47 protein-coding genes, 1 tRNA gene and 2 pseudogenes (2 of these 50 running past the window's edge) are annotated in these 57,671 nt (G+C 39.5%); 23 read left to right on the forward strand and 27 right to left on the reverse strand.

The annotated features are described in order from the left end of the window. Together mltG and QT327_RS11325 are read right to left on the reverse strand one after the other, a co-directional pair. Positions 1–881, reverse strand: partial view of an endolytic transglycosylase MltG gene (mltG, locus tag QT327_RS11320; RefSeq protein WP_130857384.1) — the 5' portion only. Its footprint begins 178 nt before the window's first position; the window shows 881 of its 1,059 coding nt (coding positions 1–881); its start codon is at positions 879–881; its stop codon lies off the left edge, out of view. A gap of 27 nt (positions 882–908) precedes the next feature. Continuing rightward, positions 909–1,673, reverse strand: a complete 765-nt coding sequence (locus QT327_RS11325) for a PASTA domain-containing protein (protein WP_130857385.1) — start codon at positions 1,671–1,673, stop codon at positions 909–911. A gap of 123 nt (positions 1,674–1,796) precedes the next feature. Here QT327_RS11325 and QT327_RS28210 point away from each other — a divergent pair, with 123 nt between their 5' ends. Together QT327_RS28210 and QT327_RS28215 are read left to right on the forward strand one after the other, a co-directional pair. Then, the gene (locus QT327_RS28210; protein WP_354004765.1) at positions 1,797–2,240 is read left to right on the forward strand and encodes a D-alanine--D-alanine ligase; all 444 of its coding nucleotides are present in this window, start codon (positions 1,797–1,799) and stop codon (positions 2,238–2,240) included. Further along, entirely contained in the window at positions 2,204–2,797 is a 594-nt protein-coding gene (locus tag QT327_RS28215) for a D-alanine--D-alanine ligase family protein (RefSeq protein ID WP_354004766.1), read from the forward strand. The genes QT327_RS28210 and QT327_RS28215 overlap by 37 nt, the downstream gene beginning before the upstream one ends. 49 nt (positions 2,798–2,846) lie before the next feature. On the opposite strand, the gene QT327_RS11335 is transcribed toward QT327_RS28215, so the two are convergent. Beyond that, a complete protein-coding gene (locus QT327_RS11335) occupies positions 2,847–3,263 on the reverse strand; it encodes an acyl-CoA thioesterase (RefSeq protein ID WP_130857387.1) in 417 nt (138 codons plus the stop codon). A 183-nt stretch (positions 3,264–3,446) separates the two neighbouring features. Here QT327_RS11335 and rpsO point away from each other — a divergent pair, with 183 nt between their 5' ends. Then, positions 3,447–3,725 (forward strand): 30S ribosomal protein S15, encoded by a 279-nt coding sequence (rpsO, locus tag QT327_RS11340; RefSeq protein WP_013666341.1) that lies wholly within the window; start codon positions 3,447–3,449, stop codon positions 3,723–3,725. A 108-nt stretch (positions 3,726–3,833) separates the two neighbouring features. On the opposite strand, the gene QT327_RS11345 is transcribed toward rpsO, so the two are convergent. Continuing rightward, the gene (locus QT327_RS11345; RefSeq protein WP_289552932.1) at positions 3,834–5,711 is read right to left on the reverse strand and encodes an ABC transporter permease; all 1,878 of its coding nucleotides are present in this window, start codon (positions 5,709–5,711) and stop codon (positions 3,834–3,836) included. After that, positions 5,666–6,250 carry an ABC transporter permease gene (locus QT327_RS11350; protein WP_289552934.1) on the reverse strand — a complete coding sequence of 195 codons (585 nt, stop codon included), beginning with the start codon at positions 6,248–6,250 and terminating at the stop codon, positions 5,666–5,668. Before QT327_RS11350 ends, QT327_RS11345 begins: the two co-directional genes overlap by 46 nt. A 123-nt stretch (positions 6,251–6,373) precedes the next feature. On the opposite strand from QT327_RS11350, the gene QT327_RS11355 reads away from it, so the two are divergent. Next, a complete protein-coding gene (locus QT327_RS11355) occupies positions 6,374–7,660 on the forward strand; it encodes a hypothetical protein (RefSeq protein WP_289552935.1) in 1,287 nt (428 codons plus the stop codon). A 71-nt stretch (positions 7,661–7,731) separates the two neighbouring features. Here the strand turns inward: QT327_RS11355 and QT327_RS11360 are convergent, their stop codons facing one another. The 3 genes from QT327_RS11360 to QT327_RS11370 form a co-directional block, all read right to left on the reverse strand. Further along, positions 7,732–7,920, reverse strand: coding sequence for a hypothetical protein (locus QT327_RS11360; protein WP_013666343.1), 189 nt, complete (start codon positions 7,918–7,920; stop codon positions 7,732–7,734). Positions 7,921–8,030: 110 nt separating this feature from the next. Further along, positions 8,031–8,855, reverse strand: coding sequence for an SGNH/GDSL hydrolase family protein (locus QT327_RS11365; RefSeq protein ID WP_165447034.1), 825 nt, complete (start codon positions 8,853–8,855; stop codon positions 8,031–8,033). 65 nt (positions 8,856–8,920) lie between these two features. Then, positions 8,921–9,307, reverse strand: coding sequence for a winged helix-turn-helix transcriptional regulator (locus tag QT327_RS11370; RefSeq protein WP_013666345.1), 387 nt, complete (start codon positions 9,305–9,307; stop codon positions 8,921–8,923). 130 nt (positions 9,308–9,437) lie between these two features. Between QT327_RS11370 and QT327_RS11375 the strand changes: the two genes are divergently transcribed. Beyond that, positions 9,438–10,871: an MFS transporter gene (locus QT327_RS11375; RefSeq protein WP_289552936.1), complete on the forward strand. Its 1,434-nt coding sequence runs from the start codon at positions 9,438–9,440 to the stop codon at positions 10,869–10,871. 80 nt (positions 10,872–10,951) lie between these two features. Here QT327_RS11375 and QT327_RS11380 read toward each other — a convergent pair whose 3' ends face one another. The 3 genes from QT327_RS11380 to QT327_RS11390 all read right to left on the reverse strand — a co-directional run bounded on the left by QT327_RS11380 (position 10,952) and on the right by QT327_RS11390 (position 13,589). Beyond that, complete coding sequence (locus tag QT327_RS11380) at positions 10,952–11,803, reverse strand: retropepsin-like aspartic protease (RefSeq protein ID WP_130857393.1); 852 nt, start codon at positions 11,801–11,803, stop codon at positions 10,952–10,954. 15 nt (positions 11,804–11,818) lie between these two features. After that, positions 11,819–12,241: a GNAT family N-acetyltransferase gene (locus QT327_RS11385; RefSeq protein ID WP_013666348.1), complete on the reverse strand. Its 423-nt coding sequence runs from the start codon at positions 12,239–12,241 to the stop codon at positions 11,819–11,821. Between the two features lie 76 nt (positions 12,242–12,317). After that, complete coding sequence (locus QT327_RS11390; RefSeq protein WP_165447035.1) at positions 12,318–13,589, reverse strand: retropepsin-like aspartic protease; 1,272 nt, start codon at positions 13,587–13,589, stop codon at positions 12,318–12,320. A 283-nt stretch (positions 13,590–13,872) separates the two neighbouring features. Here QT327_RS11390 and QT327_RS11395 point away from each other — a divergent pair, with 283 nt between their 5' ends. The 5 genes from QT327_RS11395 (at position 13,873) to QT327_RS11415 (ending at position 22,797) form a co-directional block, all read left to right on the forward strand. After that, a complete protein-coding gene (locus tag QT327_RS11395; protein WP_207303788.1) occupies positions 13,873–17,043 on the forward strand; it encodes a TonB-dependent receptor in 3,171 nt (1,056 codons plus the stop codon). A 206-nt stretch (positions 17,044–17,249) separates the two neighbouring features. Then, on the forward strand, positions 17,250–19,403 hold the full coding sequence (gene pnp, locus QT327_RS11400) for a polyribonucleotide nucleotidyltransferase (RefSeq protein WP_130857491.1): 2,154 nt from the start codon (positions 17,250–17,252) through the stop codon (positions 19,401–19,403). A gap of 95 nt (positions 19,404–19,498) precedes the next feature. Then, on the forward strand, positions 19,499–20,170 hold the full coding sequence (gene rpe / locus QT327_RS11405; protein WP_013666352.1) for a ribulose-phosphate 3-epimerase: 672 nt from the start codon (positions 19,499–19,501) through the stop codon (positions 20,168–20,170). Between the two features lie 354 nt (positions 20,171–20,524). Continuing rightward, positions 20,525–21,592, forward strand: a complete 1,068-nt coding sequence (serC, locus tag QT327_RS11410) for a 3-phosphoserine/phosphohydroxythreonine transaminase (protein WP_130857395.1) — start codon at positions 20,525–20,527, stop codon at positions 21,590–21,592. A 155-nt stretch (positions 21,593–21,747) separates the two neighbouring features. Further along, positions 21,748–22,797: a D-2-hydroxyacid dehydrogenase gene (locus tag QT327_RS11415; protein ID WP_289552939.1), complete on the forward strand. Its 1,050-nt coding sequence runs from the start codon at positions 21,748–21,750 to the stop codon at positions 22,795–22,797. Between the two features lie 249 nt (positions 22,798–23,046). Here the strand turns inward: QT327_RS11415 and QT327_RS11420 are convergent. From QT327_RS11420 to QT327_RS11445, 6 genes are all read right to left on the reverse strand, one after another. After that, a tRNA-Ser gene (locus QT327_RS11420) sits at positions 23,047–23,134 on the reverse strand. A gap of 251 nt (positions 23,135–23,385) precedes the next feature. Beyond that, positions 23,386–24,258 carry a polyprenyl synthetase family protein gene (locus QT327_RS11425; protein WP_354004767.1) on the reverse strand — a complete coding sequence of 291 codons (873 nt, stop codon included), beginning with the start codon at positions 24,256–24,258 and terminating at the stop codon, positions 23,386–23,388. Positions 24,259–24,443: 185 nt separating this feature from the next. Next, positions 24,444–26,579, reverse strand: coding sequence for a ribonuclease R (gene rnr, locus QT327_RS11430; protein ID WP_130857398.1), 2,136 nt, complete (start codon positions 26,577–26,579; stop codon positions 24,444–24,446). A 102-nt stretch (positions 26,580–26,681) separates the two neighbouring features. Continuing rightward, the gene (locus QT327_RS11435; RefSeq protein ID WP_013666357.1) at positions 26,682–27,134 is read right to left on the reverse strand and encodes a Fur family transcriptional regulator; all 453 of its coding nucleotides are present in this window, start codon (positions 27,132–27,134) and stop codon (positions 26,682–26,684) included. A gap of 34 nt (positions 27,135–27,168) precedes the next feature. Further along, a complete protein-coding gene (lgt, locus tag QT327_RS11440; protein WP_242627321.1) occupies positions 27,169–28,035 on the reverse strand; it encodes a prolipoprotein diacylglyceryl transferase in 867 nt (288 codons plus the stop codon). A gap of 101 nt (positions 28,036–28,136) precedes the next feature. After that, entirely contained in the window at positions 28,137–28,841 is a 705-nt protein-coding gene (locus tag QT327_RS11445) for an LOG family protein (RefSeq protein WP_041388330.1), read from the reverse strand. A 126-nt stretch (positions 28,842–28,967) separates the two neighbouring features. On the opposite strand from QT327_RS11445, the gene recR reads away from it, so the two are divergent. The 6 genes and pseudogenes from recR (at position 28,968) to trpA (ending at position 34,523) form a co-directional block, all read left to right on the forward strand. Continuing rightward, entirely contained in the window at positions 28,968–29,582 is a 615-nt protein-coding gene (gene recR / locus QT327_RS11450; RefSeq protein WP_130857399.1) for a recombination mediator RecR, read from the forward strand. A gap of 65 nt (positions 29,583–29,647) precedes the next feature. Beyond that, entirely contained in the window at positions 29,648–30,463 is an 816-nt protein-coding gene (locus tag QT327_RS11455; RefSeq protein ID WP_013666361.1) for an SDR family oxidoreductase, read from the forward strand. A gap of 293 nt (positions 30,464–30,756) precedes the next feature. Further along, positions 30,757–31,761, forward strand: a complete 1,005-nt coding sequence (trpD, locus tag QT327_RS11460; protein ID WP_130857401.1) for an anthranilate phosphoribosyltransferase — start codon at positions 30,757–30,759, stop codon at positions 31,759–31,761. A 28-nt stretch (positions 31,762–31,789) separates the two neighbouring features. Beyond that, positions 31,790–32,386 (forward strand): phosphoribosylanthranilate isomerase, encoded by a 597-nt coding sequence (locus QT327_RS11465; RefSeq protein WP_242627323.1) that lies wholly within the window; start codon positions 31,790–31,792, stop codon positions 32,384–32,386. A gap of 145 nt (positions 32,387–32,531) precedes the next feature. Then, positions 32,532–33,718: pseudogene (trpB, locus tag QT327_RS11470) on the forward strand (tryptophan synthase subunit beta). Positions 33,719–33,737: 19 nt separating this feature from the next. Next, positions 33,738–34,523 (forward strand): tryptophan synthase subunit alpha, encoded by a 786-nt coding sequence (gene trpA, locus QT327_RS11475; protein WP_013666366.1) that lies wholly within the window; start codon positions 33,738–33,740, stop codon positions 34,521–34,523. Positions 34,524–34,566: 43 nt separating this feature from the next. Here trpA and QT327_RS11480 read toward each other — a convergent pair whose 3' ends face one another. Further along, positions 34,567–35,769 carry an MFS transporter gene (locus QT327_RS11480; protein WP_130857403.1) on the reverse strand — a complete coding sequence of 401 codons (1,203 nt, stop codon included), beginning with the start codon at positions 35,767–35,769 and terminating at the stop codon, positions 34,567–34,569. A gap of 428 nt (positions 35,770–36,197) precedes the next feature. Between QT327_RS11480 and QT327_RS11485 the strand changes: the two genes are divergently transcribed. From QT327_RS11485 to QT327_RS11510, 6 genes are all read left to right on the forward strand, one after another. Continuing rightward, positions 36,198–37,568, forward strand: coding sequence for a dipeptidase (locus QT327_RS11485; protein ID WP_013666368.1), 1,371 nt, complete (start codon positions 36,198–36,200; stop codon positions 37,566–37,568). Positions 37,569–37,730: 162 nt separating this feature from the next. After that, a complete protein-coding gene (gene alaS / locus QT327_RS11490; RefSeq protein WP_289552943.1) occupies positions 37,731–40,346 on the forward strand; it encodes an alanine--tRNA ligase in 2,616 nt (871 codons plus the stop codon). A 25-nt stretch (positions 40,347–40,371) separates the two neighbouring features. Further along, a complete protein-coding gene (locus tag QT327_RS11495) occupies positions 40,372–41,460 on the forward strand; it encodes a peroxiredoxin family protein (protein WP_130857405.1) in 1,089 nt (362 codons plus the stop codon). A gap of 104 nt (positions 41,461–41,564) precedes the next feature. Then, positions 41,565–42,251, forward strand: a complete 687-nt coding sequence (locus tag QT327_RS11500; RefSeq protein WP_013666371.1) for a response regulator transcription factor — start codon at positions 41,565–41,567, stop codon at positions 42,249–42,251. A 276-nt stretch (positions 42,252–42,527) separates the two neighbouring features. Next, the gene (locus QT327_RS11505) at positions 42,528–43,733 is read left to right on the forward strand and encodes a GAF domain-containing sensor histidine kinase (protein ID WP_130857406.1); all 1,206 of its coding nucleotides are present in this window, start codon (positions 42,528–42,530) and stop codon (positions 43,731–43,733) included. A gap of 63 nt (positions 43,734–43,796) precedes the next feature. Further along, positions 43,797–44,534 carry an RluA family pseudouridine synthase gene (locus QT327_RS11510; RefSeq protein WP_013666373.1) on the forward strand — a complete coding sequence of 246 codons (738 nt, stop codon included), beginning with the start codon at positions 43,797–43,799 and terminating at the stop codon, positions 44,532–44,534. 87 nt (positions 44,535–44,621) lie between these two features. Here QT327_RS11510 and QT327_RS11515 read toward each other — a convergent pair whose 3' ends face one another. Both QT327_RS11515 and QT327_RS11520 read right to left on the reverse strand, forming a co-directional pair. After that, positions 44,622–45,524 carry a 3-hydroxyacyl-CoA dehydrogenase family protein gene (locus QT327_RS11515; RefSeq protein WP_289552945.1) on the reverse strand — a complete coding sequence of 301 codons (903 nt, stop codon included), beginning with the start codon at positions 45,522–45,524 and terminating at the stop codon, positions 44,622–44,624. A gap of 36 nt (positions 45,525–45,560) precedes the next feature. Beyond that, the gene (locus QT327_RS11520; protein ID WP_289552946.1) at positions 45,561–46,331 is read right to left on the reverse strand and encodes an XRE family transcriptional regulator; all 771 of its coding nucleotides are present in this window, start codon (positions 46,329–46,331) and stop codon (positions 45,561–45,563) included. Positions 46,332–46,431: 100 nt separating this feature from the next. Here QT327_RS11520 and QT327_RS11525 point away from each other — a divergent pair, with 100 nt between their 5' ends. Continuing rightward, on the forward strand, positions 46,432–46,776 hold the full coding sequence (locus tag QT327_RS11525; RefSeq protein WP_130857408.1) for a GIY-YIG nuclease family protein: 345 nt from the start codon (positions 46,432–46,434) through the stop codon (positions 46,774–46,776). Positions 46,777–46,824: 48 nt separating this feature from the next. On the opposite strand, the gene QT327_RS11530 is transcribed toward QT327_RS11525, so the two are convergent. The 7 genes and pseudogenes from QT327_RS11530 to dnaJ form a co-directional block, all read right to left on the reverse strand. Further along, a complete protein-coding gene (locus tag QT327_RS11530) occupies positions 46,825–49,956 on the reverse strand; it encodes a basic secretory protein-like protein (protein ID WP_502910531.1) in 3,132 nt (1,043 codons plus the stop codon). A gap of 74 nt (positions 49,957–50,030) precedes the next feature. Next, positions 50,031–52,361, reverse strand: a complete 2,331-nt coding sequence (locus QT327_RS11535; RefSeq protein ID WP_130857410.1) for a transglycosylase domain-containing protein — start codon at positions 52,359–52,361, stop codon at positions 50,031–50,033. 186 nt (positions 52,362–52,547) lie between these two features. After that, the gene (locus QT327_RS11540) at positions 52,548–53,159 is read right to left on the reverse strand and encodes an HAD family hydrolase (protein ID WP_289552949.1); all 612 of its coding nucleotides are present in this window, start codon (positions 53,157–53,159) and stop codon (positions 52,548–52,550) included. A gap of 99 nt (positions 53,160–53,258) precedes the next feature. Next, the gene (locus QT327_RS11545) at positions 53,259–54,584 is read right to left on the reverse strand and encodes an ABC transporter permease (protein ID WP_130857411.1); all 1,326 of its coding nucleotides are present in this window, start codon (positions 54,582–54,584) and stop codon (positions 53,259–53,261) included. A gap of 7 nt (positions 54,585–54,591) precedes the next feature. Next, positions 54,592–55,503, reverse strand: coding sequence for an ABC transporter ATP-binding protein (locus QT327_RS11550; RefSeq protein WP_289552950.1), 912 nt, complete (start codon positions 55,501–55,503; stop codon positions 54,592–54,594). Between the two features lie 113 nt (positions 55,504–55,616). Then, positions 55,617–56,219 carry an acyloxyacyl hydrolase gene (locus QT327_RS11555; protein WP_130857413.1) on the reverse strand — a complete coding sequence of 201 codons (603 nt, stop codon included), beginning with the start codon at positions 56,217–56,219 and terminating at the stop codon, positions 55,617–55,619. Positions 56,220–56,599: 380 nt separating this feature from the next. Then, positions 56,600–57,671: pseudogene (dnaJ, locus tag QT327_RS11560) on the reverse strand (molecular chaperone DnaJ) (it continues 78 nt past the right edge of the window).

A 57,671-nucleotide genomic window follows, 5' to 3' on the forward strand; every position in this document is an offset into this window, starting at 1 on the left:
ATTATCGGCCCGGGCGGCAAACCTTTATAAATGTAAGTGTTATAAGGAGAGTCTGTGCGTAAATGTCTATTTAGTACCCTCCGAATAGTAAAATCATTTGTAGCAAAAATCACCGTGGGATCAGCTTGGAGTAATATGCCTTTTTGTAATCTGTTCAAATATAAGCCTGCTATTTTAGGCATTTCGTCCGTATGTAACGCCTCGCCTTTTACAATGGATGCCAATATACTGACTTGGATGGGGGTTAAGTTAATAGACTCAGCTTTTTTCCTGCGTTCCTCAGTCCAAAAGTTATTATACTCCTTATTCATTCTGTCAAAAAAGTCATTGGCCGAGATATTCCAATACATTTCGTATGTATTTGGAATAAACATCGTGAAGAAGTTATCGGTATTGAATCCGTACTTAGCGGCTAGTGTGTCGCTGTCCAACAAGGTGATAAGGATAGAGGAATCGGGCTCTATTTGGGTGCCGATGTAGCCGGCAAACTGATCTTTTAATCGAATGTTTTGAAAACGTAATTTTACAGGTTCTTGGAATCCACCACCCAGCATATTAATTAGCGATCGGTTGTTCATGCCTCCTTTTAACTTGTATTTTCCCGGTTTGATGCGAGATGGATATTCCATTTTCTCTGCAGCCCACCGGAAACTGGCGGTATCCACCAAGATGTTTTTCTCTCCCAGCTCTTCCATTAAATTATCGAAGGAAGCCCCGGTTCTAACATATAGATATTCTTCTGATTCCGTTACATTAGGTGCAAAATATCTCTTATAGTAAGTATATGCAATAACACTACCTGCCAACAAAGCAATTAGTATGATGACGCTAATAATCCTTTTGCCTATTGACCTTTTCTTTGGTGTAGGAACTGTCTCCATGCTGCGATATTTAACAATTGTAAAGATTTAATTGCTCAAAGCTAAGTTTACGGGTGTGCCAATGCTCACTTTTTTCATGTTAGAAGTATCTGCTTCCGGTGTTTGGCTAACGACGCGCGCGCTAGCACTGTCTACAACGGGCCCCATATATTTTACAGTTCCTAACGTTAACGATGCCCCTTTTAGCGAGAATATAGCTTCATCAAGGGTGTATCCAACCAGATTAGGCACGGCTACTTCGCTATCACCCATTCCGTTCCCAAGAACCAAGTCAATTTTGCTACCCTTTGGAATTGGTTGACCGGCATTTATTTTTTGTCCTGCATATTTAACATCTAATACGCGATCACGAGCTATATCCGGTATATAAATAGTATCTCCCAATTTTAAGCCGTAATTATTCAACGTAGAAATGGCTTCCAGGAGTGCCATTTCTGTCAAATTAGGTAACTGGACCTCGGGAGCGTTTTTTGTAATAATTGTTAAATAAAGTGTCCGGTTTAATTTAACTTTCGTCCCTGGGTCTGGATCCTGTTCTATTACTAATCCTGGTTGCTTGTCTGCTTGGTAAACAGAATCAACTTGATATCGGAAGCCTTGGGCTTCCAGCTTTTCTATAGCATTTTCTATGCTTATCCCTTTTAGCGCTGGAACTTCTATTGATTCTCCGTGACGTGTATAAAACCTTAAGCTGTAAAAAAGTAAAAGAAGGAAAATCACACCGGATATAATGGCGATGATTAGATTCTTTCTGAATGTTTGGGTTCTTAAGTACTGAAAAAGTTTGTTCATCTAAGATGTCCTCGTTGAATTTTTAGCCTAATTCTAATACGTAAAAAGTATGCCAATTCTTGTAAGACGATGAATAAAGATAACAATATTCAATTATCTTTGCTGGTAATACTTTACTGATATATGAGCGCAAAAATAGCATTAATTACCGGTGGATTTACGGGTGAGATAGAAATTTCCTTAAAAAGTGCCGCTTTCGTTGAGCAGAAGCTGCAGACGAGTCGATTTGATGTTTATAAAATAATATTAACTCCTGAAAGCTGGTACCATGTAGATGATGCGGGGATTAAACATGAAGTAAACCGAAATGATTTTACCTTATCCCTTAAAGACGGCCTCGTTAAGTTTGACCTGGCATTTATTATGATCCATGGGTCACCTGGTGAAGATGGAAGGTTACAAGGTTATTTGGATATGATCGGACTAAAGTATACTTCTTGTGATACACTAACGTCGGCTTTGACAATGAATAAAGCTTATACTAAGTCTTTATTGCAGGGAATTGACGGTTTATATTTAGCTCCATCAGTTTGCTTTCCCCTGCCACGAGAGCGGTTAGTGAAATAAATGTTAAGAATGAGCTGAAGCTGCCCTATTTCGTAAAGCCAAATGGAGGAGGAAGTAGCATCGGTATGACGAAAGTAAAGCAACTTGACGAACTTTCGTCAGCTATTGATCGGGCATTGGGTACCGAGAATGCGGGGAAGCAGGTTCTAGTAGAAGAATTTGTTTCCGGGAGGGAGTTTTCTGTAGGTATTTATAATAGTAAAGCAGGGTTAAAAGTACTACCGGCAACAGAAGTCATCACTACACGGGAGTTCTTTGATTTTGAAGCTAAATACATCCCTGGGCTTACAAACGAAATTACACCGGCTGATTTAACGAATGAGCAGCAAGGTCGGGTAGAGCAATTGGTGAAGGAAGTTTATATTAGATTAAACTGTAAAGGATTGGTTCGCATTGATTTTTTTCTTGAAAGAGAAACCGATAAGTTTTATTTCATTGAAATCAACACGATTCCAGGGCAAACCGAAACAAGTTTTATACCACAGCAAGTTAGGGCTGCAGGTCTTCAGGAAACCGATTTTTATACAGAACTGATCGAACAGGCTTTGGTAGAATAGATGGAAAAACAACAATTGGCTAATTATTAATTAGCCAATTTCAAGATAGCTAAATCGAATATTTCTCCAGCATTTCCTCCGTTATGAAGGCTGATTTCCCTGATTTGAGATCAATCAGCGCATAATCGAACCAGCCATCGCAGGAAACTTTTCCTGAATCTTTAAATTTTATAGCAAAAGTTACCACACATCCTTTGTCTTTCATTTCATCTACACCTGTTTCAACAATGAAGTATTGCCCTAATTTTAGCGGACGTTTGTAGTTAACATGAGCCGTACGCACTACCCACCCAAAGCCTTGTTCCATAAACTCTTCCATGGTCATACCATAAAATAGTTCCATTTGCTCATACCTCGCCGCTAATACATAGTCAAAATACTTGCTGTTATGCACATGCTGAAACATGTCTATATCATCGGGCCGCACTTTAAATTCGCTCTCAAAGCGAGCATAGTTATTAATCATTCCCGCTAATATAGCGAAAATTTTGGCTTAATCAAGCATTTCTCAGTCTTAAGGGACAATTTAGGTAGAACTGTGCAGTAAATGATTTCTAATTATTTACTGCTTTATTTGGAAAGCAGGCGTATTTGTACTACCTTTGCAGCCAATTAATTTTTTTATTAACGCTTTAATATTATTCAGGTAATGTATTTAAGTAAAGAGTACAAAGAAGGGATTTTCGCAGAATTTGCAGGAAATGCTAAGAACACGGGTTCTACCGAAGGACAGGTAGCATTATTTACTAAACGTATTGCTCATTTAACTGAACATTTGAAAAAGAATCGTAAAGATTTTTCCACTCAGTTAGCTTTGCAGAAGTTGGTAGGTAAACGTCGTTCCTTATTGTCTTATTTGTATAAGAAAGATATCGAAAGATACCGTGCAATTATCAAAGCTTTGGAACTGAGAGATATTATAAAATAACTTTTGGTAAAAAGAACGAGGAAGCCATTACGTGTAACGTAATGGCTTCTTTGTTTAAACAGATTGTGGATACACTTGCTAATGTGTTCATTTTAACCGATCGGAATCTTATTCTTCACGCAGAGACGTCACCGGTTTAGCGCTAGCTGCTTGAATTACCTGAATGGAAATGGTAAGCAATGCAATTATAAGCACAGCCATTCCTGCTATAAAAAACATCCACCACCGGAGTTGAATGCTATAGGCAAAATTATTTAACCATTTGTTCATCCATATATATCCTAGGGGTATCGAAATAAAAAGGGAGATAACGACCAACTTCAAAAAATCTTTGGAAAGTAATCCAACGATACCACTTATAGTAGCTCCCATAATTCTTCTTATACCTATCTCCTTGATACGTTGTTCAATTGAGAATGTTACCAAGCCTAATAGCCCCAAACAAGAAATTACAATAGCCAATATCGCGAAAATAATAGCAAGTCTCGACGTGGTTAATTCACTTTTATACATGTTTTCATACTCTTGGTCGGCAAATTGATACATAAAGGGAAAGTTTGGATTTAATTCATTATATACTTTTTCCAGATTCGCCAAGGCGGTCGTTAACTGATTAGGTTTGGTGCGAACAATAATAAAACCAAAATACTCATATTCCTTTACGTCTAAGATTAGGGGTTTTATTGGGTCGTGAAGAGACTCCGTATGGAAATCCTTTAAAACACCAATGATATGTCCTCTTTTGTTCCAGGCCGATACCCATTTACCCAAAGGATCTTTATATCCCATTTGCCTTACGGCTTCTTCGTTTACCAAAAAAGCATCAGCAGAATCCGTTTGTATGTTTCTTGAAAAATTCCTTCCTTCTGTAATCGTTAACTTCATTAAGTTGACAAAGTCAAAACCGACAGAAGCTGGCTTGAACGCTACGGAAGCATTGTCGGGCTTCCCTTGCCAATCAATGGGTGTAGTGGTTTCGAAGCTCATTTCATGAGGTGCTTCTGAACTCCGATCAATCATACTAATACCAGGTAAATTTGATGCTTTCTGTTTAAATAATTGATATTTATCAAATTTAGAAAGCTCGCCTTCGATGCGAACATAGAGCAAATTTTCGCGATCATAACCTAAATTGTTATTTTTAATGAAAGATACTTGATTGGAAATAACAACTGTAGCGATAATCAGTAAAGAGGAGAGGCTGAATTGAAATATAGTGGTAGTCTTTCTAAACAGAATGGCTTTTTTTCCTGAACAGTTAATGCCTTTTACGATCTGAATAGGCTTAAGTGAAGATAAGTATAAGGCAGGGTACATGCCTGCAATGATACCTGTTATAAGAACTAGGCTGATGATTTCAATCCAAAAAGAAAGTTGAAAAAATGGGTAATCCATTTCTTTACCTGTCAACCCATTAAAGGTTGGTAATAAAATTAACAAAAGTATAGCGGACAATATTGTTGCCAAAGCACAACACAGGATGGATTCCCCAAAAAATTGACCTATCAGACTCGTCCGATTCGAACCAACTACTTTTCGAAGCCCTACCTCCTTTGCTCTCTTTACTGATCTGGCGGTAGCTAAATTCATAAAATTGATACACGCCAAAAGGAGAATAAAGATGGCTGCCCCTTTAAATAGTCGTATATATTCTATACGTCCACCGGTTGGTTCACCTTCAACAAAATGATTGAACAGGTATTGGTCGCCAAATCGTTGTAGACCCAGCCTGGTTTGAATACCTATTCGTTTTTCCAATTTCGTATCGAGCAGTAGCGATAATTTTTTCTCAGCCTGTTTTATATTAGTATCTTTTTTAAATTGAACATAGGTAAAAATATTATTGGAAGCCCATTCCAGTAAGCGCTTTTGCGCATCCCAATTAAAGACGTAATCGAACTGAAGCGAGCTTTCTTTCGGAATATTTTCGAATACCGCCGTCACAATAAAATTGTACTTATTTTCATAACGTAAACTTTTTCCCATTGCTTCCCGTGGACTTCCAAAAAGATTTCTGCCATTTTTCGAGAAATGGCAACACCATATAAGTTGTCCAACGCAGTTTCAGCCCGGCCTTCAATTAATGGAAAGCTAAACATTTTAAAGAAATCCTTGCTTGCTCGTGAACCGGCTAATTTCACTTTCTTTTCCCCTAGCTGAAAAGTTTCCAGGTGCCCCCATGGTAATTCATAGGCTGCGATATAAAATGAAAGATGCTCTATTTCAGGAATTTGCTCTTTTGCATCTTCCAGTAACAAAGTAACTTCTGTGCCATTACCGCGAAATGGGCTGGCATAGGTGGCTTCTTTTTTTCCGTCAGCGGTTGAAGTTATGTAGGTAGTGTAAAGTTTGCTTTGCTGTTCGTGAAAATTGTCTTTGCCCTGTTCATCCGATAGCCATAGCGAAATGAGTAGGTAACAAGTAATGCCCAAAGAAAGGCTCAAAATGTTGATGGCGCTCTGCACTTTGTGTTTGATGATATTTCGCCAAGCGGTTTTAAAATAACTTCTAATCATATTACGCATAAATTGGTATCTTTCAATAACTTTGTCTTATGAAGGCCAATTTATTAAGATTAAAATTGGACGAATGAACCAAGATCGATTCAAGTTCGTTCAACCTTGTTCAAATACGACCATTTTTCATAAATGATAGAAAATAAAGATAGATATAGGCTGGCTTGTTTACGTTTGATCGAAAAGAAAGTCGGTTGGGGTGATGGCTCACATTGGTCTAACGCTGATTTCGAAAAACTGAGCAATCTAATCTACGAGAAAACAAATGTATTATTAAGCGCAAGTACCCTAAAACGCGTTTGGGGAAGGGTCCGTTATGACGGAAAGCCGGCAATATCGACGTTAGATGCACTTGTGAATTTTATTGATTATGAAAATTGGCGAGCCTTTGTGGTACAATATGATGAACAAACAAAGCAGGAGACACCAACATCACCGCCTAAAGAAAGGAATGCCTCAAAGTTCAGAACAAGGCTGATATTGTCGTCGTTAATTGTATTAGTTGGTTTATCTGTGATTTTTTCGTTTTTGAACAGAAAAGAAGAAAAGGCAAAAACCAGTCATTTTACATTATCTGAAAAAGATTTTTCCTTTAGTAGCAAACCACTCACAAGAAGTATTCCCAATTCGGTCATTTTTACTTACGATGCTTCTAAGGCAATCGTTGATTCGGTCTTTATACAGCAGACTTGGGATGCAAACCGACGAGTTCAGGTTCCTAAGGACGGAAATACACACACCGCAGTTTATTATGAGCCGGGTTATTACACCGCGAAGCTGAGCATTGGAGACCAAGTTGTTAAGGAACATCCTTTGCTAGTTGCTACTGATGGCTGGCTAGCCACGATTGACCGTAAACCGATACCTATCTATTTAAAGAAAGAGTGGTACCTCAATAAAAACCAGCTAAGTATACCCGCTAGGATTGTCGAACATTCTAAAATAAGTTTACTCCCGAATCCACCTGTCGTCAAATTTTTTAATGTAGGAAACTTTGAACCTACTTCAGTGAGTGATTTTTCTTTTGAAGTTCAAGTTAAAAATGCTTTTAATGACGGCAGTTCTGCCTGTCAATTTTCTCATATTCTTCTTATCACTGATGCAATGCCCATTGCCATTCCACTTTCTATAAAAGGATGTGTGTCAGACTTGAATTTAATGACAGTCGATTCCGTGATCTCGGGCAAATATACAGATCTATCCAAATTTGGTGCTGATCTTTCAAATTGGGTTAAAGTAGCTTGCAGATCGGACGGAAAAGTATTACAGTTTCATGTAAATAATGAAAAAGCCTTTGAGGCGCCCTTAATTTCAAAGAATGCAAAAATTGTTGGCATGGCTTATACCTTTATGGGTACCGGTTCAGTCAAAGGCATCAAACTGTCGAATTCAAGCAAAATGCTTTATAAAGCATTTTAACACCTTTGCTAAACTGCCAACAAAATATTTCATTACGGAGTTTGTGCAACAATTAACCCCGACCTTATACGTTAAGCCTCTTTAAAGTCTGTAAATTTCCAAATACCTTCGTCATCCTGTTGATAAGAGACGTTGTATTTTCTTTTACCGATTTCTATTTCGAAAGAAAATGGTTTACCTTTTGAAAGTTCAGGCTTATGCTGATTGAGCCTTGCATCGGCAATTTCCTGAATTTGTTCTTTACTATATACTTGGTCCATACTATTTTGATTGATGTTGTTAGCTTATGAACAATTTTCGGCTGGTAATGTTGATTCTTTTTTAAAAAATACAACGTGAAAACAGCTACTATGCTCTGTGCGAGAGATTATTACAGATCATTAAATATACTTAATAACTGCTCCGCAATAAGCTGATTGCCTCGGTCCGAAGGGTGTAACCCATCGTAGGTCATGTTAATAGACTGGGGCGGATAAGGGTATTCATCTTCGTCAGCATTAAAAGGAATGTTAATATAATCAGGATATTTGAAATTTTTATAGGCGCCGTTAGTTTTATCCCTAAGTCTTTTATAATGGACTAAATTTGCTAAATCAAGTTGCTTATTATGAAATAAATCTATTACCTTGAATCCTTCCAGTTTACCGATGCTAATGATCGCGTTGGCAAATTGCTCTAAATGCTGTCCGTTTTTCTCTTTGTAAGAGCCCCAGGCATTATTATGCATATCGTTAATGTAGACGAAATCTGTTCGTTGCATGGGAGTAATTAGAATAATATCCGCTTTGCGATTTAACTGTTTGATTTTATCGGTTATTGTTTTAAATGCTCCAAATACAGTCGAATTTCCTGTTCCTTGCTGATAGTCCTTTAATGAACCAAGTGTGAGCCCCGCCCACCAATCATTCGTGCCTAAAAAAATAGTATAGACATCTGCTTTCACCAATCCGAGGTTTTCAATCTCCTGGGCTATACGTACAGCAGTCCATCCATTATGCCCCTGGTTAATATAACGAAGAGACGGCTTTTTTTCGGTAACATAAGTCATATAGCCTTTATGGACCCTATTGCCCGTCTCGTTTAAATGATCGTTCAAATAGGTAATGGAATCGCCCAAGGCTAACCATACCGTTTCTTTTTTTGTAAAGGAAGAATAGATAGTAAACACCATCAAAAGAGTCAGAAATCTTTTCATATATAATCGCATTGATTCAGTTTTAGGTGCATCGTTTTTTACTTAAGCCGATAAAGGTTGAGGTGTTATTCATTGTGTATGTCCCTACAGTTGGTGTAAGCATGCCACCAATCTTCCAACGACCGGATAACAGGCATAAGTGTTTTTCCAAGATCTGTTAACTTATATTCGACACGTGGAGGTGATTCAGCGTAAGCCTTTCTGCAAATAATGCCATCACGCTCCAATTCGCGTAACTGGGTGGTTAATGTTGCTTGCGTAACGTCCTCCATTTCCCGTCTCAATTCTCCAAATCTTTTAGGGCAGTTACTATAAATAGCATTAATAAGCAAAACCTTCCATTTTCCTCCAATTACCTTAAAAACATTTGTCACGGCACAGTTATTTTCTTTCGAACTTGTTTTTTTCTCATTTTCAAGATGCTCATTATCAATAATAGTATTCTTTTCCATACTTAGTATCGCTTACCAAACTACTTGTGTAATACGCTGAAATCCCTCACTTTCGATTTCTAAAGATAAGTAAATAAGAGCAATCTAATAGGCTTAACATACAAAATAGAAAGCTTCAAAACACTGTTATATGAATAAAATGAATAATAAGTGGTTTCTCCTTCTCATTGTTTCCTCAGCGATTTTTTTATCTGTCATCGACCTTTTTATCGTAAACGTTGCCGTACCCTCCATTAAAGAGGGGATTCGAGGATCGGACGGTGATATTCAATTGGTAATCGTATTGTATGTTATTGGTTATGCGTCGTTTCTTATAACGGGAGGTAGGGCTGGTGATTATTTTGGAAAGAAGCGTGTATTCATTGCGGGTATCTTAATTTTTACCATCGCTTCCTGTGCTTGCGGCTTTGCTCAAAATGCCTGGCAGTTAAATCTAAGTAGATTGGTGCAAGGAATAAGTGCTGCTTTTATGGTCCCTCAGGGTGTCGCTTTTATACCGGTGCTTTTTCCGGATCCCAAAGAGCGAGAGAAAGCTCTAGGTATTTATGGCAGTATTGCGGGCACGGCATCCGTCATCGGACAATTTTTGGGCGGTGTATTACCAGATACCCATTTCTTTGTTGCTGGCTGGCGTCTTATATTCTTGATTAATCTTCCAATTGGTCTTGTTGCCTCTTATATGGCTTATCGTTTTCTGTATAACGACAAAGAGAGGCCATCAATAGATAAGACTGCTCAAACGCACAAGAAAACAACCTTTAACTTTTCCGGGGTTGTGCTTCTTATGTTGGCTTTGATCGCTTTTATTTATCCGCTTATCCAAGGGCGCGAACTAAATTGGCCCAAATGGAGCATCTTTTTATTGATTCTGTCCATACCGATATTCTTGATTTTTGTTTATAATCAACGTCATTGCATGAGAATAAAGAAGGAGTCACTGATCCGTTTCGATTTATTTAGTAACAAGTATTTTACTATTGGGTTATTTGCTGCGATTTTTTATTATATGGTGCAAGATTCTTACTTTCTTATCAACGCGATGCATCTTCAAAAGGGCCTTCATGTAAGTTCTTCAATGACCGGGCTTTATTTCGTATTCCAAGGCCTCGGATATGTCATTGCTTCCTTTCTTTCAATAAAACTGGTACAACGTTTTGGTAAATGGGTGTTAATAGGAGGGATTTCCTGTATGATTGGTTCTCTTTTCTTGCATCTCTTGGTGCTACGAGACGGTAATCTGCAGACGATGAAAGTTCTCCCCGTGTTGTTTGTTTATGGACTGGGTTGTGGTTCGGTGCTACCAACCATGTTCACCCTGTCACTTAAGAGCATTGCTTCGCAATTTGCAGGCGCAGCATCAGGCCTCTATTTAACCGTTCAACAAATTTCGATTGCTCTAGGTGTAGGTGTTGTTGGCGGATTGTTTTTCAGTGTGTTAGACAACAGGGAGGCCGAAGCGTCCTACTTTCAGGCATACAGCATAACGACAATAGCGAATATATTGCTATTGGTGTTTGTTGCCTTAATATGCTCCTTGTTCCCGTCGCGTCCGTCACGTAGTTAATAATCTATATTGTATACCACCAAAACGTAATCGGTTGAATGGAGTTGATACATTGATGATAGCTATGAATATTGCGGCATTTACTCTAGAATAAAAATCTTCTTTTCAGGAAGACTAATGGCTATTTTTTTGCCCAACCAGTCAATGCTGGTCTTACCTTCATAAATCAAACCTTCTACAAAAGATACCTTCGGTGCTTTTATATGGGCGGTATTATTTGCTGTTTTGATTGACTCAATGGAACCGATAAAAAATCGATTGGTTTTAAGTGAATCAAATTCACTTTTTTTAGCATAGCTCTCAAACTGATTGCTATCTAATTCAAGTGTTTTCATGAATTTTGAGTGAATCCAAAATGAGTTTTGACCCGCTCCCGCATCCAGCGCCACTTGGATCGTTATCTTATTGTTCAATGTTACATATGTGAAAATATCTAAAGCCTTATCTGCATGGTTTGCTATTTGAATATCAATATACTTTTTTTTATCCTTTATATCCAGCTCGCCTAAAGAGATTGTCTTATTTTTATAGTCAATGGTAATGGGAGTATTCTGAAAAGCTTGAAGTGAAATCAAACCATCAATCCCATCCAGCGTTAAGTCGAACGTACTGTAAATTTGATTTTCGAATAGTTGATTGCCAATCCTTAAATCTTTGGCATAATAAATTGGTGTTGTTATAGCTTCGCCGGTTGCCCGATGAGCGACGAAGATATTATAAGAATCTTTTACTTGCAGCTTTTTGGCGAAATCTTTAAAAAACAGATGAAGGCCGGCACCGGTATCGAAGATGAATTTTCCTTTAATGCCATTCACCGTTGCCTCGATCACAAGGTGTCCGGAAGAAGTCAACGTAAAAGGAAGAATGTCTTTTGTTTGTGATCGAGCAATTAAGCCATTTAATAACAATAATAAGATCAGGATTCTTTTCATACTATGCGGAAATACTTATTTTTTTAAGAGGGCCATTCCTCGTGATGTAGGCCAAACCTCCTCGAAACCATATTGAGCGTATAGCTTATAAGCGTCGCCATCTGCCACTAAGCTAATATAACAAGAAGCAGGCAATGCATTGTCTATATATTCTTTTAGTTTCTTCATAATCCGCTTACCTAATCCGTTTTTCTGATGGGAGGGAAGTACACAAATATCAACGATTTGGCAATGGCATCCTTTATCGCCAATAATACGCCCCATACCCACCGGTTGATTATTATCGATATCTAACGCGATTACCGAACAAATTGAGTTTGCCAATCCTATTTGAGCTGCTTCCAATGTCTTGGCACTTAAGCCGCTTGCGGTTCGTAGGTGAATATAAGTGATGGGATCAAGGTCACCAAAGTCAACTAAATAGTTATCTGCTTTCATCTTTTTCAAACTTAACAAAAGGGTTGTTAATAAGCAATTGGAGGACTATAAAGCTATTGTTTTTTTGGGGACTTGGTTAATTGAAGTCTATATACATAGATTGAAAATTGATAGTCATTTTATTAAATTGATTTATAATGTCTTGACCGATGTTGCCATAAAAATGCGCATCAAAGTCGCCAACAGATTCGGTTAACACCGGCAAATTAGCAAGTGCCACTTTTTTGCCCTGAATAGTAAAAGTTGACAAAGGTATTTTGTAGACCTCAATTTTATGCACACCGCCTGCGCCGCCTCTACCGATACTGTCGATCTTGCCTTCGCTTTCCACTTTTGATTTGTTAGCATCATAATATTTTTTAAAGAGCTCTGTTTTCATTGCTCCGGTGTCGAAGTGGCAAAGTAAGGTGTCATCTCCTACTTGCAATTGAATAACCGGAGTTAGCTCGTCTAAGAATAGGTTTTGACCAACATTGTTAGAAACAGATGGAGGGATATAAAATTGGCCATCTCGTGCAATTTGTACTTCCCGTAAAAGGTTCATTACCGGAAATCCGATAATCCCGTGAATAGCAAAGTCGAGTTGAGGGAATTGCAAGTTTTTATCAGGAAGAACTAAAAAAACCACATTTTTTAACTCAGTTTTATCAATAAAAATACTTGGTGCAATGGCGAGCATAGCTTGGTTTTGTATGGAAGTGCTACTTCCCAAATCGATGCTTGTTGCTATGATTTTCAATTTCAGCTTTTGCGCATAACTTAAACTAATAGTAGATAAGTTCGCGCCTGTATCAAACACGAAATCGCTCACTTGATTTCCTATGCGGATCGGAATATTCATTAACCCTATTTTGTCTCTCGTCCATTTTACACGACTTTCTACTTTCGTAATCTGCTGAGGGGGGACATTCTCCAGTGCACGCCATAGTTTTATTGTATTTTTCAAATCGGCAACTTTGGCTGAGTCTAAAAAAGTGCTATAAGAAGCAAGGATTTGCTCGCCCACTTTTGCCGCTTTGCGATACGCATTCAATTTAACGAAATTGTCCATCTGTACGTTTAATAATGGAGGTGCAGTCTGCGGTGTCAGTTCACTTTTATGGTATTTTAGTAGACTTTCAATTTTTTTCGCAGATTGTGTACATCGGTTTGAAGCATTGTCAATAAATGCTCCGTAATATAGGCTATTGAGTTCAGAAAGCGTGTCCTTTTGTTGTCTGTAGCTTGCTTCTAGTTTTAAAAAGTCTTTCTCCTGAAGAAATTTTTCAAGAACTGACGTTCCCGTCTGTTGAGCGAGTGCATAGTTACTAAGGGAGAGAAAAAAAATTGAGAGCCATTGTATTTTCATTGCCTTGAATCGATGTTTTGAACTAATTGCCTTAAGACGTAGAAATACCCTAAAAGGTTGCATAACTCGCTAATTTTTCTGATACGAATTAGCTGAAAGTAAGAGGTTATCGGTTGAGAAACTAGGCAGCGGATCCTGCTGAGTGCTTGAGGGGTTATACTGATGTAAACAGCCAAAAGAGCTGACTCGTCTAAATCGCGCTGATGATTTGTTAATATAAAAGCATTAAAGAATTAACACAGAGAGAATAGTTTTGTCGAATACTATATCGCAAAAAATTGAGATGAAACAGCTAATTCTTCTACTATTTATTTTTTTAATTGCTAAACAGCCGATCTTTTCACAGACTACGCAAGCCTCTATCGCCGGAAAAGTCAGTGACGAAACCGATCAACCCATAGCGGGTGCCTCGGTTCAGGTGCGAAATGAATCAACCGGATTTACGACAAAAACGTCTACCAGCACGAGCGGTGATTTCAATTTTAAAGAACTGCCACTGGGAGGACCCTATACGGTACGTGTACAATTTATAGGTTATGGCGAGCAAATCCGTACAGGGTATACCCTCAATCAGGGAGATGTGGTTCGTATTAGTGTAAAGATGGCTGAATCTTCCCAAAACTTAGATGCGGTAGAAATAACTGCTGCCACCGGTTTGAAGGATAAGATTGAGAATCTTGGAGCGGCAACCGCGGTTAGTGCTAAGGATGTGACCCGCTTGCCGGTTAATGGGAGGAATTTTACTTCCCTTACCGATTTATCGCCCTTGGCAAGTGGAGGAAGCATCGCCGGGCAATTGGGCTCATCAACCAACTTTACAATTGATGGGATGAATTCGAAGAATCCCACCTCGGCGGGATCTACAACCAGTCGAAGCGGTGCACCCTTTTCAATTTCCATTGAAGCGGTACGCGAATTTAAAGTTGTGACCAATCAATATGATGTTACATTGGGGCGCGCTGGAGGTGGTACTATCAGCGCTGTAACCAAAGCTGGTACGAATACACTGAGTGGTAGTGCCTGGAATTACATGCGTGCCGACTGGTTATCGAGTCCTTATGACATCCGTGGCAATAAACGCAATGATGATTTTTCTACTTATCAATATGGTTTTACCTTGGGAGGGCCCATTGTTAAAGATAAGGTTCACTTCTTTGTAGCTTGGGATCATCAGCGGGACGCAAGACCTTTAATTATTGCAGATATCAATTCCCCTACAGATGAAAGACGTTTTAATGTTACACAATCGACATTGGATGAATTTGTCGAAATCGGTCGTTCAAAATACGGTTTAGGTGCTGGTCCACAATACGGTTCTTTCGGAAAAAAAAGAGGATCCGACGCTGTTTTTGCCCGTATTGATTGGCAGTTGAATGATCGTAACTTATTAACAATCCGTGATAACTATACCAACGACCGAAATAAATTAGGTTTAGCCGATAACACGCGAATTAATTTGTATGAGTCTTATGGAGATGATAAGAATATTGATAATAGCTTTTTGGCTACTTTACGTACAACACTAAGTCCTCGGCTCACCAATGAACTGAAAGTGCAACACTTATATACCTATCAAAAAAGTAGTCCGGGTAGTCAATTACCGGAAGCCAATATTCCACGTGCTATTGTTGAAAACGTGGCTTCCCAGGTTGGCGAAGACAACTTGTTCACCAACATTCAATTAGGTGGCCATCGCTTTGCGCAAGAAGGGTTTACAAATAATGTGATTCAATTGATCGATAACATTTATTATAATACCGATAAAATCAATTATACATTTGGCGTCGACTTGATGTATACGCATGCCAAATCATTATATGGTAGTGAGGTGAATGGACGTTTCCAATTTAGGCCAACAGCGGCAACGGAGACTACCCCCGGAGCTACGGCTTTAGAGAATTTTAATAATCTCGCTCCTTATGCGTTCTACCGTGAAGTCCCTTTGGTAGCAGACCCAACTGTTGTTGGAAAGATTTTTAATGCAGGTATATACGGACAAATGCAAACAAAGTTAGCCACAGGTCTGGAAATGATGGCCGGTTTGCGTGTGGATTACGGGCATTATCCAAAATCACCTTTAAACCAGGAATTATACGATGCCTTAGGCGTACGTACCGATCATAAGTTGAAATCTTTTGTAATACAGCCACGCTTCCAGTTTACCTGGGATGTTAATGAGGAACATAGGGATTATATTCGCCTAGGAGCAGGTGTCTTTGCTTCGGATATCAATAATTACATGACCATTAATAATTTAACATTTGATGGTCGACATTTTGCTACGGTGGATGTAAGGGATGCTTCTATATTAAGGCCCGATTTCATTGCCTATAGAAATGACCCGTCTACTATTCCGACTTATGCAGACTACCAGGTGCCAACCATTAATACCTATTCGTCGGATGCTAAAATTCCAATTGTTTACAAGGGGAACATCTCTTACACCCGTTTTATCACCGATAAACTGAAAGTAGGTGTGACAGGTTATGCTACATTAGGAAGAAACAACTATATGTATGTAGATCGCAATATGGTAGCTGATCCGTTTTTTCGCTTAAGTAACGAAGATAACCGTGGCGTGTATGTACCGGCGAGGGCCATCGTTAATGGAGCTGCCGATTGGAAAGCCGGGCGAATTAGTGATCGCTTTGGCCGCGTGCTCGAATTGAATAGCGAAGGGAAAGTAAATCAATTTGCGGTGGTGGTTGACGGTACCTATCAATACTTTAAAGATGGAGAGATATCGGTAAGCTATACATGGAATGACACCAAGGATAATACATCTTATAATGGAAATGTGGCAAATTCAGCGACCTTATCCCTTCCGGTGAAAGATGATCCGCGTGATCTTAGCGTGATGAGTTATTCGAACAGTCAGTTTAGGCATAAGGTGGTTTTCTATGGTACCTCACCTAGTTTCCATGGTTTCAATATCGGCATTCGTTATTCCGGTGTTGCAGGTACCCGCTACAGTCTTCTGGCTGGTGGTAATACCAATGGTGACTTTGTTACCAATGACAATGACTTAGCGTTCGTTTTCGATCGGAACGACCCGAGCACTGCCGAACAGATACGTACGGGTTTACAAGCTTTATTGGATAATCCGGAAGCAAGCCAAAGTTTAAAGGATTATATCAACAAGTATTCGGGTAAAATTGCAGAGAGAAATGGCGGTGTTAATGGGTTCTATGGAGTGATTGATTTAAGGGTAACAAAAAAGTTTATGCTCTACAAAACACACTCGTTGGAATTATCATGTGATATTTTTAATGTCGCTAATCTGTTTAAAAAGACTTGGGGAGCAAACGAATCTTTAGGAAATCAAGCTTTGTATGCCTTGACTGGTTTTGATGCAGCAACGCAACAGTATAACTACCGTGTAAACAATACAGGCATTGTGAATCCTTCAGGAAATCCTTACCAATTCCAATTAGGTGTACGTTATGGATTTTAATTGCAAATACAAATATTAAGAAGCTTTTATGGCCGATCGAGCCCATAGTTATAATGAGGGTCCGATTGGTCAAATCCCTATACATTTTACAGAAGCCACACTATAAAGTGATGGCTTTTTTTATTTACCTTTGTGGCAAAATAAGAGTCTAATAATTAAAAATGGATGCGTTTTTTAAGACGACCAACGCATCACTGAACGAAAACATGAGTTATAACGCAATTAAAAAAACATTCGATATTGGCGATGGCCGTCAGATCGAAATTGAAACCGGTAAATTAGCGAAACAGGCTGACGGTTCCGTTGTGGTTAAGATGGGGAACACCATGCTTTTAGCCACCGTGGTATCCGCTCAAGAAGCAAAACCAGGAACTGATTTTCTACCTCTATCTGTTGATTATCAAGAAAAATATGCGGCAACCGGTCGCATTCCCGGCGGATTTTTGCGAAGAGAAGCACGCTTATCCGACTATGAAATTTTAATTTCACGCTTGGTTGACCGAGCGCTGCGCCCTTTATTCCCTGATGATTATCATGCAGATACACAGGTTATGATAACACTGATATCAGCTGATAAAGATATTATGCCGGATGCATTAGCGGGATTAGCGGCATCCGCAGCTTTAGCTGTTTCCGATATTCCTTTTAACGGACCCATTTCGGAAGTCCGCGTAGCAAAAATTGACGGTAAATTCGTAATTAATCCATTATTAAGTGACTTGGAGAGAGCTACGCTTGAATTTATTGTTGCAGGTTCGGCCAACGATATTGTGATGGTAGAAGGCGAGGCTAAGGAGATTTCCGAAGAAGAAATGGTGGAAGCCATTGCTTTTGCCCATGAGGCTATTAAAGTGCAGGTACAAGCACAACTCGAATTGGCAGAAATGGTTGGTAAACTTGAGAAAAGGGTTTACAACCACGAACCTAGTAACCTGGAATTAAAAGAACGTGTTTACGCAGCTACTTACGACAGTGTGTATGCCGTTGCTAAATCCGGTTTGTCTAAAAAAGAGCGATCAGCCAAATTTGCTGACATTGCAGAGGCTTTTGCCCTTACATTGGGCGAAGATGTGGATGAAGAAACCGTATTCTTAGCAAAGAAATATTTCCATGACGTACAATATGATGCTGTGCGAAACCTCATTCTTAATGAAGGTATACGGCTCGACGGACGTGATGTGCGTACCGTGAGACCTATTTGGAGTGAAGTCGATTATTTACCTGCCGCACACGGATCGGCAATTTTCACCCGGGGTGAAACGCAGTCGCTTACTTCAGTCACACTAGGGGCGAAGGAAGATGAGCAAATGATCGATGGTGCATTTATTAACGGCTATAGCCGATTTATCCTACACTATAATTTCCCTGGTTTCTCCACCGGTGAAGTGAGACCAAATCGTGGCCCGGGTCGTAGAGAGGTTGGACATGGTAACTTGGCGATGCGTTCATTAAAACAAGTGCTGCCTAGTCAAGAGGAAAATCCTTATACGATACGAGTTGTTTCTGATATTTTGGAATCCAATGGTTCGTCCTCTATGGCTACCGTTTGCGCCGGAACATTGGCACTTATGGATGCAGGTGTAAAAATCACAGCGCCTGTATCAGGAATCGCGATGGGACTTATTACGGATGAAAAAACAGGTAAGTATGCGGTATTAAGTGATATTCTTGGTGATGAGGATCATTTGGGAGATATGGACTTTAAAGTCACTGGAACTAGCAAAGGTATCGTTGCTTGTCAAATGGACTTGAAAATCAATGGGCTGAAATGGGAGGTTCTAAAAGAAGCACTATATCAAGCTAAGGAGTCACGTTTACATATCTTAAACGAGATGCTCAAAACGATCGAAGCTCCTCGTGAAGATTTTAAACCACACGCTCCGCGCATTGTGAGCTTAACAATTGATAAAGAGTTTATTGGTGCTATTATCGGCCCCGGAGGCAAAATCATCCAGGAAATGCAAAGGGAAACCGGTACTACCATTTCGATCGAGGAGATTGAAGGTAAGGGCATCGTACAAGTCTTTGCAGACAATAAAACTTCTATCGATGACGCTGTTAGGCGCATTAAAGCGATTGCAGCAAAACCGGAAGTAGGCGATGTTTACGAAGGCAAAGTGAAATCTATTATGCCTTTCGGTGCCTTTGTCGAAATCTTACCGGGTAAAGATGGATTGTTGCACATTTCTGAGATCGATTGGAAACGTTATGAAACCATGGAAGGAATTTTTCAAGTCGGTGAAATTGTTAAGGTTAAACTGTTAGATATCGATAAACAAGGTAAATTGAAGCTTTCCAGAAAAGCACTTTTGCCTCGTCCCGAAAAAAAGCAGGAACCGGAAAATAAACAAGAACAATAGTTAAATACTAGAAGCCATTGCTTTCTTTGCGTTTGAGCATTTAGCAATGGCTTTTGCTTTTCTACCGTTTTGGTCCTTCACAAAAGATTTTACCAATGAAACATTTAGTAGCTCCTTCAATTTTGTCTGCCGATTTTGCTAATCTTCAACGCGATATTGAAATGCTCAATAAAAGCGACGCTGATTGGATCCATGTAGATATTATGGATGGTGTATTTGTTCCCAATATTTCTTTTGGGTTTCCTGTTGTAAAAGCCGTAAAGCAACACGCCCTTAAACCTTTGGATGTGCATTTGATGATCGTAGATCCGGATCGTTACTTAAACGAATTTAAGGAGGCTGGCGCGAACAACATTTCCGTTCATTTTGAAGCCTGTATCCATTTGCATCGCACTATACAAAAGATTAAAGAATTGGGATGTCGGGCAGGGGTAGCGATTAATCCTCACACACCGATCGCCCAATTGAGCGATATTGTTGAAGATATTGATTTAGTCTGTATGATGTCCGTGAACCCGGGTTTCGGGGGGCAAAAATTTATAGAGAGCACCTACCGGCGCATTCGCGAATTGCGTTTGCTTGCTCAGGATAGAAATCCAAATCTGTTAATAGAAATTGATGGCGGTGTAAACCATCAAAATTCGTTATCTTTATTGCAAGCGGGGGCCAATGTATTGGTGGCTGGTAATACTGTTTTTGGCGCAGATGATCAAATGGCGTCCATAAAACAACTTAAAGACGTGTCGATAACAAGAAAAGCCGTTTAAAGACAATACAAAATGTAAAGGGGGCCGATGGCCCCTTTTTAGTTTTTGGATAAAATACAGAATTTAATTTTGTTATCTATTTAAGCCAACGAAAAGATTGTCATTATTTTGACAATAAAACCTCAAAAACTTTGAATTTTTTTTATAAAAAGTTTACATTTGCCAAACATAGATGAATTCGTTTATATGCAGTATCTACTGCATTGACATGTAAAATGAATCTGTTTAATTCTCCTCTGCCATTGAAGGCATTTTTATAGAGGAATAAAATGATTTATTGCTATACCAGTATAAAAAGCTATTTTAAGTGAAATTGTTAATTAATGCTCATTTTTTAAATCTATAGAAAGAATAATGAAACACAATTTTGGTGCGGGGCCATGCATACTTCCTTCAGAGGTCTTCCAAGAAGCTTCTCAAGCAATAATTGATTTTAATAATTCCGGTTTATCCATTTTAGAAATTTCCCATCGTTCCAAAGCCTTTGAAGCCGTTATAGAAGAAACTGAGGCGTTAGTAAAGGATTTATTATCTGTCCCCGATGGGTATTCGGTGTTGTTTTTGCAGGGGGGGGCTAGCCAACAGTTCGCAATGGTGCCGATGAATTTACTTCCTCAAAATGGAAAAGCAGCTTATTTAGACTCAGGAACCTGGGCGTCAAAAGCTTATAAAGAAGCTCAGAAATTCGGAGCTATTGAGGTGGTCGCTTCGTCCAAAGATGCGAATTATACCTACATTCCTAAGGAGTATACGATACCGGCGGATGCGGCTTATTTTCATTATACTTCTAATAATACAATTTATGGAACTGAGCTCTTCGAAGCACCACAGTCGCCTATTCCATTAGTCTGTGACATGTCGTCCGATATCTTAAGTCGTAAGATTAACGTTGCTGATTACGGACTCATTTATGCAGGGGCACAGAAGAATATGGGGCCTGCGGGAGTGACGCTCGTTATTGTTAAAAACGATATTTTAGGAAAAACCGGTAGGGATATCCCATCAATATTTGATTATCGTAAACATGCGGAAGCCGGATCTATGTATAATACACCGCCGGTTTATGCTATTTATGTCTCCTTATTAAATCTCCGTTGGCTGAAGGCGAAGGGGGGTATAGAGGAAATCGAACGTGAGAATATTATCAAAGCAAGAACATTGTACGATGAAATCGATCGTAATCCATTGTTTAAGGGAACAGCCAAGCTAGAAGATCGCTCAAGAATGAATGTTACTTTTGTTATGGAAAACGCTGAACTGGAAAAATCATTCCTTGCCCTAACGGAAGAGCGCGGGTTAGTCGGGCTGAAAGGACATAGAAGCGTAGGTGGTTTCCGGGCATCTATTTACAACGCGCTTACTATTACTAGTATTAATACACTAGTTGATTTGATGCAAGAGTTTGCTGAGAAAAATGCTTAGTGAACATAACTGCCCGAATTAATGATGAATGGCATATAGATAAAGGTTTTGATAAAATTGCTGCCAAATTCTTTATGCTATGTTTAAATTATTTCCTTGTTTGTCAACATGGACAGCAGGAGTTTTATGAATTTTTATAGATAGAATATCATAGTATGAAACTATTAGCAAACGACGGTATAGATCCACTAGGAAAGGAATTGTTAGAAAAAGCTGGATTTACTGTTGATACTAACCATATCCCTCAGGATGAGTTAGCTGTGAAATTACAGGCTTATGATGCCATAACGGTTAGAAGTGCAACCAAAGTCAGAAAGGATTTAATCGACGCTTGCCCAAATCTAAGATTGATTGGTAGGGGGGGTGTAGGCATGGATAATATTGATGTCGAATATGCAAAATCAAAAGGGATTGCCGTTGTCAATACTCCTGCAGCGTCTTCACAATCAGTAGCGGAGCTTGTCTTCGCACATCTTTATAATGGTGTTCGATTTCTGTATGATGCTAATCGCAAAATGCCTGTAGAAGGAGATACGAATTTTGCCGGATTAAAAAAGGCTTATGGAAAGGGGGTTGAACTGAAGGGGAAAACGCTAGGTGTAATTGGTTTTGGCCGTATTGGTCAGGAAACTGCAAAAGTAGCACTGGGCGTTGGTATGAATGTTATTGCCAGTGATTTTGTGGCTATACCCAAGGCGTTAACTTTAACGTTATCAGGTGGTATTTCTGTTGATGTGCCGGTAAAACAGGTAAGTACTGATGAACTGATCAAACAAGCAGATTTTATTAGCTTGCATGTGCCTTTCTTAGATAAGCCGGTTTTAGGTACAGCTGAATTTGCCCTGATGAAAAATGGGGTAGGTATTGTTAATGCCTCTAGAGGTGGTACGATTGATGAATTAGCTTTAATCGAAGCATTGAATAATGGGACGGTTTCGTTTGCAGGTCTTGACGTTTTTGATAGCGAGCCGACGCCAAGAAAAGAAATACTTACTCATCCAAGAGTATCGCTAACACCTCATATTGGTGCTGCAACAAACGAGGCGCAAGAAAGAATCGGAGAAGAATTGGCCAATATCATAATTGGATATTTTAAGGGTAGTTTAAACAACCATTCATTCTTAATTATGAGAAGGGAAACTAAAAACGTTTCCCTTTTTTTGTTTGAAGCCTTCCTTCCAGGATTACCTCGCTTTGCTCGGTGATCCCCGGGAGGAGGGCTTCAAAGCAACATCAACGACTCTCTGCGTTCGTCACTTGTTAATAGGCTTTTGTTTTAAGCAAGCTCACAAAAGGGATTACCTCGCTTTGCTCGGTGATCCCCGGGGGGCTTCAAAGCAACATCAACGACTCACTGCGTTCGTCACACTTTGTTGTTAATAGGCTTTTGTTTGAGCAAGCTCACAAAAGCCTATTAACAACAAAACCCGGCTATTGCCGGGTTGATGTTGCTTTGGCGGAAAGTGAGGGATTCGAACCCCCGGTCCTGTTACAGACAACGGTTTTCAAGACCGCCGCATTCGACCACTCTGCCAACTTTCCGGGACAAAAGTACAAACTCCATCCGTTTTAACAAATTTAATTTTACCTTTTTTCGTTCATTTAAAGTAACTCCTTCATTTCTTGTAAATTAATTTTATGTAAACAAATCGTGCCTAAAAGTAAACCATATAAAGGAAGATTTATATAAGGTCTATGATTGTCTAAGTCCGATCTTTTTACCGTTTTTTTTATAAAGAAACGACCTCACAAAGGTCGCTTAACCTATTTTTAACGAATTTCTAAGTAAATTATTAGTGCTCCCTAATCAACAGGGTTTCGGTAAATTCAATTAAAGAAAGTTTTTTCTCACGTGCGACCGCCATTGCTTCTAAGGCTTGATAGGCTTGCTCAGCAAAACTCATTTTTTTCTTATGAGCTAACTTTTCTATGCCAAGATCGTTGTATATGGCCGTTACGCGATCTATTTTTTGTTGCTGATCAAATTCGTTAATCTCAGTCCAATGGATTAACTCTTGTTTATCTGATCCTTTAGCTAATTGTAGCGCATTGATAAGTAAATAAGTTTTTTTATTTTCAATGATATCACCCCCAACCTGTTTCCCAAATTTACTAGGATCTCCATATACATCCAATATGTCGTCCTGTAGCTGGAAAGCGATTCCTATATTAACGCCAAAAGTGTAAATGTTCGATCGATCCTGCTTGTCTGCTCCTCCCAGAATGGCCCCAATTTCTAAAGCCGCACCCAATAATACGGACGTTTTTAGACGAATCATATGGAGGTATTCTTCTTCGGTTACCGTCGCTAGTTTTTCAAAATCCATATCCAGTTGCTGGCCTTCGCATACTTCCTGAGCCATTTTGTTAAAAACTTTCAGCAATTCAGCAAGCAACTCAGGTTTGCACTCAGCAAGCAATTGATATGCCCGAATCAAGGTTGCATCCCCGGATAAGATAGCGGTATTGATATCCCACTTTTTGTGGATGGTCTCCTGTCCTCGTCGCAGTGGGGCTTCATCCATAATGTCGTCATGCATTAAGGTGAAATTATGGAACATTTCGATAGCCAAGGCCGCTGGAAGGCCTTCTTTTATTGTTGCCCCAAATAATTCAGCTGCCAATAAAGTGAGAACCGGTCTTAAACGCTTGCCTCCGATTGCCAAAAATATTTGATCGGTTCGTATAGGGTATTTGGATTGTCTGGAAAATTTCTTTCTGTTAAGGCCTCGCCAATAATAGTCTGTAATGCTGCTATAGAATGCATGACACGAAGATAGAAAAATTAGTTCACATCACCTTTCATGTATTACTATTAAAGAAATCTTTGCCTTAAAAGCGAAACTTCTGCTTAACTCATGAGTGTAAAGTCAATCTGACGTTTTGCTAAATTGACCGTTTTCACTTTTATCTGTACCTCATCGCCTAGCTGATAGCGTTTCTTTTTGCGCTGGCCAATAATAGCATAATTCTTCTCGTCAAGCGAATAAAAATCATCTGTAATGTCTCGCAGTCGCACCATCCCTTCACATTTGTTTTCTTCGATTTCAACATACATTCCCCACTCTGTGACGCCTGAAATAATGCCGGAATAAACACTGCCGATCTGATCCTGTAAAAATTCCGCTTGTTTATATTTTACGGAAGTGCGCTCCGCATCTGCCGCTTTCTTTTCCATTTGTGATGCGTGGGTACACATCTTCTCGTACATTTCTTCATTTACAGCCTTTCCATCTGCCAGATAGTGCGCTAATAAACGATGTACCATCACATCCGGGTACCTTCTGATAGGTGAAGTGAAATGTGTGTAATAGTCAAAAGCCAGTCCGTAATGACTATGCTTTTTTGTAGTGTAAATGGCTTTTGCCATTGATCGGATGGCCAAGGTAGTAAGGACATTTTGTTCTTTGGTACCTTCAACGTCGTGCATTAACGTATTTAAAGATTTTGCAATCTCTTTTTCTGATTTAGTACTGACTTTGTATCCAAAGCGAGCGGCAAACTGTGCAAACGATGCCAAACTTTCTTCATTGGGCGCATCGTGACTCCGATAAACAAAAGGCAATTTATTCTTTCCTTTGCCTTGTTTGCCTATGAATTCCGCCACTTTTCTGTTGGCTAGAAGCATAAAATCCTCAATCAATTTATGGGCGTCTTTTCGCTCTTTGGTATAAACACCTAGTGGTTTGCCGTTTTCATCGAGTTTAAATTTAACTTCAGTTGATTCAAAATTGATCGCCCCCTGTTTAAATTTACGATCACGAAGAATATATGCGAGCTTGTTGAGAATCAGAAGCTCTTCGCTAAACTGGCCTTCCTTGTTCTCAATAATCTCTTGTGCCTCTTCATAGGTAAAGCGTCTGTCCGAATGAATGATGGTTCTTCCGAACCATTGCTCTTTCACGTGAGCTTGATCATCGATGATAAATACGGCAGAAAAACAGAGTTTATCTTCGTTAGGTCTTAATGAACACAAATTATTCGATAACCTTTCGGGTAACATAGGAATCACACGATCTACCAGATAAACTGACGTTCCTCTTTCATATGCTTCCTTGTCTAAGGCGCTGTCCGGTTGAACATAGTATGTTACGTCGGCAATGTGCACACCTACTTCGTAATTGCCATCCGGCATTTTTCGGAAAGAAATGGCATCATCAAAATCCTTAGCGTCGGCTGGGTCGATCGTAAAGGTTAGAACGCTTCGGAAATCTTTCCTTCTACTTATTTCGACTGGACTAATAACCTCTTCTATTTTGTCTGCTTCTTGCTCTACCGCTGTGGGAAATGCTAAAGGGAAACCAAAATCAGCAAGGATAGCATTCATTTCAGTGTTGTTTTCCCCTTGCTTCCCTAGTACATGCTTTACACGGCCAACGGGATTTTTGCTGCCCTGCGGCCAATCAGTAATAGTAACAACGACTTTATCCTGATCTTTCGCTCCATTTAAATCCTCAATAGGAATGTAGATATCATGAAGCATTTTTCGGTCATCGGCAATTAGGAAAGCAAATCGTTTGGATATGCTCAGTATACCGGTAAAATCACTTCTAAATCGTTCAATTATTTCTACAACTTCGCCTTCTTTTTTGCGGCCTCTACTTTTTTCATAAACGTAAACTTTTACGGTATCCCCATGCAGTGCATTCCGAAGCTTTCTAGGCGCTACAAAAATGTCCTCTTCGAATTCATCTTCGGTAACAATATAAGCAGAACCATCGGCTGTCATATCTACTTTGCCAACGATGAAGGTATGCAACTCCCGCAAAGTAAATTTGCCTGTTTCAACTTCTTTAAATAGACCTGATTTTGATTTCGACTCTTCTTGAAGGATCGATAATATAGTGTTTTTTGAAGTTGGGTCTGCAATATTTAGTTTAGCAGACACTTGTTTATAATTTAAGGCTTTATTTCCTGACTTTTCGAACACATCGGCTATCAGTTGGGAAAGTACCTGCTTAATTGCATTTGCTTTTTTTGTAGACATATAACAGCTTTTAAATAGGATTGCCTTAGCTTAAGGTAAAATTTATGCTTATTAATTACAATAACATTCGAACTACTCGATAGTTCTAAAATTATATCAAATTTAGGCGTCAGAAGCGTCCTTTAACGTTTTGCATTTATTGCATATGCCGATGGCATTAACCGACACCTGCTCTATCGTAAAACCTGATGGCGTACTGATGTTTGGCAACGTGATTTCCTCTAAGCAGTACACACTATTGCAATTCGAACAAGTGAAATGCACGTGTTCATCGTGATGCTCGTGACTCTTACACTGTGTTGAACAAAGGGCATAGGTGGCTGTGCCATGTAAATCGAAAATTTTGTGAATAATACCTTTTTCTTCAAACGCGCTTAAAACCCGATAAAGCGTAACCCGATCAATATCCTCTCCAATTGATCTTTCCAAATCGGGTTGGGAGGTCGCGGTGTCTTTGTTGAAAATCTTCTCCAATACTGATAGCCGCGGGTGGGTAACTTTCAGGCCATGTTTTCGCAAGATATTTTCAAACGTCTTTATTTTATCTTCTCTCATCACTGCTTGTATTGAATAATAGAAAAAACAACACCTATTTAGTCTTTAAGCCTGTTTGGTCTCTTTTTCTAAAAATGAGATATAAACCAATAGCCACAAAAGGTAAGCTTAACAGTTGCCCCATATTGAATGCCATGCTGTTTTCAAAAGCTTCTTGATTTTCTTTGACGAATTCAACTATAAAGCGGAGCCCAAACACCAAGACCATGAAACAGCCAAACAAAAAAGCAGGTTTGACATGTTTCCCTTGTTTATACAAGTTTAATAATAAAATAAATATTATTAAATAACCTATTGCTTCGTAAAGTTGCGCAGGATGTCTAGGAATGTTGTCGACCTGCGAAAAAATAACTGACCAAGGGAGTTGACTTGGTTTTCCAATAATTTCGGAGTTGAAAAAATTGCCGGTTCGAATAAAGGCGCCCGAAAGCGCAGCAACGATTACCAGGCGATCGGCTATCCACCAGAAATTTATTTTTGTTTTGCGGCAATAAAGCAATAAAGCTATTATGATACCAATAGCCCCGCCATGGCTTGCTAGACCCTGGAAACCTGTAAAAGTAATATGCCCGTTTACATTCCTAATAGGGAGTATCATTTCCAGTAGATGGTTTTTGTAGTAATCGAATTCATAAAATAAGCAATGGCCTAAACGAGCTCCTAATACCGTTCCTATAAACACATAAATGGTCAGCTGATCTAACAAGTCTTGTGGCTTTCCCTCTTTTTTGAAAATCCTTAGTAATATTACATAACTAAAAAAAAACGCCAACATAAAGCATAACGTGTAATAACGGAGACCGAATCCACCGATGCGGAAAATCTCGGGTTCGATATTCCAATGTATGCTTGATAAAAAACCGAACATAGGGATCTGTGTGTTTATGTGATGTACAAACATAGATAAAATTGTTCAATATGCAACCTTGTTTCCTTGTTTGGAAACTCAATATTCGTTACCGATTATGGCAGGCAACGAATATAAAGCTTATAAGCTTCTCGTTAAAAGTTAGGTTTAAGTAAATACTTGTCGTAGAATTTGAATATATGGCCCGCAGCTTCTTCAGCCGTATCCACCAAGCGATATAAATTAAGGTCTTCTGCACTGATTTTCCCCTCTTCCAACATTCTATCTTTTATCCAATTGAACAAGCCGCCATAGTATGATTTACCAACCAAAACAATCGGGAAGCGAGCAATTTTGCCTGTTTGTATCAACGTAATGGCTTCAAATAACTCGTCCATGGTTCCAAAGCCTCCAGGTAACACAATATAGCCTTGGGAATATTTCATAAACATAACTTTCCTTACAAAAAAATAATTGAATTCCAGTAACTTATCTCGGTCAATGTACTTGTTGTGGAATTGCTCAAAAGGAAGTTCAATGTTCAGGCCTACAGACTTTCCGCCGGCTTCGTAAGCACCTTTGTTGGCCGCTTCCATGATACCTGGGCCACCACCGGATATTACACCGTAACCTCTTTCTGTAAGTAAACGGGCACACGCTTCGGCAATTTTATAGTCATTATGATCCCTCGAAGTCCGAGCGGATCCGAAAATCGAAACACAGGGGCCTATTTTTGCTAATTTTTCAAAACCTTCTACAAATTCGGCCATAATCTTAAAAATCTGCCAGGAATCTTTTACCTTAATTTCTTGCCAGGTTTTATTCTCAAACGCTTTTCTTATCTTGTCTTCACTTGTTATCATACGCTTATATTTCAGTAATAAATAGTCTCTTCATACGCTAGAAACTGTTTTCTGCTAATGTAATGAAATTTTTTACCTTTTTATCTATGAACTTTTCTGTCAGTTTTCGCTTACCTTTGTGTTATGAACTTTTCTTCTAAGCTATTAGAGAACGCGGTTAATGAATTCAGTCGTTTACCTGGTATAGGACAAAAGACAGCTTTGCGTTTGGTATTGCACCTGCTAAATCAACCTGCCGATGATGTTACTAAATTTAGTGACGCCTTAACTAAATTGAAATCAGAAATATGCTATTGCGCTGTTTGTCATAATATCGCTGACGAAGCGATCTGTGAAATTTGCAACGCCCCCAAAAGGGATAAGGGATTGATTTGCGTGGTTGAAGATACGCGAGACGTAATGGCAATCGAAAATACGAATCAATTTAACGGAGTGTATCATGTTTTGGGAGGGCTAATCTCACCAATGGATGGAGTTGGGCCTTCCGATTTGAGCATTGATAGTCTGATAAGCCGTTTACGTGAAAATGATGTCCATGAAATCATCCTAGCGCTGAGTGCAACGATGGAAGGCGACACGACGATTTTTTACCTCTATAAAAAGTTGAAGGATTTTAATGTTCAAATTAGCACAATAGCACGGGGAATATCCTTCGGCGGTGAATTGGAATATGTTGATGAAGTTACACTGGGTCGATCCATCGTTACCAGAGTACCCTATGAACGTAGTATAGCGTAAAATAATGTCATTTCCGTGATTATAAACTGAGTTTACAAAAAAGTGCCTACTGCCGTATAACGATAATGATGACAAATAAAACGATTATTATAACCGGCGCCTCATCTGGTATTGGACTGGCTTTAGCGAGAGAAATGGCCAAACGAGGTGCTAACCTGGTGCTGGCTGCTCGAAAATATGTTGCCTTATGTCAGATTGCGCAAGATCTTGAGAAAGAATTTCATGTTCAGGTAGTTGCTATTCAATGCGATGTGGCTAATGAGGAGTCTTGTAAACAACTCGTCGCGCAAGCCTTATTAACCTTTAAAAAAATAGATGTCCTGATCAATAATGCCGGATTGAGCATGAGGGCTTTGTTCAAGGACCTGGATTTATCCGTGTTACATAATCTAATGAATGTAAATTTCTGGGGTACGGTTTATTGTACGAAATATGCATTGCCTGCATTGCTAGAATCTAAAGGTTCAGTTGTAGCAGTCTCTTCAATAGCCGGTTATCGGGGTTTACCGGGACGCACGGGTTACTCAGCTTCTAAATTTGCGATGAATGGCTTTATGGAGTCGTTACGCGTAGAAAATTTAAAAACCGGGTTGCACGTAATGCTTGCTTGTCCGGGTTTTACAGCCTCCAACATTAGAAATACGGCGCTTAATAAAGATGGCGTGCAATTCGGAGAAACAAGTATGGAGGAAGAAAAGATGATGACCGCCGAGGAAGTGGCTACACTTATTGCAAATGGAATTGCCGCAAGAAAACGCACCTTGATTATGACAACTCAAGGAAAGCTTGCTGTATGGATGAATAAATTTTTCCCTGCTTGGGTGGATAAAAAAGTGTTTACTCTTTTTGCAAAAGAAAAGAATCCTCTAATCAAAGCTTAAAGTGTAATGCCAAAAATATTTGCAAATATTAATCTAATTATTCATATTTGCTTTAGAAAGTATGAATACAACATTTGCTCATATAAATTGGTGGTGGCACGAGGGATAATCGTGGCAAAACCATTTTGTAGTGCATCTAAATAAGAAATAACAAAAAGGCTTGCCATATCGCAAGCCTTTTTTTTATGGCTTAAAGCAAACTGATTTGGATTAGTTTCTTCACAAATAAAATTGCGCGAAACTATCTTTTAAAAAGGTAAAAATGGCGTGCAGTATATAAAAATTAACATTAGATGAAAAGAATATTAACACATTTGTTTGAAAGTAAAACTTTTACAAAGGAAGAGGCTTACGAAATACTAACCAATATTACTTCCGGTAAATACAATTCATCACAAATGGCAGCATTTATGACGGCATATTGTATGCGCAATATTACGGTAGAGGAATTAGCCGGTTTCCGGGATGCCATGCTTGACTTATGTCTAAAAATAGATTTTAAAGACTATAAACTGATTGACTTATGCGGAACGGGGGGAGATGGAAAAAACACTTTTAATATTTCAACGCTTGCTTCCTTCGTAGTGGCCGGAGCTGGGTATCAGGTTGCAAAACACGGCAACTATGGAGTATCTTCGGGATGCGGCTCCTCTAATGTCATGGAATTTTTGGGCTATCGTTTTACAAATGAACCTGGCGAAATTTATCGAAGCTTGGACGAAGCCGGCATTTGCTTTTTACATGCCCCCTTATTTCATCCGGCAATGAAAACTGTGGCTCCTATACGAAAAGAGCTAGGCGTGAAGACCTTTTTTAACATGCTTGGGCCGCTAGTTAATCCAGCAGAACCAATTTACCAATCGGTTGGTGTATTTAGCTTGGAATTAGCTAGGCTTTACGGGTATCTTTATCAGAAGACCAACAAGAGATATTCAATACTGCACGCTTTTGATGGTTACGACGAGATATCATTGACAGGCGATTTTAAGGTGATTGGAAACAAGGGAGAACAGTATGTGTCTTTGGAATCTATTGGATTTGATAAGGTACGAGCCAATGAAATAAATGGAGGAGAAACGATTGAAGAGGCCGCACGTATTTTTATGGATGTTTTAAATGGTACGGCATCCTTTGCGCAAAAAAATGTAGTGTTGTGCAATGCGGCTATAGCGATACAAACCATTTGTCCAAGTAAGTCTTTTGCCGATTGCTATTATGAAGCAGAGGCATCTTTATTATCAAAAAAGGCGCTCCTTAGCTTTAATCGATTGGTTAAAAAAGAAAAAGCAATTTATTGATATGCAAGCTAAGCTGAAAATTTGCGGCATGAAATATCCTGCAAACATAGAGGAAGTCCTTTTGTTAAAGCCGGATTACCTAGGTTTTATATTTTATGAGCAATCGAAACGTTATATTGCTGATTTATCACCTGAATTTTTGAGCGCTTTATCATCGGTCAAAAAGGTAGGTGTATTTGTCAACGATTCGACCGATCGGATAAGGGCAGCAAAAAATAGTTACAACTTGCAGGCTATACAGTTACATGGAAATGAAAACCCTGCTTTTGTGAAGACCTTAAAAGATTTAAACGTGCCGATTATTAAGGCCTTCGGTATTTCGCAGGATTTTGATTGGCAACAATTGGACGCATACGAAGCTTTAGTTGATTTTTTTCTTTTCGACACGAAAAGCCAGGGATACGGAGGAACAGGACAACTTTTCGACTGGTCGCTAATCGAACAATATAAACTGGAAAAACCTTTCTTTTTGAGTGGTGGTCTTGGTCCGGAAAACATCGCGAGCGCCTTATCTTTAAACGATCCGCGCCTTTATGCCCTTGATGTAAATTCAAAATTTGAAGAAAGTCCGGGACTCAAGGATTTAACGCTACTGCGATCAATATTCTCTAGTAGCCGCTGTTAAAATGTTGCAGTACATGCACCTTAATCAGACTTGTTGTTTATTACGATGAGTGCTTCCAACAAATCCAAATTGGTTCCCCTCTACCATTGTGGACTTATTTTTATAGAGGATACAGTATAAAAAGAATGTAAATTGAAAGAATAAAATGAGTAGTTATCAGGTCAATGAAAAAGGATATTATGGGGATTTCGGGGGGGCGTACATCCCGGAAATGATGTTCCCGAATATAGAGGAGCTACGGCTTCGTTATTTGGAAATTATGAACGAAGATGGCTTCAAAAAAGAATTCGAGCAGCTGCTGAAAGATTACGTTGGAAGACCTTCTCCGCTTTATTTGGCTCAGCGGCTTTCTGAAAAATACAGTGCCAATATCTTTTTGAAGAGAGAAGATTTGAACCATACAGGTGCTCATAAAGTAAATAATACCATCGGACAGATTTTGCTGGCAAAGCGTTTAGGAAAGAAACGCATCATCGCTGAAACCGGAGCGGGTCAGCATGGTGTTGCCACCGCCACGGTATGTGCACTGATGGGAATTGAGTGCGTGGTTTATATGGGCGAAATAGATATCAATAGGCAAGCGCCTAATGTAGCCCGCATGAAAATGATGGGAGCAGAAGTCCGTCCCGCAACGTCAGGAAGTAAAACCTTGAAGGACGCTACAAATGAAGCTATGCGCGATTGGATTAATAACCCGGTAGACACGCACTATATCATTGGCTCTGTAGTAGGCCCACATCCTTATCCTGATATGGTTGCAAGATTTCAAGCGGTCATCTCTGCCGAAACTCGTAGCCAACTCTTAGAAAAAACCGGTCGGGAAACACCTGATTATGCGATTGCCTGTGTAGGTGGAGGAAGTAATGCAATGGGAATGTTCTACCATTTTTAGACGATGAGCAGGTACAGTTGATTGCCGCAGAGGCTGCCGGGAAAGGGGTAAATAGCGGCCACTCGGCAGCAACTTCCGTGCTTGGAAAAGAAGGAGTTTTACACGGTAGTCGAACTATTTTGATGCAGACTAGTGATGGGCAAGTGATTGAACCTTACTCTATTTCCGCTGGCTTAGACTATCCGGGTATTGGTCCTCAGCATGCATTTTTACATAAAATCGGCCGTGCAAAATATGTGAGCATAACGGATGATGAAGCGATGCAAGCAGGACTTTTATTAACCAGATTAGAAGGGATTATTCCAGCCATTGAAAGTGCTCATGCTTTGGCACAGTTGGAAAAAATGTCATTTAAACCTTCGGATAATGTAGTTGTATGCCTGTCGGGTCGCGGAGATAAAGATTTGGACAATTATATGAAATATTTCAATTTTAGATAAGCATAGAAAAAGCACTAGAATGAACAGAATAAAACAATTATTTGATAACAAGGGCGATAAAAAATTGCTTTCTATTTATTATACTGCCGGTTATCCGCATATAGATAGTACCATTGCGTTAGCTAAAATATTGGAAGCATCGGGTGTTGATTTTTTAGAGATAGGTTTCCCGTATTCTGATCCGGTGGCTGATGGTCCCGTAATTCAGCACAGTTCGGAAGAGGCTTTAAAGAATGGTATGTCACTTGATCTTTTGTTCAACCAATTAAAAGAGTTAAGGAAAGAGGTACAGATTCCGGTATTGTTAATGGGATATGTAAATCCAATGTTGCAGTATGGAGTGGAGAGGTTTTGTCGGGCTTGCGCGGAAGCGGGTGTCGATGGGGTTATTGTTCCCGATTTACCAATGTATGAATACGAAGAGCTTTATCAAGAAGTTTTTAAGAAATATAATATTAGTAATATCTTCTTGATTACACCACAAACCTCGGAAGAGCGTATTAGAAAAATCGATGAATTAAGCACGGGCTTCATCTACATGGTATCTTCATATGCCACTACAGGTAAAAATCTTGTAGTATCTGAACAAACGGCGCATTATTTTCAACGCGTCGACGCCTTGAATCTTCGCAATCCCTTGGTTGTTGGCTTTGGCATTACTGATCAGGCAAGTTTTGATCATGCATTACAGTATGCAGACGCGGCCATCGTGGGCAGTGCTTTTGTTCGTTTGCTCAGTCAAAAGGATTATTTAGAACAGATTCCTTCATTTATAGGAGGTATAAAGGGAAATGTTGCTGTATAGTCAAGCGCGGAGGTAGCAAACATCAATGAAGCGTTGTGTTTTTTCAACGCTTCATTAACCGGAATACCCATAAAAACCCAATAGCTGTGATTACTGTCATTGCTCCGGTTCCCCACCACAAGGCAGTGAAACCATAAGTAGCAGCGATATGCGTTCCAATGTAAGGAGATATAATATGCGCTCCCGAAAACGCCAAAGCATTTAATCCCATATACGCTCCCTGATTATTTTTGCCACTTCTATTGGCAGTAACCGTTGCCATAAAAGGAATAGCCAAAATTTCAGATAAGCAAAGAATGAAAATAGAAAAATATAATATCCACTGACCGGTGTGGTGATTTAAAAGCACGTAGGATACACCGCATAATAATGTGCCAACTATAATAACGCTTGCGGTCGATAGCTTTTTTTCGGCAATATGCACTACCAGCATTTCCAGGGAAAAAACCACTAAACCGCTAAAAGCGAGTATCCGTCCAATTTGTGATTCGCTCAATTGATAGACAGAACGGTAGAATAAGGGAAGCGTATTAAGCAATTGAAAGAAACAGATTGCGTAAAGCGTGCATAGAATGCTAAATAGCATAAAAGGTGTGTCACGATAAGGTGAGCGCCGAGGAAAAGTATGCTCAATGTTATTTTCTCTTTTCTTTTGGTGGCCCTTTTTTCCTTTGAAATAAAAGAAAAACAAAATACCGGCCACTAAACAGGTGATGCCATTTCCATAAAATAGAAGATCATAAGAAACGGAAGCCAGAAAACCACCTAGGGCAGGACCAATTGAAAAACCTAAATTAATAGCCATTCTATTGAGGGAAAAGGCTTTTGTAATGTTTTCGGACTTCGCATAATGGGTAATGGATACTGAATTGGCAGGTCGGAAAGTCTCTGATATCAGACTCAATGAGAAAATTCCAAAAGCCAGTGATTCCATGGATTGTAATTGAGGCAAAATGAAAAAAAGTGGAGCGGTTAAGAATAAGCTGCACGTTTGTATCCTGAAATGCCCAAAACGATCGGTTAGCCACCCGCCAAGCCAAGAGCCACTAACCGCGCCGATACCAAAACAACTTAAAATGATTCCTGCATCTTCTATAGAATAGTTGAGCTTGTTTGTCATATAGACACCTAAAAAAGGGAGTACCATGGCTCCACTTCTATTGATAAACATGACAAGTGCCAGCATCCAGGCCGGGCGGGATAAACCACGGTAGGCATCTAAATAAATTTGTAAGAAACGAATCATTACAATATGTATATGTTGTGATAAAAAACGCTTAAGAATATTCGGAGTTAGCCCTTTTAAGGGTTGGGAAGCGACAATGCAAACTTAATTAAAAGCAAGATGAGTTTACGAAATATTTATACTTTAAATCCAATCCTTTGAATTTTGTAAATTGATAGAATTGGCTTAGATTCGTATTAGTCTCCCTGATCTAATCTTAAATCTTCTATCTCAATTTTCGAATCCACGTCAAGTCCACGTGAAGTCCACCTTATTTCCACGTCAGGCCCACCTGTCATTTAGTATGTATCCGCTTTCGCTTCTTGTTTTCCTGCATTTCTATATAGCCGATATAGTGTGAATATAGTACGGAACTAATATGGAGACATCGTGAGCTTACATGGGATTTTAACCGATTTTATGTAGGTTTGCAACAAACACAATAAATTATGTCACACATTAAAGACTATATTGAAGCAAACAAGCAACGATTTTTGGATGAATTGTTTGAATTGCTACGCTTTCCATCTGTTAGTGCCGATTCAAAGTATAAAAGCGATGTCTTAAAAACGGCCGATTATATTGCTGAAAAACTAAAGGTTGCCGGTGCGGACAATGTAGAAGTTTGCCCGACAGCTGGCAATCCAATTGTTTATGGGGAGAAAATTATAGACCCAACTAAACCTACTGTTCTCGTATATGGACATTATGATGTGCAACCACCGGAACCACTGGAATTGTGGCACACGCCACCGTTTGAACCTACCGTGCGCGACGGCAAAATTTTTGCCCGTGGTGCTTGTGATGATAAAGGACAAATGTATATGCATATAAAGGCTTTCGAAGTTATGCAACAAACGAGTGGACTGCCTTGTAATATCAAGTTTATGATCGAAGGAGAAGAAGAGGTAGGATCTGAAAATTTAGACGTTTTTGTTAAAGCAAATAGAGAAAAATTAGCCGCTGATGTTATCCTAATATCGGATACCGCCATGATCAGTTTGGAAACCCCATCACTCGAAACCGGCTTAAGAGGACTTTCCTATTTAGAAGTAGAAGTGGTAGGTCCCAATAGAGATCTTCATTCCGGCGTTTATGGTGGAGCTGTGGCAAATCCGGCGACCATCTTAGCAAAAATGATCGCTTCACTTCATGACGAGAATAACCATATTACCATTCCCGGGTTTTATGACGATGTCATTGAATTAAGTGCGGAAGAACGAGAAGCACTAAACCAAGCTCCTTTTAATGAAGATGAATATAAAAAAGATCTTGGAGTTGAGGAGCTATGGGGTGAAAAAGGTTATACAAGTATTGAACGCACGGGGATTCGCCCTACTTTGGAAGTTAATGGAATCTGGGGTGGTTATATCGGCGAAGGGGCAAAAACAGTTCTTCCATCAAAGGCATCAGCAAAAATTTCGATGCGACTGGTACCCAATCAGCAGTCTGCTGTTATTACGAGTTTATTTCAAAAGCATTTCGAAAGCTTAGCTCCGAAATATGTAAAAGTGAAAGTGACACCTCATCACGGTGGAGAACCGGCTGTAACACCAACAGATAGTACGGCCTACAAAGCTGCCGAAAAAGCAATTGAGGAGGCTTTTGGAAAGGCACCGATTCCATGTAGAGGTGGTGGCAGTATTCCAATTGTTGCCTTATTCGAAAAGGAATTAGGATTGAAGACGGTTTTAATGGGCTTTGGACTAGATAGTGATAATCTTCATTCACCAAATGAAAAGTATGATATCGCTAACTATTTTAAAGGTATTGAAACTATTCCTTTGTTTCATAAGTATTATGCGGAATTAAGCAAATAATCAATTTTGATTTTGTCTAGTAAGCTGTCTGGAAGCACATGGTAAGTGGTTTTTGGACAGCTTTTTTAATAAGAGCCGATTCTGTTAGCGATCGTGCTTGAAATAGCTTAACTTTGTGCATCTTTAAGATAGCCGTTGGAACATATTTAATTATTCTAGTGAATGACTAGTAGAGAAATAAGACAAGCATTTTTATTTTTTTTTAAAAGCAAGGGACATGAAATAGTACCTTCTGCACCGATCGTAGTAAAGAATGATCCAACCCTGATGTTTACCAATGCCGGGATGAACCAGTTTAAAGAACTGTTTTTGGGTGAGGCTCCCATTAAGTATTCAAGGGTTGTAGATACGCAACGTTGTTTGAGGGTGTCGGGGAAACATAATGATTTAGAAGAGGTTGGTATCGATACGTACCATCATACTATGTTTGAAATGCTGGGCAATTGGAGCTTTGGTGATTATTTCAAAAAAGAGGCAATAGCCTGGAGTTGGGAGCTCTTAACCAATGTTTACAAAATAGATAAAGACCGATTATATGTTACTGTATTTGAAGGAGACAGCGAGGAAGGTTTACCGGAAGATACCGAAGCCTATGGTTATTGGAAAGAACATATTGATTCAACCCGCATCCTGAAGGGAAACAAAAAGGATAATTTCTGGGAAATGGGGGAGACCGGGCCGTGTGGGCCTTGCTCTGAAATACATGTGGATTGTAGAAGCGACGAAGAGCGTCGGATGATTGATGGGAGCACCTTGGTCAATGCTGATCATCCGCAAGTAATTGAAATATGGAATAATGTCTTTATGCAGTTTAATCGTTTAAAAGACGGTTCCTTGCAACCTCTTCCTGCAAAGCATGTGGATACGGGTATGGGCTTTGAACGCCTGGTACGTGTATTGCAGGGCAAAACTTCCAATTATGATACGGACATCTTTCAGCCGCTTATCCAGTTAATTGCGAAAGCGGCGAAGGTACAATATGGCGAAAACGAGCAGCAGGACATTGCGATGCGCGTAATGGCTGACCATATTCGTGCCATTTCGTTTGCTATTGCAGATGGACAGCTTCCGTCTAACAACAAAGCGGGATACGTAATTAGAAGGATCTTGCGGAGAGCCGTTCGTTATGCTTATACATTTTTAAATTTCAAAGAGCCCTTCTTAAATACATTAGTGATTCCGCTGGCTCAGCAGTTTAAAGGCGTATTTGATGAACTTTACAAACAGCAGGATTTCGTACAAAAAGTTGTTTTGGAAGAAGAGTTATCTTTTTTACGAACTTTAGTAACCGGTATCCAGCGCTTTGAAAGCTATCACACTGATCAGGGGCTGGTTAGTGGGGATTTCGCTTTTGAATTATATGATACTTATGGATTTCCGATCGACTTGACTGATTTGATGGCTCGGGAAAAGGGATGGAAAGTAGATATGCCGGGATTCGAAAATGCGTTGAATAAACAAAAAGAGCGCTCACGAGCTGCGACTGCGATTGATACGGGCGACTGGGTTACCGTAAGTGAAGATGGAGAAACACACTTTGTAGGATATGATAACTTAGCAACCGAAACGAAGATACTTAAATATCGTAAAGTTTCAGCTAAGGGAAAGATTCAATACCAATTAGTGTTGTCGCAAACACCATTTTATGCGGAAGGTGGTGGACAGGTGGGAGATACCGGAATTTTAATACATGAAACATCGAAAGAAACGATTCAGATTGTTGATACGAAAAAGGAAAATGGATTGATTATCCATTTTTCTGATGAAATCCCTTCGCATCTTGAAGGTGTTTTTTTTGCGAAGGTAGCTGAAGATCGGCGTCGGGATATCCAAAGTAATCATTCAGCGACCCATCTGTTACACGCAGCACTAAAGCAAGTTTTGGGAGAACATGTAAATCAAAAAGGATCTTTAGTAAGCGAAGAGGTGCTCCGTTTTGATTTTTCCCATTTTGCTAAAGTTCCCGATGAAGAATTAAGAAGAGTTGAACAAGTTGTCAATGCAAAAATCAGAGAAAATTTAGCCTTGGATGAACGAAGGAATGTACCGTATAATGATGCTATTGATATGGGAGTGACAGCCTTATTCGGTGAGAAATACGGTGACTTTGTACGGGTGATAATTTTCGATGAAAACTTTTCAAAAGAATTATGCGGCGGAACGCATGTCCAATATACCGGAAATATCGGCTTCTTCAAAATTTTGAGCGAGGGTGCCGTTGCCGCAGGTGTAAGACGCATTGAAGCTATTACCGGTAGACGGGCAGAAGAAATTATTGATAGGCAGGATGAGTTGATCAATGAGTTGAAAAACTTACTTAAACATCCTAAAGATCTGAGTGCCGCTATTACCGGTCTTTTACAGGAAAACAGTAAACTGAAAAAAGAGGTAGAAAAATCATTGGTGGAAAAGGCCCAACAGTTAAGGCAGGTGCTTGTAGAAAAGGCAATTGACATTAATGGAGTGCGTTTTATCGGTGAGCAAGTGGAGTTACCAAATGCAGATGCTGTTAAAAATTTAGCCTTTGCTATAAAAAAGGCAATCGATAATGGTCTGTTTTTAGTATTAGCCGCTGATTTTGATGGTAAACCTAATTTAACTGTAGTATTATCGGATGATTTAGTGAGCCGTGGGCTGGATGCGGGAAAAATTGTTAGGGAGCTGGCAAAAGAAATAAAAGGCGGTGGTGGTGGTCAACCTTTTTATGCAACAGCAGGAGGAAAGGATTCTTCAGGTTTAACCGTTGCTCTTGAAAAGGCGAAATCTTTTGTTGGTTAAATGAATTTGAACTAAATATTTACGGATGAAGAAGATATTAGGAGCTCTAAGTATTTTTGTTTTGGCTGCTTGCAGTAATAAGGATCAGTTTGTCTTGAACGGCGAGCTTATCAACAACGATCAGGTCAAAAAAGTTTTTTTATATGAAGGAGGGGAGGTTGTAGATTCAGCTTTTTTGAATGACGATAATAAGTTTCGCTTTCGGAGAACGGCACCTATCCCGCAGTTTTACAATTTAAAAGTTGGAGAAAATAATTACTTTTTTGTTCTTTCCAACGGCGAAGAGGTGAGCTTTAAGGCCAATATCAAAGATCCGAGTGGAAATTACGAAGTTATTGGTTCCGAAATTTCTAGCAAAATAAAGGAGTTTAGTGAAATTAATACCCGTTATTCTGCCATATCCAGGGAAATAGAAGGCGAATTTCAAATGCGATTAAAAAGGGAGCCGTCAAAAGAAAAAGAGATTAGGGATGAACTGTTTGTGAAATATAAAAACAACCTGGACCAATTTTCAAAAGAGGTATTGGCCTTCGCTAATCGAAATGTTAACAATTTAGCGGGCTTCTATGCAATAAGTTCATTAGATCCCGCAGAGTACGAAGCGGAAATGATGGCCTATGCCGACACTATAAAGGATAAATTTCCTAAAAATGCTGCCGTGCGAGATTTTGTTACCCATATGGCTGAATTGAAACCGCTAATGGTGGGGCAGAAAGCGCCCGATTTTGAATTAATGGATCAAAAAGGGAAGACAGTCAAGCTGTCGGACTTCCGTGGTAAATATACCCTTGTCGATTTTTGGGCATCCTGGTGCGTGCCTTGCAGAGAGGAAAACCCCAATATTGTAAAACAATACAATACTTATAAAGATAGAAATTTTACGATATTAGGGGTGTCCTTGGATAATAATCAAGCTGCTTGGCTGAAAGCAATAAAAGATGATCAGTTAACTTGGACACATGTATCAGATTTGCAGGCGTGGAATAGTAAAGCTGCAGAATTATACAAAATTTCAAGTATTCCTGCGTCTTTTCTGCTTAATCCGGAGGGTATTATTGTTGCTAAAAATCTAAGAGGACAAAAACTGGCAGATTTTTTGGAAAAAACGCTATAATTTTAACTAGATGTCAAGCAATGGGTGATCATTAACAATTTGTTAATACTGTCTTAACTTTTATTTGCAATTAAGTACATAATTTAGACCTAAAATTATTGAACATGAGCAGTGCTAAATACAAGATATTAGTCGTTGACGATGAGCCCGATATAGTCGAACTAATTGAATATAACTTAAAGCGTGAAGGATATTCGGTTTTTACGGCCACTAACGGACAGGAAGCTGTATCAACGGCACGGAAGATAAACCCGGATCTCATCATACTTGACATCATGATGCCGAAAATGGATGGTATTGAAGCTTGTCGGATTATGAGAAGCATGCCGGAGTTTAAAAACACTTTTATGGTATTTCTTACAGCAAGAAGTGAAGAGTATTCCGAAATTGCAGGCTTTAATGTTGGTGCTGACGACTATATCGCGAAGCCTATTAAACCAAGGGCGTTGATTAGCAGGATTAATGCAATTTTGAGAAGAAACAGCAAAGGAGAAGAGACTTTAGAAAATAAAGTTGAAATCGCCGACCTTGTAATCGATAGGGAAACCTTTTTGGTATATAAGAACGATGAGAAAATTGTTCTTGCAAAAAAAGAATTTGAATTGTTATACTTATTAGCTTCTAAACCTGGAAAAGTTTATACTAGAGAAACAATATTGAAGAGTATTTGGGAAGATTCTGTTGTGGTAACTAACAGAACCATTGATGTGCACATTCGAAAGCTGCGAGAGAAGATAGGGGATGATTATGTTTCTACCGTAAAGGGAGTTGGGTATAAATTTGATGCCTAATTCATTATATTTCTAAAGGGGGTGCTTAGCCCCTTTTCCATTTAATCTTTCTGTGGCGCCCTTTGAGATTTCGAATTTTACCTGATCCTTTTCATTTTCGGGATATATAGGAAGTAAAGTCATCCAAGCCTTACAAATTTTTCCTTTACCGAAAAGAGGTCGCCCATTTTTTGTATCTTGCAATTGTGTCAATAAAAAATCATCTTAAGGGATATCAATGATCTCAAAGAAGATAGTTGAAATTATAATTATAGTTTTACGACATAATTGCTACCTATGGGAATCTATCGTCAGTGGCTCAATATAATTCCTCCGAACGAGCAGGACCGTTTGCGGAAGCTGTATAAGTATGATATTCTGAATACGCCACCGGAAGACGCGTTCGATAAGATTGCGAAGTTGGCTATGGAGTTTTTTGAAGTTGCGGGCGCATTTATATCCTTTGTCGACGAAAAAACGGTATTCTTAAAATCAGATACTACAGGCCATTTTGAACGCTATACTAACCGTACTGATAGTCTTTGTTCTTGGGCGATTTTACAGGACACAGTAGCCGTGATTAATAATATAGAAGAGGCTTCGGAGATACTTGAAAATCCGGAACATTTAAAAGCGCTTGGTATCGGATTCTATGCTGCTGCGCCACTTCAGACGCCTGATGGGTATAAAATCGGCGCACTTTGTGTTAGTCATCCTACAGCTAAATATCCGTCAGAGAAGCAGTTGGAAATGTTGAAGAGTCTTGCGTCCATAGTAATGGATGAGTTGAAATTTCGTTTAGCTACACGCAATGCGGTACGGGTACAAACTGATTTAATGAACGCAGCCGTTCATGACCTTAAAAATCCGCTAACATCCATCAAGCTTTACGCGCAGTTGATTCAGCGAGAGGCAAAGGAGAATAAAGGGACGCAGGCAATGACCGAGCGAATTATCAAATCATCCGATTTTATCCTTTCGAGCTTGAACGATCTGTTAAATTTATCGCAGATAGAAGATGGCGAAATGAAGCTTAAGATAGAGCCGTGTGTGCTTGATTCATTGCTTAAAGATCTTTTGACGGATTTTGAGATTATTGCCAACCAAAAAAAACAGCGGGTAGTTTTCGAAAATACTATTCAACGGCCTGTCGCCGGTGATAAAGCACGATTACGCGAGATATTTGAAAACCTGTTAAGTAATGCTTCCAAATACGCATATGCTGATACAACGATTAATTTGATAGCTAAGGAGGTAGATAACAAGGCTTTAATTGAAATTCGAGATCAAGGGCAAGGCCTTTCTGAACAGGATATGAAGAAACTGTTCAAAAAATTTGCCCGTCTAAGTTCTGTGCCAACGGGCAAAGAAGGAAGTAATGGCTTAGGACTATCGATCGTTAAAACCTTGGTGGAACTTCATAGTGGAAAGATTTGGGCAGAAAGTCAAGGGAAGGAAAAAGGATCCTCTTTTTTCATTGCTTTACCTTTGGCGGAACTTTAAGCCTAAAGTAAATGATCGCTCTTTGACGAACATGTCGTCCTCTTTTTATACCTTTGCACTTCTATGGAAGAAAAAGCGCTTAATTTTAAATTTCCGAAGTTCAATCAGCTCATCATTTTCGAAGATGATAATCTAATCGTCGTAAATAAACCACCATTTATTGCATCGCTGGATGAAAGAGAGGGGCGAGAAATTAACATACTTCGAATGGCGAAGTCATACCATGCGGACGCGCAAGTTTGTCATCGTATCGACAAAGAAACTTCCGGTTTATTATTAATTGCTAAAAATCCTGATACCTATCGCTCTGTTTCTATCGAGTTCGAGAAGAGAAGAGTGAAAAAGATTTATCATGCTATTATTGGGGGAACTCACATCTTTGAGGACCTAAAGGTGGACCTTCCAATTCTGAATCTGGGTAATAAAAACGTTACCATTGATAAAGCGAATGGCAAATTAGCCGAAACGTGGTTTAAGTCGCTTGCTTATTTTAAGCATTATACTTTGGTGGAGTGTAGGCCAATAACGGGTCGCATGCACCAAATTAGAATTCACCTCGCTACGCAACATGCATCTATTGTAGGAGATAGTCTTTATAAAGGCAAACCCGTTTATCTCTCACAGATTAAACGGGGCTATACATTAAGTAAAGGACAAGAAGAACTCCCAATTATGAAACGATTTGCTTTACATGCTAGAGCATTGAGTTTCTCTATAAATGGAAAAGACTATAGTTTTGAGGCCCCGTACCCTAAAGATTTCGCAACTTTATTAAAACAGTTGGAGCGATTTGATAGCTAAACTGATGAGCCAGCCGTTGACAGAACGCACTACCTTTCAACAATCTAAAGGAGTGAAGAATTTATAAGTCAGTGAATCAGGAAAATATTAGAATCTCGAATTCGAAAACCTGCTAGCAACTATAAGTTCCTTGGCATCAGATTGTCGATAATCATAAAATCCAATAGTTGATTTTTTTCCCAGATGGCCCGCAGCTACCATATTGGTCAATAGCGGACATGGCGCATATTTAGAATTTCCGAAACCTTCGTGTAATACCTTTAGAATAGCTAAACACACATCCAAACCTATAAAATCTGCTAATTGCAGTGGGCCCATTGGATGCGCCATACCGAGCTTCATAACCGTATCAATTTCCATCACACCGGCAACGCCTTCATATAGGCTGTAAATTGCTTCATTAATCATCGGCATGAGGATTCTATTGGCTATAAAACCAGGGTAGTCTTGTACAATGACAGGTGTTTTTTGAAGTTTGGCTGCCAAAGTAAAAATTGTATTGGTAACTGCTTCACTCGTACGATAACCCCTTATCACTTCAACCAATTGCATCATTGGAACCGGATTCATAAAATGCATACCAATGACTTTATCCGGTCTTTTTGTGTTAGAAGCGAGTTGTGTAATGGAAATAGACGAAGTATTAGAAGCTAAAATGGTAGCATCAGCACAAAGGTCGTCCAATTCATTAAAGAGGCGCGATTTGACAGCCTCATTTTCTGTTGCCGCTTCAATGACCAGATCCGCCTCGGCAACGGCTCCTTTTAAATCTGTAAACGTCGTTATATTATTTAAAGTAGCGATTTTTTCATTTTCAGTTAGTTTACTTTTACTAATCTGCCTATCTAAATTTCTTTGTATAATATCTATGGCTTTTGTTAAGGCCTGCTCATTTAGGTCTACAAGAGATACCGAATAGCCATGAAGAGCAAAGGTGTGCGCAATACCGTTACCCATGGTTCCTGAACCAATTACCGTTATGTTTTTCATCTGTTATATTGTTTTTTCGGTTTGATGAACAGTATTTTATTCGGTTTTCATACCACTTATTGTTTTTTGCATTTGTGCCATCATGGTGGTAAGAGTTTCTAAGCTTGGCTCTGCCGTCGGTTCTGGAAATTCTGTACTAATAAATGCTTTGGCTTTCCATATTTCTAAAATATCCGGTGTTTCTACCCAGTAAGGTTCATATACTTTGTTGTCCGAAAGCAATTTCAATCCTTTCTCTTCCTTAAATTTATGCGCTATCCTTTTATAAACAATTCCATCGGATTTCGAAATAATGACGTAAGTCTGATCGGGTTTAACATCAAACCAATCTTCAACGTACTCGCAAATAACAACCGTACCAGGTTGTAAAGGAAGCATGGAATCTCCCTTCAATTCAAATGCGCGGTAAGTTCCTTGTTTAAAGAAAGGCAATCTGAATTTTGGCAATTCACTAATATAGTCCGGATCGGCATAGCCATTTAGATAACCTGCGCTCGCTTTAACCGGTACAAGCTCAATATTTTCACGATCATCCTCATTGACCGTAATACTTAAAACACGGACACTGGATGAATCACCCTTCGGAGTAGGCTTCCATTTATCGTCAATTTTTTCATTGACAAGTTCGTCCATAGTTAACTCATAATAGGATGCGAATTTTTTTAGCAACTCGTATTTCGGTTCCGCACGATCTTCCTCATAAGCGCCAACAAGAGAACGCTTAATTTCCATTAAATCAGCGAATTGCTGTTGTGTATGCCCCTTTTTTCTTCTGAGGTATTTAAGATTTGATGCGATATTGCTCATTTTTAAAATAATTTTGTTTTTACTAAAATTGTTAGTATCATTGTGCCAATAAAGTTAGTAAATAAAATTCAATTAGCGAAAAATATTAGTGTATTTTGTTATGAAGCGATTTGTATATATATTGACAGACTGTAACCGACAATATTTACATGTAGGATTAACCGATGATTTGTTTAAAACAATGACATTTTATAAGGAGCATAGGCAACTTTTTTTTGATACAGCTGCCAAGGTTTCCAGATTGGTTTATTTTGAGGAAATTGATACAGAGGAGTTAGGTATTGCTCGCTTCAATGTGTTATCTGCTTTTACGCGTTCTCAAAAAGAACGTCTTATTAGAGCAAAAAATAAAGATTGGCAGGATCTAAGTTTATGTTTAGGCATAGATAATTTAGTTGCTAATCCACAACAACCTCTTCGCTTTTCCTCGATGAGAGCTTGGTGATGATGGGTGTGCATGAAGCCGGTGTAAGGTCAAATCAATTAAAACAATTTACCATCCCGGCGCGAAGTTAAGACCAAAAGTACCAAATTTTAGATCCTTTCTGTTAAAAGGAACAGCATAATACGGTTCTAAAACAAAGTAACCAAAGATGTTAACCCGTAAAGAGACTCCGGCACTCATAGCAGGAACTCGTTCGTAGATGTCAACAGTTGATCCATCTGGGTTAACCTGTTCGCCAATTTTATCCGGATTACTTTTGAAAGCAATCTTATCTCCGGCACTCCAAGCGAGTCCCATATCAAAAAATACATTTAAATCAGAGAATAGTAGCCCGGATTTAATGGCTGCCAGCTTTTCCGGGCCTGTAAATGGTAACCTTGCTTCTAGATTCACTACCGCTATTCTGGAACCCATCAATTGATTCACATTGTACCCTTGATAAACGTTGCCGTTATTATTGTAGAATGACGCAGATTCATAGCCCCTGATGAGAAATGGATAGCCTATATAGAGCGGATATAATTGATCCTCACCACTACCAACACGCATGTATGTGTAAGCACGCGCAGCCAGGGAGATAGGCTTAATACGGTGATACTTACGCAGGTCAGCGGTGTAGGCGGTAAAATTAAAATCGCCGAAATACTTTTCGGCAGCTAATCTATACCGATAACCACTTAAAGGGGCAGCTACACCAAAATAAGAATTATCACCAACAAAGGCCGCATTTAGTTGCTGCAAGGTAAAAGAATTAAAATTACCTCCATAGGTTCTGCTCGCTTCTTCTTTTGATAATTTTCTTCTGTCACTGCCTAAGAAATAGAATGTATTGGGGTCGTAATAATTAGAGAATCGATCAATCCGATAGCTGTAGCGGGCTACTGCGCCCCCCAGTTCAAATCTAGTTGTTCTCGATAGGGGGTAAGCGGCAAAAGCGTCTATCTGTGTTTGGAAAGTACGTATAATATCCGTATTCTCCGTAAAATAGGTGTTTCCGTTAATTTCCTCATTCCCATAGCTCATCAATCCGGACATAAAAGGAATATGAGAAATAGACCCTCCCCAACTGATTCTTCCCTTTTGATTGATATAGGCAAATTGACCGCCAAAATCATATACCTCCCCATTAATAGCAACCCCGGCAAATAATTGATTTCGTCCTAAAATATCGGAGAAAATACCTTGGATCCCACTGGATAAGCCCGCGCCATATCTACTGCCAACGGCTACGCCGACACCACTTCCCTGTAAATAGTCTAATTGAAATTTTGGTTTGTATGGTACCGGTTTTATGAGCGACTTACCAATACGCTGAAAAATATTGTAGTTTCGAAGGTTACTATTAACTACATCTACACCCAGTGATTGAGGAGGTGGCAGTAGCGCTGCGTTAAAATTTACTTCGTTATTTGGTACCTCCTTCGCCGTAAAGTCGCTTGGTTTAGCATTGTAGATGGTATATTTTTGCGAACGGTAATATGAGTAGAGAATATCATCGTTTGCAGATACACTTAAAGCGGGTGAATATTCGGTGATTCCGCTAATTCCTGTAAAATAATCGGTAAGCTGTTCAGTTTTTCCGGACGAAAACGTGTAACGGTATAGATTCCTGAAACCATCACGGTTTGACAGGAAATAAAGTTGCTTATCATCTGCCGAGAACTGGGGGTTCAGGTTATTGGCGCCCGGAAAGATATCGATCTTCCGGATTTCTTTTGTACTTATATCGATAATGGCTAAGCCCAATGGAATATCAACTCCTTCGTAACCACTTTCTAAGCTTAAACGATCGGTACTGAAAACAATTTTTTTACCATCTCTTGAAAAACTAGGATGGTAATCGGAATACCAGTCGTTGGTAAGTTGGGTCAAGCTCTTATTTGACAAATCATATAAGTAGATATCACTATATCCGTTTTTAAGTCCCGAGAATGCCACGAGGTTTCCATCGGGCGACCAGGTTATGTTAGCAAACTCACCGATATCTCCCATACTTTCTGTAGCAAGTGTTTTACCGGTCTCCACGTCGACTATCAACAATTTCGTGCGCCCTTGGCTAAACACACTAAACGCAAATTTCTTGCTGTCATGGGAAAAGGATCCTGCACTTTCTATATAACTGAACTCATCAATGTGCGAATTGTTCTGTCGACTACTCAGCTTTCGTATGATTTTACCTGTTCCGGCATCTGCTAAGAATAAATCAATACTGAAGAGATCTTTTTCTGATAAGAAAGCGACGTATTTACCGTCGGGGGAAATGGTTGGGGAAACATTCATATTACCCCCGTTTTTATTATTAATGATCATTTGCCCCCTTGGTACTTGAGCCGTATCGATTAGAAGCGGTTTATAGGCATTTTCGATACTTGTACGCCATAAATTTGACAGCGTAGGTTCGTCATATCCAAAGGTGTATTTAATCGCCGCTTGATATCCGTACTTAGCGGTGTTTTTGAAAAAAGGCACAATCACTGTATCCCCGTAAGTAGAACCGATGTAAGCCCAGAATGCTTGACCATAGCGGTAAGGGAAATACTTATTGCTTTCTGTTAAGTCTCTAAGGCTCGGAATATCCTTATTTAAATAAGCATCTCGCATCCACATGGCGGTAAAAGCATCCTTTTTTCCGACGGATAAATATTCGGCCATTCCTTCCACCATCCAAAGAGGAAGATTTCCTATATTTTCCAGCTTGGTTGAATCGCCTTCAATAAGGGAATGATATTGAAAGGCGTGGACCAACTCGTGCCCCAGAACATGGCGTGTCTGGTTATTGATTTGCATAATCGGCATTACTACGCGATTCTTGAGCCCTTCTGTAACACCTCCCGTACCTATACTTATTTCTCCGCCAATAGCAGTAGTTTGTTGAAAGTCCGGATGGTTATTATAAAGTATGAGGGGATTCTTCCGAAGAAATGTATCTCTAAAAACTTGCTGATGCAGTTCGTACCAAAGCTCACTTTCTTGCATGAAACGAGTTAATAGACTATCGTTTTTTAGATAAGTATAGAAATCGAAATGGGGTGATTGCTTTACTTTAAAATCCAATGCTTTATATCGCATCTTATTTTGGCCAAAATATTGTCCAAAAACGGTAGGTATGAAACAAAATGTAAAGGCTATTGCCCAAATAGTTTTGTAAAATCTCTTTTTTGCCGGAATAAGGTGCTTCATATGATGCTTAGGTACAATTTGGGATACTAATTTAGCGTTTAGAATTTATTTGCGCAACTTAAACTCGGTTTCTTCTATTCATTCGGCTGTTGTTTAAGCTGTTCATTGATTCGTTGAAGCTCATCTTCACTGTGCGGTTCCAAAATCGGACTCAGAATGGGAGGGAGGCTATCTGCTCGTGTGCTGTCCGGAATCCGTATCCGCGGGCTTGGGCACTTATATTCGCGTGTAATCGCCACAGTTGGCTCGGGAAGAGGGCCGTAAGTATAGCCGCTTTCCGGGTCGTGGTATAATTTTTCCATAAACTTAGCAAAGATTGGAAGGGCCGTGCGCGAACCTTCTCCGGTGGCCGAATTTCGGAAGTGTATGCTGCGTTCATCATTTCCAACCCAAACACCGGCCACTAAGTCTTTCGTGATACCCATATACCATCCATCCACATAGTCGGAAGAGGTTCCCGTTTTTCCGCCTATTTGATTACCCTTTTTCCACAGATCCCATTCCCATAAGGCTTGCGATGTCCCTCCCGGTTCTTCCATCGTCCCGCGAAGCATATAAGTCATCAACCAAGCGATTTCTTCACTAATGACCCTTTTTGTCTTTGGTTTAAATTCTGCTAAAGAATGACCATCTTGGTCTGTGATACGCTTGACCAAAATGGGTTCTGCATGATTCCCTTTATTCAAAAAGGTAGCATAGGCGCTTACCATCTCATAAACCGTTACGTCATTTGATCCTAAACTTACCGACGGCACCGATTCTAAATGGCTGGTTATGCCGCATTTGTGGGCAGTCTTTACCACATTATCCCAGCCAACTTTTTCTGTTATTTGGGCCGTTACGGAATTAATGGACCTACCCATAGCCCAGCGTAAAGACATATTGATGCCCGAAAAGGTCCAATCGGCGTTTTTCGGTTCCCATGTTTTTGCTTCACCGTTCTCAACATAATTGATTTTTACCGCCTTGTCCTGAAATTTATCACAAGGTGACATCCCCTGTTCCAGGGCGGTTAAATAGGCAAATGGTTTAAATGTCGACCCCGCTTGGCGCTTCGCTTGATTAACATGGTCATATTTATAAAATTGATGGTTAATACCACCCACCCATACTTTTATCTCCGAACTATAAGGGTCCATTACCATCATGCCGGTGTTAAGCATTTTCGCATAATGTGCAAGCGAATCCATCGTGGAATACTCAACTTCGTTCATACCGTCCCAAGTGAAAACTTTCATCGGTTTTGGTTGATTCAGGTAAAAAAGAATACTGTCTTGGTTGTGCTTGAATTTCTTGTCAAGAAAAGAGTAAATTGGAAGCCTTTTTGCCAAATTTTCCAAAAAGTTTTCAATTACTTCTCCTTTGGAATCGCGCCATGGTAGCTCTTTCCCCCAAGTATTTTCCAACCTTTTTTGTAGAACAGCCATTTGATCGTAGGCTGCTTCCTCCGCATAGCGCTGCAATCTGGAATCAATGGTTGTATAAATCTTAAGCCCATCTTCGTAAAGGTCATAACCGTTCTCATCGCACCATTTTTCGATAAACCGCTCTACCGCACCACGCAGATAAGAATCTTCCTTCCCCACTTCATCTACTGTACCTAAGCTTAGATCAATAGGTGATTGCCTGTATTGTTTAAGTTGTGAAGGTGAAATGAAGCCTGCCTTTTGCATTTGAGATAGGACGATATTCCGTCTTTCTAAAGAGCGTTTGGGATTTCGTACCGGATTATAAAGAGTGGTTGCTTTGAGCATGCCTATTAAAAGGGCTGCCTGGGGCGGCGTAACATCATTGGTGTTTTGATTGAAGTATCGTTTTGCCGCCGTTTTGATACCATACGTATTATTGCCAAATGACACCGTATTTAAATACATTGTCAGGATTTCCTCTTTGCTGTAGCGACGCTCCAATTTGATAGCTGTAAACCATTCTTTTATTTTAATGATTAGCATTCGAACACCCGGAATATTACCTAATAAACCGGCCGATTGATTATAACGAGTCCGAAAGAGATTCTTTGCCAACTGCTGGGTAATGGTACTGCCTCCGCGTTTATCTCCTTGTGCAGTAGATAATAGACTGGATGCTACTGCAATAAAGTCGACACCGTTATGTTTAAAAAATCGTATATCCTCTGTGGCGACTAAAGCTTGTGTAATGCTTTTTGAAATACTATCATAAACTACGGGGGATCGGTTTTCTTTAAAATAACGACCGATTAACTTACCATCCGCTGTATATAATTCGGAGGCTACGTGAAGCGTAGGTGCTTTAATATCTTGTGCAGTAGGGGAATAGCCGAAGAGACCTAAAAAATTTAACTCGATCGCACATAAGAAGATTATGACGAAATAGATGAAAATCAATAAGTAACGAAGAAACCTACTCTTAATTCTTCTAAACATGCGGTAAATATCTAAAATGAATAGTTAAAATAAATGTAAAAAAATGTTAAATAGCTTTTCCGGTTAGCGTGTCGAGCGTTAATACTAGACCTGTCAAGCAAATCTCTATAAAAAATCTGAAGTTTTATTGTGGCAGCGTAAACTTTATTAACATTAAAACAGATGCTAAACAGGGAATTCTTTACATCAAATTTTGTCAATTCGGACCCAATCCATGCCGGCAGCTTCTGCAGCGGCTACTCCAGGATCACCATCTTCGAAAACAATGCAGTCTTTAGGCGCCACTCCTAATTTTTTGGCGGCGGCGAGAAAAGGATCCGGAAAGGGTTTTCCATTAGGCGTTTCGCCGGCACAAACAAGCACTTCTATGTAGTCTGTCAAACCGAGTACTGATAGCGTCCGCTGTACGGTAGTGCGCGTACCTCCTGATACAACACCGATGTGTACATTGCCTGCATTTGCTTTTAAGTGCTCAGTAACGTAAGCGATAGGTTCGGTTGTATCAATGTATTTTTCGAAGAATACTGCCGTCTTTTCTTTGGAGAACGTATCCGGCAACATCACATTATAACGTCTACTGATTTCATCGGCAACAAGTCTGGTTGGCCAGCCGGCCAGTTCATCGATAATGTCGGTGTCCAAATTTATTCCATATTTAGCTGCGGCCTCTTTGTATGACAATTTATGAGCAAGCATATTGTCTGCTAAAGTTCCATCGCAATCATAAAGGAGCGCTTTATATTTACCGCTTGTTTTTTCATTAAGTATGTTTAGCTTATCGAGCGTTTCTTGATTCATCTATATAGTGTTCAAAATAAATAGCGCAAAGTTGTCCTTTATTTATTTTGTTTCCTAATGGAATTGCAAAAATGACAAAACTAGCGTTCGAAAAAGCGTTCAACCTTTGTACCTAAACCATTTGAATAGTTCTTTATAGCTTGCCTTTTTACCATACATTAAAATTCCAACGCGGTAAACCCTCGCGGCTGCATAAGTTGTTAACAAAAAGCCAATAACCAACAAGGCGATCGACAGCAATAGTTGCCAAACGGGGACTCCAAATGGAATTCTAACCAACATACCGATAGGTGAGGTGAAGGGAACCATGCTTAACCAAAAGGCCAAGGAACCATGTGGATTATTGATTAGTACGGAAAAAGAAAGCATATAGGTAAACAATAGCGGCATGATAATGGGCAGCATAAATTGTTGGGTTTCCGTTTCGCTATCTACCGCTGATCCTACCATGGCGAATAGGGCACTGTATAGCAGATAACCGCCAATGAAATAGATCAAAAAACAACCTAATACGTAAGGATAATCAATGGCTTTGATCTGTTGTACAATAGCCTCCATTTTTGACTGCCTTTCTTGATTGTTCTGCTTTACCTCACCGTTACCAACCCCATCTTGCATCTTAACGGACGTATGCATTTCGGGTTTAGAATTGATCATTACGGCAGAGGTTGCGGCCATGAAGCTTACAGAGAGAATAATCCAAAGAACAAATTGGGTAACTCCGACCAGGCCAACGCCGATAATTTTACCCATCATCAGCTGAAAAGGTTTTACTGAGGAAATAACTACTTCGATAATCCGGTTACTCTTTTCTTCTATAATGCCACGCATTACCTGATTTCCATATAAAAACAGGGATATGTAGATTAGGATTGATAAGCCAAAGCTAATTCCGATGGCCGTCCCAACATGGCTGTCCTTTTCTCCATCCACCGTAAGTTCTTTTGATTTGATGGACACAGCCGGCTTTATACCGTTTAAGGTATTTATGTCAATTCCTGCGTCAGCTAGAGCTTTCGCTCTTAGTATGTCATTTAATTTTGACTCAAGCGTGTTGATGGTACCTATACCTTTTTTTTCGGTGTCGTATAGCTCAACAGTTTGGGAGGTCGCCACACCGGCCGGGACAACCAGGAGTAGCGAGCTTGTTTCACCACGTTCCATTTTCTTTTTCAAGCTAGCAATTGATTCATCTGTGCTTAGAAATAACAGATGTTCCGTGTCTTCTAATTTGTTCGCCACAAAGCCTGACTGATCTACTACATAAACCGTTGTAATAGGTTCTCGATTGTTTAATGCGACATAAAAAATAAGCGCGTACATAGCGATAAACAAGAAGGGAACGAGGAAGGTCGTCACTAAAAATGATTTCTTTTTTACACGGCTTAAATACTCTCGTTGTATAATAAGAACTATTTTATTCATTATGCTGCTAGTTGGCGTTGATAGACGTTACTTCTTTTATAAAAATCTCATGGATGGTAGGAATGATTTCTTCTACATGTTGTATTTCAACCTGGGGGATTAGGTAGGAGAGCATATGATTGATCGTTTTTCCCTCTGCTATTTTTAGATACAGTGTGGTTGCATGATTATCCGTAAGTCGTTTTTCCACGGTAAATAGCGTATCATTTGGATCGATAACCTGCGCGCCTATATATGTTATTTTATATTTGTTTTCCCGATAACTGTTTTTTATGTCAATAACCGGGCCATCCAAGATTTTTCTGGACTTATTAATGAGCGCAATATTATCGCAAAGTTCTTCTACTGATTCCATACGATGAGTAGAAAAAATAATGGTGGTGCCATTGCTATGTAGTTCCAGTATTTCTTTTTTTATAATTTCAGCATTTACCGGGTCGAAACCGGAAAAAGGCTCATCCAAAATCAGTAGCTCCGGTTGATGAAGTACCGTTGCAACAAATTGTACCTTTTGTTGCATTCCTTTGCTTAGGTCTTCCACTTTCTTACTCCACCAAGACTGCATTTCCATCTTCTCGAACCAATGTTTGATTCGCTTTTTCGCCTCTTCTTTTGACAAACCTTTTAGTTGAGCTAAGTAAAGCAATTGATCACCGATCTGCATTTTTTTATAGAGCCCGCGTTCTTCCGGTAAATAACCTATCTTGCTAATGTGTTCCGGTTGGAGCACATCACCATTGAACATTATATATCCACTATCAGGAGCGGTAATCTGTGTGATAATTCGAATAAGAGAAGTTTTTCCTGCACCGTTCGGACCGAGTAATCCAAAGATGGTGCCCTTTTCAATATGCATGGACACGTCATCTAAGGCTCGATGCTCCGCATATTGCTTTACGATGTTGTTGATTGACAGCATGAGCATTTTATCTTGTACCGTTTAGATAGGCGAGGTGCTTATTTGTTACAACATATGATATATAAAAAAGGGATGTGCAAAGCACATCCCTTTTGGTTTCGCTGCGTAAAAGTTTAGAAATAAAATTGTACTCCTAATTGAGGTGCAAAGAAATCACTAGCTAAACCAAAAGAATTGGTAATTTGTTTAGATCCGGTCGCCTCATCTTTAATCCTGTCATTACCGTAGTAAAGACCACGTACACTTAATTCAATACCTACATTTTTATGTGGAAAGAATGCTAAACCGGGAGAAAGCTGTGCTCCGAAACTAGTTGTGCTAGACACTTTTGTGCCATCTACTTTTGTGCTTCCAAAAGCCATGGGAACAGAAAGTTGACCAAAGAATTTGAACATTTCATTTCCTTTATAGGCACGAGCAAAAGGTGCGACTACAAAAGCTCCTTGCTTAACTTTCAAATCCACATCATTTGCACCGTCAGTGTAGTACTGACCATAGCGATAACCGACACCGGTACCAATTGCGAAATTATCGCTGATAAAGTATCCTACATTAGGAACAATGTTGAAACTCTGGTTTGAATGGTCCGTGCCATTCACTTTGTTGTAATTATAACCAACAGATCCTCCTAGGAAGAGTTTACCTTTTTCAGTTTGTGCGTTGGCTGTAAAAGCTAGTGCTACAGCGGCAGTTAGAGTTAAAAATAATTTTTTCATGTTTAATATAAATTTGTTAACGTTATAGTCAGTGCTTCGACTGACTTTCACCGTGCATTAGTCAACTTATGTGCCAAATATGACGTAGAGCTTGTATAAAGTTGTATAAGCAACCAATCTTAAACTTCTATGACAATTAAAAGAAAGTGCAATTTTATTTGCTTTTTACAATAGTTATATAACTTACTCGTTTACTGATCGTATGTTTTTTAAATGACAAAATCGATTATGCGGTATAAACTGACTATTTGTCTATTTTTGTCAACATTGACAATGACAGTATAGAGATTGGCAGGCATAAGTTAAAATAGGTGGTTACCAAGAAGCAAAAAAAACGCCGAACCATTGCGTTCGGCGTTTTTTTATTTTATGCTAACATCTTATTCGAAGAATTCTTTTACACGTTCGAAAAAGCTTTTTTCATTTTTCCCGGGTTGGGGCTTGAAATTCGGCGATTCTCTTAATTTTTCTAATTGCTCTCTCTCTGTTTGGGAAAGCGCTTTTGGCGTCCACACATTTACGTATATTAGCTGATCTCCTTTGTGATAAGAATTTACCTCTGGAATGCCTTTGCCTTTTAGACGAAGAATTTTACCTCCCTGCGTGCCAGGATCTATTTTTATTTTCGCTTTACCGTCGATAGTTGGTACTTCTATACTGGCGCCAAGCGCGGCATCTACGAAACTTATATAAAGATCATATATAACATTATTTCCGTCACGTTTCAAAATCTCATGCGGAATTTCCTCTATCAATATGATGAGATCGCCCGGTACACCTCCGCGAGGAGCGGCATTTCCTTTACCGCTCATCGATAACTGCATGCCTTCGCTTACACCTGCAGGGATATTGATGCTGATGGTTTCTTCTCCACGTACCAATCCTTCGCCGTGGCAGGTAGTACACTTAGCTGTGATCTCAACTCCTTCACCGTTACAGGTAGGGCAAGTACTTGTTGTTTGCATTTGCCCTAATATGGTGTTAGTCACCCGTCTTACACTCCCCGTACCGCCGCATGTGCGGCAAGTAGAAGTTGAAGACCTATCTTTAGCACCGCTGCCATCGCAAGTTTTACAAACAACTTGCTTGTTTACCTTGATTTTCTTCTCAACGCCTTTTGCGATTTCCTCCAAGGTAAGCTTTACCTTTATGCGAAGATTCGTTCCTTTTACAGCTCGCCTTCCTCCGCGTGATTGCCCCCCCCCCTCCAAAGAAACTTTCAAAGGGGTTGCCTCCTCCAAAGATATCCCCAAAATTACTGAAGATATCTTCCATATTCATACCTCCTCCATAACCGCCGCTCGCACTGTTCCCGGCATGACCAAAACGATCATAGCGTTGACGTTTCTCCGGATTACTTAACACTTCATAGGCCTCGGCAGCTTCTTTAAATTTCTCTTCCGCTTCCTTGTTGTTTGGGTTTTTATCAGGGTGATATTTTATTGCCAGTTT

The sequence above is a fragment of the Olivibacter sp. 47 genome (assembly GCF_030372825.1).
Lineage (GTDB): Bacteria > Bacteroidota > Bacteroidia > Sphingobacteriales > Sphingobacteriaceae > Olivibacter > Olivibacter oleidegradans.

Excerpts from the sequence above, each read along its gene's own strand:
- alaS (WP_289552943.1), top strand. The coding sequence starts at position 37,731 with ATGACTAGTAGAGAAATAAGACAAGCATTTTTATTTTTTTTTAAAAGC.
- rpsO (WP_013666341.1), top strand. The coding sequence starts at position 3,447 with ATGTATTTAAGTAAAGAGTACAAAGAAGGGATTTTCGCAGAATTTGCA.
- rpe (WP_013666352.1), top strand. The coding sequence starts at position 19,499 with ATGAAACATTTAGTAGCTCCTTCAATTTTGTCTGCCGATTTTGCTAAT.
- QT327_RS11415 (WP_289552939.1), top strand. The coding sequence starts at position 21,748 with ATGAAACTATTAGCAAACGACGGTATAGATCCACTAGGAAAGGAATTG.
- QT327_RS11370 (WP_013666345.1), bottom strand. The coding sequence starts at position 9,307 with ATGGAAAAGAATACTATTATTGATAATGAGCATCTTGAAAATGAGAAA.
- trpD (WP_130857401.1), top strand. The coding sequence starts at position 30,757 with ATGAAAAGAATATTAACACATTTGTTTGAAAGTAAAACTTTTACAAAG.
- QT327_RS11530 (WP_502910531.1), bottom strand. The coding sequence starts at position 49,956 with ATGAAGCACCTTATTCCGGCAAAAAAGAGATTTTACAAAACTATTTGG.
- QT327_RS11505 (WP_130857406.1), top strand. The coding sequence starts at position 42,528 with ATGGGAATCTATCGTCAGTGGCTCAATATAATTCCTCCGAACGAGCAG.
- QT327_RS11355 (WP_289552935.1), top strand. The coding sequence starts at position 6,374 with ATGATAGAAAATAAAGATAGATATAGGCTGGCTTGTTTACGTTTGATC.
- QT327_RS11485 (WP_013666368.1), top strand. The coding sequence starts at position 36,198 with ATGTCACACATTAAAGACTATATTGAAGCAAACAAGCAACGATTTTTG.
- QT327_RS11360 (WP_013666343.1), bottom strand. The coding sequence starts at position 7,920 with ATGGACCAAGTATATAGTAAAGAACAAATTCAGGAAATTGCCGATGCA.
- lgt (WP_242627321.1), bottom strand. The coding sequence starts at position 28,035 with ATGTTTGTACATCACATAAACACACAGATCCCTATGTTCGGTTTTTTA.
- QT327_RS11390 (WP_165447035.1), bottom strand. The coding sequence starts at position 13,589 with ATGAAAATACAATGGCTCTCAATTTTTTTTCTCTCCCTTAGTAACTAT.
- QT327_RS28210 (WP_354004765.1), top strand. The coding sequence starts at position 1,797 with ATGAGCGCAAAAATAGCATTAATTACCGGTGGATTTACGGGTGAGATA.
- QT327_RS11380 (WP_130857393.1), bottom strand. The coding sequence starts at position 11,803 with ATGAAAAGAATCCTGATCTTATTATTGTTATTAAATGGCTTAATTGCT.
- QT327_RS11395 (WP_207303788.1), top strand. The coding sequence starts at position 13,873 with ATGAAACAGCTAATTCTTCTACTATTTATTTTTTTAATTGCTAAACAG.
- QT327_RS11545 (WP_130857411.1), bottom strand. The coding sequence starts at position 54,584 with ATGAATAAAATAGTTCTTATTATACAACGAGAGTATTTAAGCCGTGTA.
- QT327_RS11500 (WP_013666371.1), top strand. The coding sequence starts at position 41,565 with ATGAGCAGTGCTAAATACAAGATATTAGTCGTTGACGATGAGCCCGAT.
- QT327_RS11465 (WP_242627323.1), top strand. The coding sequence starts at position 31,790 with ATGAAATATCCTGCAAACATAGAGGAAGTCCTTTTGTTAAAGCCGGAT.
- rnr (WP_130857398.1), bottom strand. The coding sequence starts at position 26,579 with ATGTCTACAAAAAAAGCAAATGCAATTAAGCAGGTACTTTCCCAACTG.
- QT327_RS11365 (WP_165447034.1), bottom strand. The coding sequence starts at position 8,855 with ATGAAAAGATTTCTGACTCTTTTGATGGTGTTTACTATCTATTCTTCC.
- pnp (WP_130857491.1), top strand. The coding sequence starts at position 17,250 with ATGAGTTATAACGCAATTAAAAAAACATTCGATATTGGCGATGGCCGT.
- serC (WP_130857395.1), top strand. The coding sequence starts at position 20,525 with ATGAAACACAATTTTGGTGCGGGGCCATGCATACTTCCTTCAGAGGTC.
- QT327_RS11510 (WP_013666373.1), top strand. The coding sequence starts at position 43,797 with ATGGAAGAAAAAGCGCTTAATTTTAAATTTCCGAAGTTCAATCAGCTC.
- recR (WP_130857399.1), top strand. The coding sequence starts at position 28,968 with ATGAACTTTTCTTCTAAGCTATTAGAGAACGCGGTTAATGAATTCAGT.
- QT327_RS11325 (WP_130857385.1), bottom strand. The coding sequence starts at position 1,673 with ATGAACAAACTTTTTCAGTACTTAAGAACCCAAACATTCAGAAAGAAT.
- QT327_RS11345 (WP_289552932.1), bottom strand. The coding sequence starts at position 5,711 with ATGGGAAAAAGTTTACGTTATGAAAATAAGTACAATTTTATTGTGACG.
- QT327_RS11385 (WP_013666348.1), bottom strand. The coding sequence starts at position 12,241 with ATGAAAGCAGATAACTATTTAGTTGACTTTGGTGACCTTGATCCCATC.
- QT327_RS11515 (WP_289552945.1), bottom strand. The coding sequence starts at position 45,524 with ATGAAAAACATAACGGTAATTGGTTCAGGAACCATGGGTAACGGTATT.
- QT327_RS11520 (WP_289552946.1), bottom strand. The coding sequence starts at position 46,331 with ATGAGCAATATCGCATCAAATCTTAAATACCTCAGAAGAAAAAAGGGG.
- QT327_RS11540 (WP_289552949.1), bottom strand. The coding sequence starts at position 53,159 with ATGAATCAAGAAACGCTCGATAAGCTAAACATACTTAATGAAAAAACA.
- QT327_RS11535 (WP_130857410.1), bottom strand. The coding sequence starts at position 52,361 with ATGTTTAGAAGAATTAAGAGTAGGTTTCTTCGTTACTTATTGATTTTC.
- QT327_RS11495 (WP_130857405.1), top strand. The coding sequence starts at position 40,372 with ATGAAGAAGATATTAGGAGCTCTAAGTATTTTTGTTTTGGCTGCTTGC.
- trpA (WP_013666366.1), top strand. The coding sequence starts at position 33,738 with ATGAACAGAATAAAACAATTATTTGATAACAAGGGCGATAAAAAATTG.
- QT327_RS11550 (WP_289552950.1), bottom strand. The coding sequence starts at position 55,503 with ATGCTGTCAATCAACAACATCGTAAAGCAATATGCGGAGCATCGAGCC.
- QT327_RS11335 (WP_130857387.1), bottom strand. The coding sequence starts at position 3,263 with ATGATTAATAACTATGCTCGCTTTGAGAGCGAATTTAAAGTGCGGCCC.
- QT327_RS11480 (WP_130857403.1), bottom strand. The coding sequence starts at position 35,769 with ATGATTCGTTTCTTACAAATTTATTTAGATGCCTACCGTGGTTTATCC.
- QT327_RS11525 (WP_130857408.1), top strand. The coding sequence starts at position 46,432 with ATGAAGCGATTTGTATATATATTGACAGACTGTAACCGACAATATTTA.
- QT327_RS11455 (WP_013666361.1), top strand. The coding sequence starts at position 29,648 with ATGATGACAAATAAAACGATTATTATAACCGGCGCCTCATCTGGTATT.
- QT327_RS11350 (WP_289552934.1), bottom strand. The coding sequence starts at position 6,250 with ATGCGTAATATGATTAGAAGTTATTTTAAAACCGCTTGGCGAAATATC.
- QT327_RS11555 (WP_130857413.1), bottom strand. The coding sequence starts at position 56,219 with ATGAAAAAATTATTTTTAACTCTAACTGCCGCTGTAGCACTAGCTTTT.
- QT327_RS11375 (WP_289552936.1), top strand. The coding sequence starts at position 9,438 with ATGAATAAAATGAATAATAAGTGGTTTCTCCTTCTCATTGTTTCCTCA.
- QT327_RS11435 (WP_013666357.1), bottom strand. The coding sequence starts at position 27,134 with ATGAGAGAAGATAAAATAAAGACGTTTGAAAATATCTTGCGAAAACAT.